Below are 57,671 nucleotides of genomic sequence, written 5' to 3'. Positions count from 1 at the left end.
TCCAGGTCTTGGAGCCATGTTGTCAGCTTTCAAATTGAAGTATGGATTTGATCTTGCTCATTTTATTACTGGTTCTGAGCAGAATCTCCTATCAGAATTGAGCCTATATTTTTCTGGTGATAAAGAAACAGGGGATGACGTTCTTGATGAACAATTTGCAGACTATGAAGATGAGTATAATGGTTTATTGAGAAACGAAGAAAAATCTAAGTTTTTTGAACTGTTATGTAGAATTAATCTGAACTATGGTCAAGCGGAATATGTATGGGACAAGTATAAAGATAATGCTTCAGAAATTATCAAAAATCCATACCTCTTATACGAGCTAACAAGAAGTGAAAAAGATGAGCATGTAGTTGCAATTTCGCAAATCGATAATGCGATGTATCTTAATGGATTTATTACTGATACTCACCCGTTAGGTAAACCAACAAAAATGAGAGGGGAAGGCGATAAACGAAGATTTAGGGCTATGTCTATTTTTATATTATCAAAAGCGGCAGAAAAAGGACACACACTGTTACCATATGAACAGCTGATTGCTAATATTGAACTTCTACCTTTAGATAGAAGGACTGATTTCAGTTCAGAAAAAATAGATGGATTAATTGATTTCTTGCAGCTTGGAGATCTCGTTGTATTTGAGGATGAAAGATACCTAAAATTAAAAGAATACGATGAGTTCAAAAGATGCATTTCAAGCGTGACACATGCAAGAATTGAAGATTCTATAGAGAACTCTACATCATGGAAAGATGTAATCAATTCAAATTTCGGTACCCTTCAACAAGGAAATGAAGAAAATGATGCAAGTGCACGTAAAGAAAAGGCTATTGCATTATCAGTGCTTGAATCATCACGAATATCGGTATTATTGGGACGGGCCGGCACAGGCAAAACTGCTGCATTAGGCATCTTTTCATCAGTAGAAGAAATTTCTAAAGGTGGAATCTTAGCATTGACTCCTACTGGTAAAGCCAGAGTCCAATTAGAAAAAGCTTTTAGAAATGCTGGCGTAACAGCAGAATTTATGACAGTAGCTCAATTTCTTATCAGATCGAACGGATTTAGCTGGAATACTATGACCTATAAGATGCCAATTAAGGCTAGTTCCAGCGTTGCTAAAACAGTAATAATTGATGAAAGCTCTATGCTTACTGAAAATATGTTTGCTGGAATTCTTAAATTGGTTGATTCTCACGCTGAACGAATCATCTTTATAGGAGATCCTAATCAATTACCGCCAATTGGAGCAGGAAGGCCGTTTGTTGATTTAATTGACTTCTTGAAAAAGAATCGTCCAAATAATATAGCCGAATTGAATACGGAAATGCGTCAAGGAAGTGGTGGGGATGATTTGTCTTTCGCACAATTGTTTTCAAATTCGGATGACGTCAGTAAGGATGTTGTTTATAAAGTGAAATCTGGCAACTCAGATAATAGACTTGAATTTGTTCAGTACAAAGATCAAGAAGAACTTGATTCACTCTTGTTAAATGAGCTAGTGACAATAACTGATATGAATGACGTAAATGACATAGATGGATTCAATTTAAGCATTGGGGGCAGTAAGAACGGTCAATATACCAACTATAACACTGGTGAAAATGTTGAAGATTGGCAAATATTATCTCCAACTAAATTTATAGGCCTTGGTAGTGCATACATTAATGATATGATTCACCGACAATACAGACAAGATATTGTCGACAAGTGGAATCAATACCCATTTTCAAAAAATAATCCGCAATCCATACAGAATATCGTTTTTGGAGATAAAGTTATATCAAATCGTAATGGAGATATTAATTACTGGGATGGAAGTTCGGGTAAGTCGTACATTTCAAATGGAGAAATTGGAATCATGTCTGATTATCCTAGCCACTATGGAAAAACCGATAAAAACACATCATGGTATAAATTTAGATTTGCATCCTTTGAAGGAAAAGTGTTTTCATATACAAAAAATGATTTTGGCGGTGAGAATAGCGATTCAAAATTAGAATTAGCTTATGCATTGACAGTCCATAAGTCACAGGGTTCAGGTTTTGGAAGGACTATTGTCATAATTAATGGTGCAAATTCATTTGTAACAAAAGAGTTGTTGTATACTGCTTTTTCAAGACAAAAAGAAAAGCTTATAATTTTAAGCGATTTATCTGTTGATGAATTAGTTCAGTATTCTAATGACTGGTATTCAGATACTAAGCAACGTTATACTGATTTATTTGATGTTCCAAATATCGTAGAAATTGAAAAGAATAAGAAGAAACGTTACTTTGCTGAGAACCTCATTCATAAAACTTCAAATGGTGAAATGGTACGTTCAAAATCGGAAGTCATAGTCGCTGATACACTTCATAGATTAGGTGTAACCTACTCTTACGAAGAACAGCTAAAAGTTGGTTCAAGCACCTACATCCCAGACTTCACTTTGCATTACCATGGGAAAGTAGGTTATCTTGAGCATCTTGGAATGTTGGGCGAGAAAGCTTACGCGGAACACTGGAAGAAAAAGAAGAACGATTATTACAAACACGGTATTTCCGAGGAAGAAGGAAACCTAATCGTTACCCAAGATGAGTTGAACGGTTCAATTGATAGTGAAAATATTGAGGCTATAATAACCGGATGGATGGAGTCCTAAAAGATATAAACTTATAGTTTTATTCCCTCAAACTCATTCAATCTATCAACTCAAAAATTATAAACAACCGACATTTATATAGGAAGATACTATGTAGACAGTCAACGCATGTGGAGGCAGTAGCATTATTGGAAAAATAACTCTCCGCCTCATCAATAAAATAAAAAAGCTTGAGTACGTCTATCATGACTCACTAGCGACTAGACCAAACGTCTGGTTGTTAGTGAGCCATTCATAGACCGCTCAAGCTTTTTTTATAAAAACAGCACTTATGTGAATAGCCTAGAGGCGAAAGAATCAGGTCTCTACAGAAGTTAATGAAAAAGTGCTGAAGGTAAAGAGGCCCATGTCTGTGAGCTTCAGTTCAGGAATTACTGACAGCGTTAAGAAAGACAAGGTCAAATAAGGATCGAAGTGAGGATTTGCACCCAGTTTTTCGGCAGCTGCATTCAGCCTTTTCAAGCTTTCGAAAGTTTCTTGATAACCGAGTTGAGACATTAAGCCGCCAATTGCGAGAGGGAGACAGGCGAGTTCTTTTTGATCTCTGACTGCAATTATGCCGCCTCCTGTCTGCAATAGCCGTTCAACAGCAAAAAGCATATCAGCATCATTGGTACCTACGACTACGATGTTGTGAGAATCATGGGAGACGCTCGTCGCTAGCGCCCCATGCTGCAGTTGAAAGCCTTTGACAATCCCCAGACCGATATTTCCTGTCTGACGATGCCGCTCAACGACAGCAATCTTCAGCAGATCCTCTTTGATGGAAGGGGAGAAGCTGCCCTTCTCAAGGGTGACGGTTTCAATCAGCTGGTTCGTAATCAGTGAGTTGGGAATAATCTCAATCACTTTGACCTGTGTACTTTTCAACGGGAGTGAGAAACTATCTTGTGTCAGCGGCAATGCATTCATCGAAGGGAGTTTTTTCAAATGTGGATTACTGCTAGCTGTTGGGAAAAGCTGCTCTTGCAATTGGCCCTCTGCGACTACTTGCTGCCCTTTGACGAAAACATCGGTGGCGGCAAGCGTTGTTAAATCATCAGTCAAAAAGAAATCTGCTTGATAGCCGGGAGCGATGGCACCAATTGTTCTTAGCTCAAAGCACTCTGCCGCGTTTAGAGTTGCCATTTGGATAGCTAATAAAGGATCAAGTCCCTGCTTGATCGCCAATCGGAGACAGTGGTCGATGGAACCTTCTTCTAACAAATCATCAATCAGCTTGTCATCTGTCACAAAGAGACAGCGCCGTGCAGTCGTCTCATTCGCTACAGGCAGCAGCGCGTGTAAGTCTTTTGCAACGGTTCCTTCACGAATCATCAGATAAAAGCCCAGTTCTAGTCGGGCTAAGGCCTCGTCCAAATTTACCGCCTCGTGATCGGTGCGAATCCCGGCAGTCGCATAAACGGCTAATTCATCGGGGGAAATTCCTGCTGCGTGACCATCGACGACGCCACCAGCGGCCTTTATACCGACAATCTTGTCAATGATTTCTTTTTCAGTATGGGCAACTGCTTGGTAATTCATGACTTCAGCAAGGCCCAAGACGTGCTCGTCCGCCATGAAGGAAACAAGGTCTTCTGCGGCGAGAGAGGCACCACTGGTCTCAAAGGCCGTGACAGGAACACTGGAAGGGAGCATGGTAAAAATGTTCATAGGTACCTTTTGAGCGTCATCAATCATGTATTGAATCCCCGTGACTCCTGCGACATTGGCAATTTCATGGGGATCGGTAACTACGGTCGTAACCCCATGCAGCAAGGAAACTTTAGCAAATTCATGAGGCGGTAGCAGTGAACTCTCAATATGGACATGCCCATCGATTAATCCAGGGACCACAAATTGACCGGCAGCATCAAAAACTTTTTTCCCTTCATAAGCGCCAAGTCCGACAATCATTCCGTCTGTGATTGCGATATCAGCTGTTGTGATTCGGCGAGTAAAGACGTTGACCACTTGTCCGTTTTTTATAACGAGGTCAGCAGGTTCCCGTTTGCCCGCAGTTTTGATTTGATGAATCAGTGAGTTGGTCATAAGAACCCTCCGTACCTTTTTTATTTTAGTATATCATAATCTCTTCCGGACCTTTTGACCGAGAAAAGCTTTCAGATACATAAAAGCCGTGGCCATTTCTTCAGATTAATAATTGAAGAGGGCCACGGTTTTGGGGTCAGATAAAAGATGGGGTGATCTTCAGCTTAGTCTGCAATATACCCCAGAATTTTACCAGTATTTTCGCGGATCACAGCTGCAGAAGAGGCAAACTTATCTTTTTCTTCTTCTGTCAAATGGATTTCAAGGATATCAGTGACACCGTTACGGTTCAAAATCGCTGGAACACCGGCGAAAATATCAGCTTCCCCATACTCACCTTCTAAAAGAGTAGAGACGGGAATGATGGAGTTTTCATTGTAAAGAATGGCTTTGATAATCCCCACACAGGCAGACGCGATGCCGTAATAGGTAGTACCTTTACGGTTAAAGATCTCCCAGCCTTCGCGAGTAGTTTTCAACACCAGCTCATCCAAGTCGATATCACCTACTAGTTCTGGGTTATCAGTAATCACATCTTGGAAAGACTTGCCGGCAATAGTGACAGTGGACCACGGCACCATCAGTGAATCGCCATGTTCACCCATGGCATAGCCGTAAACACTGCGGGGGTCTACATCAACGAGATCCGCTAAGAAATTTTGCAGACGAGCCGAATCGATAGAGGTACCGGTGCCTAATACTTGGTTTTTTGGCAGACCCGATAATTTGTAGACCAGGTAAGCCAACATATCTACCGGATTGGAGACTACGATGAAAATGCCATCAAAACCAGATGCCATCACCGGGTCCACGATGGACTTGGCAATCTTGGCACTGATATCGAGAGTATCTAAGCGAGTTTGACCAGGTTTTGGAGGAGCACCAGCTGTGATGACGACGATATCTGCATCGCCACAGTCCTCGTAGCCACCAGCAGTCACTTTGACATTGCGATCCAGATATTTGATGGAGTTTTTCAGATCTCGCACCTCGCCCAACGCTTTTTCGTGATTGAGATCGATCATCAGTACTTCGTCGCAAACCCCTTGAGTGATAAGGCTGAAGGCTGTTGAAGAGCCCACCAGTCCGCTACCAATAATAGCAACTTTTGATTTTTGTATGTGCATGAAATCAGATTCCTTCCTTTAATAAAACTGCTTTTTCTGAACAACTCCATACTAGCAAATTGCGCCCAGATTGACAAAGCTGAGAATCGAAGAAGCGTGACAAATCGCAGAATGAACTGAAATAAATTACCCCATGAAAACAAAAAAGCAGACCAGACAGTTTGCTCTTTTGATGAACGAAAACGTCATGGCATCAAAAACAAACTATTAGGACCTGCTTTTTTGTTAGTACTTGTTAAAGAGATTAAATGGTTGTTTCGCTACTTTGTTTTGGATGATTGTTACGTTTAGCGATAACCGGTAGCAAAGCACCCAAAAGGATTAGCACGATTGGCGTCAAAATGTTAGAAATCATTTGGAACCACCAAGCTTTTGAGCTTAAATCAAATTCCATTTTTGGTACAATCCCTAAAAGACAGGCGAAGGCAGTGAACAAGAAGCACCACAAGCCGACAGCAAAACCGATTTTAGGGTTTTTCACAAATTTATACTCTGAGTCGAACTGATTTCGCGCTTTATTGAGCATCATGAAGGCAAAGAATACCCACAGATAGCGTAATGGCATAACGACAGAGTTCAAATTAGTCATCCATTTTACCAATTCGTTCATGTTGCCGATACCCAGTACAGGCAGCAAAATCAAAGTGCTGACTAAGATTCCTGTCAGCAGGTAGCCATTTTTCAAAATTCCTTTGTCGGTCCGTTGACGCAGCCATTGTGGAATATAAGCTGGATCAGCATCTGCCAAAAGGATCTGCAATGGCGCATCAATAGAAAAGGCCAGTGCTGAGATTTGGCCGATAGTATTTGTCAGAGCGTAGATAATCATTAAGCTGTTGCCGATACCGTAGTATTGGCCCAATTTTTGGAAAGCGGTATAAGCACCATTGGCCATCAAGTCTTCAGGAATATTGTTGCTGGCAAACAGCATACCCATCGCAATGGAACCCAAAATCGCACTGATTCCCACCATGGCAGCTAATAAGATCATTCCTTTTGGAAATTCTTTTGCGGGGTTTTTAGTTTGGTTAACGTATGGTGAAATTTTTTCAGCACCACCTACTGCAAAGACCAACATAGAGATCGTTGTAAAGTAGGTAAAGTCAAATTTAGGGATATAGCTGCTCAGTTTGTCCATGTGTGGTGTTGCAAAGGTGACCCCAGAGTTAATGGCAGGTGCACCAATTGCCAATAGGATAAACAAAATGGACATTACAAACATTGCCGTTCCTGCCAGACCACCGATAATTTTCAGTGTGGACAGACCTTTTGTTGAAAGGTACAAGAAAACTAAGAAAATCGCCAAGCTCAACAGCGCAACGGTAGTGATTGGTAGGGAAGAGACAAGCGTACCGTCGCCTTTGACTGCCCAGCCTAAAGCAATCAGAATTCCTTGAGGTTTTTGCGCCAGATAAGGAATATGGACTACCCAGTAAGTCCAAGCAGCGAAGAAGGCCAGCTTTTTAGTCGTCGTATTTTCTACCCAGGAGCTAACACCGCCATTGCTGTTTTTAAAAGTGGAACCCAATTGGCCCACAATCAGTGCATAAGGGATGAAGTATAAGACTAAGATGATTACCCAGGAAGTGACAACAGATAGGCCTTGTTGTGCATAGTTGTTGACGACATTCCCCAAGCCCCAGACCATACTGAAGGCGATGATACCGATGTTGGTCCAGCGCAGTTGTTTCGTATTCGTACTCATTTTTGATTCTCCTTCTATAAAATAGTAGACAAATGCAGTTCTGAAATCCAGATCCTATAAGACTGCTGATATTTATGATCTGAATAATAACAAAAACCACCGTTCAGCCTAACACAATAAACCGTCCTTTTAAAGCAGAATTTTCATAATAAAAGATAGTTTTTTCATGAAAAAACGCTAAACTTTCGAAAGAAACCTACTGAAATCCAAGAAAATTTCACAAATGAGTCATTTTTTTCTTATAAAAAGAGGTACCTATTGAAAATAGACTTGCTGAATAGTAAGGCATCGGGTATGATAAACGAGTTGTGTCTGAGGGAAGAACAGAGCTGAAAGGCCAAGCGAAAATTATGAGGTGAAATAATGAGTACAGGAAAAGATGCCAAAGCGAAGATGAAGGAACTAATTGAGAAAAAGCAGGGTGGCGGTCGCTCAAAAAAAATGGAAACTCCGAAAAACGACCGTAAGAATATGCGTAAAGGTCCCAAAATCTATAATAAATAGGCTGTCAATTACGATACAGAACAAACACGATTCAGTTCATCTGATTGCAATCATTTCCAGATGCAAGACGTATTTTTCATGCGGATTAGCAAGGATGTGATGATTTTTTACGAACTGACTTTTGTTAATCTGTATCTATTTTTTGTTATTTATAAGAAAGCGGTTGCAGGCGTATTAGTTTAACGCCAGGTTACAAAGTACAGGATTATGTAATCTTGCGACTGTCACAATCGCGTTTTTAGATCCAAATTAATCAAATCTTATGGATTGAGCTCGTAATATTTTTGTCATATTACGATTGTCAGAAAATTTAAAGTTGTCTCGTCCGCTTGCTAGCTGTTTACATAACAGTTAAAACTTAAAATACGGTTATTTTGTAACAATCTTACGAGACTGAAACATTCTGTTATCCAGTTGTTACCATCCGTAGCTTCAAAGTTGCTATGATTGTCTACGTCAATAAGACACATTGCAACTTAAAGGAGACGAATCTATGAAACTGGTAAAAACATTCTTATTTGGTTCCGCGGTAGTAGCAGGAATCGTGGCCTTTGGTGGAAAAGCAGATGCTGCAGAAATCGAACATGTAGTGACATCCTCGGACTCGTTGTGGGGTCTTTCAGTTAAATACTTTGGATCAGAAGCGTATATCGATAAAATCGCTGAAGACAATGATATCGTAAATAAAGACTTGATTTACGATGGCGAGGTTTTACTGATCAATACCGATGACAAGGCTACCGCTTCTGTTAAAACAGCCGAAGCTGACACAGAAGCTTCATCAGAAACTAACCAAGAACCGGCAGCGCAAACTGCAACACAAGAAACTGTAACTGACACGGCTGGTGATCAAAATAGTTACGCTGGAACTACGATGTATATGGAAGCTACAGCCTATAGCTCTGATCCAGCAGATGCCCTTGGTGGCGGGAGTTATACCGCAACCGGCCAAAATCTTTTAGAAAACCCGATGGCAGTCGCAGTGGATCCAAGCGTTATTCCTCTAGGGACTCATCTGTATGTTGAAGGCTACGGTGAAGCATATGCCGTGGATACCGGTGGTGCCATTCAAGGCAATATCATCGATGTTCACTTCCCAACCTATGCACAATGTGAAGCCTGGGGGCGACGACAAGTCAAAGTAACGATTCTTGACTAATCTCAAAACCAAATAAATTGAAAAGCGCCATCTGTTCCTACTTGATGAAGTAGGGAGCAGATGGTGCTTTTTTTTAGGACTATAAGAGATGTCTTCCTTTACAAGAAACACCAGGAAACTTCTGAATAAAAAAACGTAGCCTTTCACAGATAGTCCATATTCATGAAAGCTAGAGTCATTTAGCTTTAGCACACACGGTCAGTCAGTGAAATCTTTTTGCCAGAATTGATCCGGCAAATTGTGATCTTGAAGGGCAAAATCAATATAGTCTTTTAAAAATTCGGAGTTCTTTGCCAATGCTTTATAACTGTCTTTGGCTTTGATGTCAGCGGTTTGTTGGTTGGTTAATTGATCGTTGCCGCTAAAGTAATCCAAATTGACTTGGGCTACCAAATCAGCCACGGGATCAATGATTTTCTGGTCATAAATCCCTTTGTCCATCAAATCCTGATAAACCATTCGGACACCGTCTTTTAAAAATAAGTCTTTTAGATAGGCATCATGGGTGGTTAATGGGGAGCTGGCACCACCGACTTCCGCGATTTTTTTTACGGCCCAATCAGAGACACTGATTGTCTGCCGCTTGTAAGTAATCTGCTTTGGAGTAAGACGCAAGATCCCGTAGCCATGATCGATTATCGCGTAAGAACTGGTTACGATCTCCGTTAGACCAGTTTCTTGCATAATATCTTGAGCATGGATATGGCCGGAAAGCACAACTGGCACCTCATAGGTTTTTAAAAGATTTTTTACTGTGGCGGCATTATCAAGAACATAGCCATTGTTTACCAGCGGATTATGGGTCAGCAAGTTGTGGTGAATGAACACAATGGTGCGTTGCTTATTCTTTTTTGCTTCTTCCAATTGCTCTTTCAGCCAGTTCAGGGTGCTCTCTTTCAATTCGCCTCGGGTAACAGGTTGAGCGGTGCTATCATCGCGAGTATAAATATTAGTATCCAACATCACAAAACGATAGTAGCGGTTAATTGATAAGCTGTAGCTAAGGTCTTCAGGAGCTGTGGAAAGCGCATCTTCATAGCTTTGAGGAAAAATCTTTTTAAAGTCTGTTGGGCTGATCTGTGCAGTTCGTTCTTGTGTGTCGCCAGAAAACTTACGGGCCCAACCGTCGTGTATATCATGATTCCCAGGAATACAATAGAGTTTGATGCCGGCTTTCTTTAAAGGCGCCAAGATTTCGGCTAGCTTTTCAGCACTGATTTTTTCTCCATTTAAAGTGAGATCCCCGGTAATAATCACAGCAGCCGGTTTTTTGGCAAGTGCTTGAGCTAAGAAGGCCTCCAAGCTTTCTTCCTGATAATCCAAATCTTTGCCGGCAGCGGTTCCTTTGATAAAGGAAAAAGCTTTGCCATCATCATGGAGTTCCGGTGCCAGAAAGTGGACATCTGTTAAAATCCAGAAATCTTGCCCTTTTTCAGAGAACAGCGAATTTTCGCCAGCACTTCCCTCAGCACGGCCTTCAGTCGGTGCCCAAACGCCTTTTTCCAGGAATAAGACTCCTAAAAAACTCAAAAGCAGCAAAAGGAAGAATAATGGTTTTTTATGTTTCATATCAATTTCCTCATTTCCCGACCAATAGTAGCACAGATCCATGAGAAACTGAATAAAACAGGTTGGCGTCTTGTCATTTTTTAGGGTACACTAAATATAGCGCTTTCGGAAGTAATCAATCAGAATCGATCATAGATACCATGGGTTGTAGTTTTCTAAAGATGAGGGGATGAATTGAACTATTCAACGCGTTTTAGAAAAAAGCCACTGATGGCCGAAAAGCTTGAAAATGCAATTGGCTATGATCAATCAAGATATGAGGAGGAATTCTATGAAGAAAAGTTTTCAAGAGGTCATTGTTGCAATTTTGCCGATGACAGTCTTGATCGTAGTGCTTACATTGATTTACGCGCCATTGCCCAAAGATGACTTGATCACATTTATTGTCGGCGCAGCTATCATGATGATTGGAATGGCCCTGTTTTTGTTTGGTGCCGATTACTCCATGCTACGGGTAGGTTCATTAGTAGGGGAGTATATGATTAAAAAGCGCAGCCTGGCGATTATGTTGAGCTTGGGCTTTGCCATTGGAATTGGAATCACGATTGCCGAGCCTTCCGTTCAAGTGTTGGCAAGTCAGGTACGTGATATTTCTGATGGTGCCATTACGAAGCTCTTATTGATTGGTGTCGTTTCTGTCGGTACCGGGATCTTTCTAGCGTTTGCTTTGTTACGGACCGTCTTTCGATTGTCTTATTACAAAATGATGCTCATCGGCTATTTTCTGGTATTTGCAATGTCCTTTTTTACCAGTCCAGAATTTATGCCCATTGCCTTTGATGCCGGAGGAGTGACGACAGGACCTGTAACGGTTCCATTCATTTTAGCCCTAGCTAGTGGGGTCACCAGTATGATTCACCAGGGCAAAGGGGACAGTGACAGTTTTGGCATGGTAGGAGTCTCTTCGCTAGGTCCGGTTTTGGCGGTCATGATTTTGGGGGTGATCTTTAAGTGAACCTTCTCAAACAGATTTTTACTGGAATCGACATCCAGTTTACTGAAGTTTTAATGGCTATTGCACCAATCGTCCTCTTGTTTGTGATTTTGAATTTTACAAGTTTCCACTTGAAACCTAAACGATTTGGTGAAATTATGATTGGCTTTTTGATTACGACAATTGGTTTGATCTTGTTTCTTCATGGGGTCAACATCGCCTATGTACCTGTGGGGCAGCATTTAGGGACCGAGCTGGCCAAACTGGAAAATAATTACATTTTGATTCCCCTGGGCTTTTTAATGGGCTTTTTAGTGGGTTTTGCGGAACCAGCCATTCATGTAATGGTCAAACAGGTGGAAGAAGAAAGCGGCGGTGCGGTGAAGAGAAGAGTGTTATTGGCAGTCGTTTCAGTGGGAATCGGTGTTGCAGTGGCGCTGTCGATGTGGCGCCTGTTGGCAGGGTTCAGCCTCTACTATTTCCTGATTCCCGGATATGTATTGGTTTTTGTCCTTGGTCGAAAAGTCGATAATATGTTTTTGGCGATGGCTTTTGATAACGGCGGGGTGGCTACAGGACCAATGTGCTCAACCTTCATTTTGTCAATGGCTGTGGCTATCGCCGCTCAAATCGAAGGCCGCAGCCCGTTGATTGACGGATTTGGCGTCGTCGCATTGATTGCCTTGACACCAATCTTATCTACCTTAGCATTGGGCTATTTATACAAGCGTAAAGCCGAACGAGATCAAAAAGAAAAGAATCGCTTGCAGGAAGTGGAGGATAAAAATGGATAAACCAGTTGCATTGAATTTAGAGATGATTGTTACAATCGTGGATCGGGGGATCGGCGAAGATGTTATTGAGTATTCCAAAGAAGCCGGTGCAAACGGTGGTACCATCATACATGGTCGCGGAACCGGAGCCCATGAAAAGGCCAAATTTTTTGGTTTGGAAATTGATCCGGAAAAAGATATTGTCTTGACGCTGGTGCCAGATTCACTAACCGCTGAGGTGATGAATGCGATCAGTCGGGGCATCAAAATCGACAAGCCGGGCAATGGCATATGTTTTTCCATCAACATTGATAAAGTCGTTGGTATCACAGCCATCAATTCCTATCGCCAAGTAGTAGAGATGGAAACTTTCTTAGACAATGAAGCAGATGAATAGCAATCGTAGAAGAGGAGCCAAGTGCACCTCTTTTTTTATTGGATTAGCTGTTTTGACTTAGAGTTGCAGCAAAGTGGTGACCGTTTTCCACAGAAGACATATAAAAAAGCCCCCAAAGCTTGCAATAATACTGCGCAAGCTTTGGAGGCAGGGAAAGTGTCAGTTGCTAGTTCAGAGGCAGCTCTTCTTGCTCTTGTGCTTCTGCCAGGCGGCGCAATTCCTTAATGGCTTTCAAATAGGAGTAGACTAAGACCGCTACAGAACCGGCCCAAGCCAATGGAGAAGCTAACACAGCCCCGTGGTAGCCAAAAAGTCGAGTCAGAAAAATTGCTGCAAAAGAGCGCATAAACAATTCCATGATTCCGGCGATAGTCGGGATTTTTGCTTGTCCCAGACCTTGAAGGGTATAGCGCAGGATAAATAAGATAGCTAAAATCCAGTACATGCTGGCATTGGCATTGAAATAGACTTGAGCCAGCTCAAATACATTTGTCTCACTTCGCGCTACAAATAGAGCTACGAAATTTTGTCCAAAGAAAATTACAGCAATTCCCGCTAAAATGGAAAAACCAATACTCATCATTAAACACTGTTTTACACCAATTAAGATTCTGCGGTATTTTTTGGCACCAAAATTTTGACCAGTGAAGGTCGCCATCGTTACGCCAAAGGACATCATTGGTTGGGTGGCAAATTGGTCAATTCGCCCTGCTGCGGCTTGTGCAGCAACTACGTCAGTTCCCAAGCTATTGAGTGCTGCTTGTAAAATCACCGTTCCAATTGCGATGATGGAAGACTGAAAAGCCATAGGAAGACCAGCATTCAAATGCACACGATATTCCTCTTTGCGGACATAAAAATCACGTTTTTTCAGCTGTAATAACGGGATCTTTTTCAAAATGTAAATATAACACATAATCGAAGAAGCCAATTGCGCAATAATCGTTGCCCATGCAGCACCGGCAACGCCCATATTAAAGTTGATAATGAAAACTAGATCTAATACAACATTGATAATGACCGCAAAGATTAAAAAAAGTAAAGGGGTACGGCTATCTCCTAATGCTCGGATCATATTGGAAAGCAGGTTGAAAGCCATAGAGGCAACCATTCCGCCTAAGATGATCGAGATGAATTCTTTTGCTTGTTGGTAGATATCAGCAGGCGTTTGCATCAAATGCAGGAGCGGATCGATGAAAATCAGGCTCAGAGCAGTTAGAATCACTGTCACGGCCAGACTAATCATGACACTAACGGCAAAGCTGCGTTTTACGCGACGGTATTCTTTTGCTCCAAAACGTTGCGCTGTGATAATCGAAAGCCCTGCACTAAGTCCTTGGGCAAAACCAATGATTAAAAAGGTGATACTACCAGTAGAGCCCACTGCAGCCAAGGCACCTTTCCCTAAGGTTTGACCGACGATGATCATATCCACCATATTGTAAAATTGTTGGAAAATATTACCGACCAGCAATGGAATCGTAAAGAGGAAAATCAGTTTAGCAGGAGTACCTTTTGTTAAATCACGCATCTATTTATCTTCCTTTTATGTAAAATTTCAAAGTTCTTTCAAGCAAGCCTTAGTCTATCACAACGATCAATAAAAAAATATGGAAAATCTTATCTTTTTCTTTGTTGTATCTTGCTTTTTAGGAAGTGAGATAGCGGGAAATGCAGAAGAGCATTTCAAAAAGAAAGAGAACAGAAGAAGCGATTCATGTAGGAGTCTATGGTATGATTTTTGTATCAAGAAAAACTGAGGAGGAACAGCGATGGCGACTTTATATCAGCAAAACTTGATTCAACTTGCTCGCAATCAGAAATTTGAGCTGCCAAAATTTTATTTAAGACCAATCACTATTGCCGACTTGGTAGACTATCATGAGTTGACTGCAAATGACGAGGCGCTGAAATATGATTATCCAGCGCATCAAAACTTAGAAGAGAGTTTATCGATGATGGTTAAATGGCACCTATCTCAACCACTGGGCAAGTATGGGATTATTCTGAAGTCAGAAAATAAGTTAGTGGGCAACGTTAGTTTGTCAATTTCAGAAGATAGTGGGATTTGTCGAATTGGCTATGCCGTGAGTCCCAATTATCAAAGGCGGGGAATTGCGTTTGACTGTGTCGGCTTTTTGAGTAGTTATGCCCTCACGCAACTGCAGATTGAGCGACTTCAAGGGGATGTGCACGAAGAAAATAGAGGCAGTATCGCCTTGCTGGAGAAACTAGGCTTTGAAAAAATCGCAGAAGAGACGGCTAGCTCTTTACGCTATGAAAGTTTTAACCAACTAAATTATGCCAAGTATTTATAGAACAGTTAATGAAGGAGGAAGCATTGAAGCTGTTTTTTGAAAAAGAGAATGCTGTCATTAAACCAAGCGAACCACTGATTGATGAATAGAAAAAAGGGCATCGCCGAATAAAACCGGCGATGCTCTTTTTTCTATTCACTGTATTCTATTATGAAATTTTATTTGCTCAAAAAAGAATCGGGGATTGCTTACAACAAGCCGGCGTCTTTCAACAATTGTGGAATGATTGTGCCATCTACTTTCTTCAAGCCTTTTTTCTCGACGAGCTTAATCAACCATGGGACTTTGATATCGGCTAATTTTTTGCCGTCCATCAAGCGAGAAGTAGAAGACAACAGTGTCCGGACATCATAGGCAGAGGCGAAGACTTCTGGAACTCCGCGATCCACATCCAGCAAAGTATAAACAGCTTCCATCGCAGTCCGCACAGAATATTCTGTTGTGAAGACTGTGTCACGAGGTGTTTCTGCAAAGTTCCCGATAAAGGCCAAGTTTTGTGAGCCTTCTGGTACCACAAGGGGACGATCTCCCAGGGCCCGTGGCATGAAGTAAGAAGTGATGAAAGGCATGTAGACTGGGATTGTTTCACAGCCGTTGTGGGCCAAATCAGCAATCAATTCTTCTGGAACACCCATGTGATACAGCCATTCTTCGGCGATTTCTGCACCGGTACATTGTGTGATTGGCTTCTTGATAAAATCACCGGGAACGTCGGAGTATAGACCGTAAATCCAAACCACCAGTTCGTCATGGGGTTGTGCTTTGAAGTGAGGTTGACGATTCAAGGTATAACTCATCATCCAGCTGGAATCTTCGGCAGTCACGATACCACCAGTAACAACTTTACCTGCATAAGGATCCCGTTTACTGATTTTTTGAATATATTCAGCAACACGCTTGTCTTTGACAGTTGTCGTTGCTGAGATAAACCAGCTTTTTTCTGGGAGATTTTCGCAGAATTTTTCCGGACGACCAAATGCGCTATCCTGAGCTGCAAGATTTTTCCACAGTTGCCAACTGCCGCCCAGATCATGAGTTGCTGGAGCAGGATGATCATTGTCACCGTATTTTGTGCTTTCAGTGATACTGCCATTTGTGATAAAAACAAGATCGTTAACGGTCAGATCAATTGTTTCTTCTTTTCCGCCGCGAGTGACGGCTAATGAGCGGGCAATTTTTTTATTGCCGGTAGAATCTACCAAAACATTCGTGACTTTAACGTCGTATTGAAAGTCCACATGATGACTTTCTAAATAATTGACCAATGGTAAAACTAAAGATTCATATTGGTTGTACTTGGTGAATTTTAAGGCTGACAAATCAGGGAGACCACCGATATGATGGATGAAACGCAGGATGTAGCGGCGCATTTCCATAGCGGAGTGCCATTTTTCAAAAGCAAACATTGTTGACCAGTAAATCCAGAAGTTGGATTCAAAGAATTCCTCTGAAAAGACATCAGTGATTTTGATATCTTGCAAGTCTTCTTCTGGTGTTAGAAACAATTTGACCATTTCTTCAGATGATTTATCAGACATCGTGAACTGGCCATCAGTAGCTTTGCGCTGACCACGGTTATTGATAATCCGGCATTTAGAGTAGTTGGGATCTTCTTTATTCAACCAGTAGAACTCGTCCAAAACAGAAGCATCTTCGACTTCCAGAGAAGGAATTGAGCGAAATAGATCCCACAAACATTCAAAGTGGTTTTCCATTTCCCGACCACCTCGAATGATAAATCCACGGTCCGGATTCAAGATTCCGTCCAAGCTACCTCCAGCGATAGGCAATTCTTCCAAAATGTGGATGTTTTCACCTTTCATGCGGCCATCGCGAATCAAAAAGCTGGCGGCTGCCAAGCTAGCTAAGCCGGCACCTACTAGATAGGCAGATTTGTTGTCTACATCTGCGGGTTTTTTCGGGCGGGCAAACGCCTCATAGTTACCATTGCTGTAATACATCAAGATCCCTCCGATTCCAATTTTTGATCTGAGAAAAGCAAGCCTGTTGAAACAACGCTTTTCTGTGCCAGACCAGTTGTTTCTATTTCCACTTTTAGTATGCGCCGAAGAAAAAAATCGGTCAAAAGTTAGGTCAAGGCATTTAGACAAATCGGCCTAGATGACAAAATTTACTGTTTTCCAAGTTTTCGTTGGTCTTTTCATGACAAGCTGCCGAAAAACTGCAATAATAAATACTGAAAACAGATGGAACTGATTAGAAGAAGCACTGAAAGAGCATACATTTCAACTCAGCAAGTCTGTCTCACCGTAAAAGGAGCTGTTGGCAATGAAGATCATAATCATCCGTCATGGAGAAAGCGAAGCAAATTACGAAAATTATTGGACGGGTTGGTTGGATGTACCACTGACTGAAAAAGGACGCCAACAGGCCGCAGCAGCAGGGGCCAAAATTGCGGCGGCGGGAATCAATTTTGATGGTGCCTACACATCCGTATTGCAACGAGCAATGATCACCTGTCAGACGGTGCTGGAGGTCTGTGATCAGCTCTATATACCAGTGACGAAGAGCTGGCGGTTAAATGAACGGCATTATGGCGCTTTAGTGGGGAAGAATAAAAAGCAGATGGAAAAAGAATTTGGTGCCGAACAGGTGAAAAAATGGCGCCGAGGCTATTATGAAATGCCGCCACGACTGGAACAAAACCAATTGGATCGACGTTATGCCTATCTGGACCTACAGACAATTCCTCATGCTGAAAATTTGGCTATGACGGTTCAACGTGTTCTGCCTTTATGGCAAGATGAGATTGCCCCGCAGCTATTGCAGCAAAAGAACATATTGGTTTGTGGCCATGGCAACAGTTTGCGGGCATTAGTGAAGTATTTAGAACAGGTTCCGGAAGATCAGATGGATACCATTGAAATTCCAAATGCGGCGCCGGTTTTATATGAATTTGATGACAACCTGCAGATCATTTCTAAATCCATCTTGTAAACAATCATTCGGCTAGCTGATATTCGCAGGAGATTAGCAGGAAGAAACACGAACAAAAAAAGGTGAAAACGTATAAATGTTAACAAATAATCATTTTTAGTATAAATTTTATGCTATACTATGAAAAAATCAAAGGGGGAGCTTCAACATGCGGGCCATTTTAACAGTAATCGGGAAAGATAAAGTCGGGATCGTTGCCGGAGTCAGTCAGAAATTAGCTGAACTGGAAATTAATATCCTAGATGTTTCACAAACGATCATGGATGACTACTTTACGATGATGATGATGCTATCGATGGATAAAAACAGCGATTTTGAAAAGATCAGAAGTGAACTGAATCAAGTAGGCGAGACTTTGGGTGTGTCAATCAAAGTCCAAAACGAAGAAATCTTCAACGCTATGCATAAATTGTAAGCACAGTTAAGAATTCTGTGGCATTCACAAGGAATTGCCTATCAGCTTTTACAATATTTTCATGGGGGTAAGCAATGGAAACGAATCAGATTTTAGAAACGATCCGCATGGTGGAAGAAGAAAATCTCGACATACGGACAATCACGATGGGAATCTCATTGTTAGACTGTATCTCGTCGGATGTCAAAACCACCTGCGACAATATCTATCAGAAGGTCACTACTAAAGCTCGGGATTTGGTCAAAGTCGGAAACGAGATTGAGCTGGAGTTTGGTATTCCCATCATTAACAAACGAATCTCAGTAACGCCAATTTCTCTAGTGGCAGCTGCCAGTGGCGGGCAGGACTGTGTGGCCTTTGCCAAAACATTGGATCGTTGCGCACAAACATTGGGTGTCAATTTTATCGGCGGGTATACGGCTTTAGTGGAAAAAGGCTATCAAGGGGCAGATTTGGCATTGATCGAATCGATCCCACAAGCTTTAGCAGAAACTGATTTTGTCTGTTCTTCTGTCAATATTGGCTCCACAAAAGCCGGTATCAACATGGATGCTGTGCGCTTGATGGGCGAAACGGTCAAAAAGACTGCGGAAGCTTCTGACATGGGTTGTGCCAAACTGGTGGTCTTTGCAAATGCAGTCGAAGACAATCCTTTTATGGCCGGTGCCTTTCACGGTGTAGGAGAAGCCGACTGTGAAATCAACGTGGGTGTTTCCGGGCCAGGAGTTGTTTTGCGAGCGTTAGAAAAAGTCAAAGGGGAATCCTTTGATGTGGTAGCAGAAACCGTTAAAAAGACGGCTTTCAAAATCACACGGATGGGTCAAATGGTGGGACAAATCGCTTCCCAACGTCTGGGAGTACCATTTGGAATAGTGGACTTGTCTTTGGCACCGACACCGGCTGTGGGTGACAGTGTGGCGGATATTTTGGAAGAAATGGGTCTGGGTTCTGTGGGAACTCATGGCACGACGGCCGCTTTGGCATTGTTGAATGATGCAGTCAAAAAAGGCGGTGTGATGGCCTGCAATCATGTGGGCGGATTATCAGGTGCTTTTATTCCGGTATCAGAAGATCAAGGAATGATTACTGCGGTTGAAAAAGGCCTGTTGAATCTCGAGAAGTTGGAAGCGATGACGGCTATCTGCTCCGTGGGCTTGGATATGATCGCGATCCCGGGAGACACTCCGGCTGAGACAATTGCTGCAATGATCGCTGACGAAGCCGCAATCGGTGTCATCAATCACAAAACGACTGCGGTTCGTATCATTCCGGCAGCTGGAACAAAAGTTGGGGATATGGTAGAGTTCGGTGGCTTGTTGGGAAGAGCACCAGTGATGGGGACCAACCCAGCGAAATCCACTGCCTTCATTCAACGTGGTGGACGGATTCCAGCACCAATTCATTCCTTCAAAAACTAATTGTATTTTTCATTCTCAGGAGACGGCGAATTTCGTCGTCTTCTTTTTTTGGAGTGAATTTGAGGCTGCAATCTTTTTTGAAAATAATTGTTTGAAAAAGATATATTTATTTTCAGAAAGGTTGCGACGATTTCTGTTTTAGGTTATCGTTGGTAAAAGAAAGCAACAACTGATGGATTCAATAAAAGGAGTGACATTTACAGGAATGAAATACTTTATTTGGGATTTTGACGGGACATTGTATGATACCTATCCGATAATTCTAGCGGCAATTATGAAGGTTTTGGAAAATCATGGCGTGGCAGCTGATTCAAAGACTGTTTATAAGATGCTCAAGGAGTTCTCTTCAAAAAAGGTTGCTGAAACCTATGGGATTGATTTTGAGCAATTTGCCAAAGAGCAGCATGCCATTGAAGACTTGGATACGAGAGTACCAAAGCCCTTTCCTGGTGTAAAAGAAACCCTAGCAGCTATTAAGGCAGGTGGCGGGCGCCAATTCATTATGACTCATCGGATGGCAGATGATACCCGTTCTTTGCTGGAAAAAGATGATTTGGCAGAGTATTTCGAAGCGATTGTCGGGCCTGAAATGAAATTTGCCCGCAAGCCTGACCCTGAGGCGGTTTTGTATTTGGTAAACAAATATCAGATGGATCCCGCTAGCAGTGTTATGATTGGGGACCGTATCATGGACGTGGAAGCCGGCAATAGCGCTGGAATCCATTCTTGTTTTTTTGATAACGAGGATGTATTGGAACATGTGGCTGCAGATTTCGTCTGTCATACACCGCAAGAAATTATTGCTCTTTTAGAGAAATAAAGAAAGAAAAAGCCAGAAATTAGAAAAGCTGTGGGGCAAATTAAGTCCGACAGCTTTTTTTGCGTACCTTCTTATGAAGAGTAAACAACACTAAGGATTCAAAGAGGGACTGCTAAACTGTAAGGGAGTGAACCGATGCGTATGTATGATTTATTGAAAGCCTATCAAAGACAGCTGGTGATGATTGGCGCTCTGTTGTTACTAGCAGTGGGACTTGGCTTGGGTAAGCTGTTTTTTGCGGATCGGCAGAATCTGCCGGCAAACAAAAAGGAGGAGCTGTTGGCTATTTCGGAAACTTCTGACATAGAAGCTTCCAGCGCCTCAGTAGCTGCAAATAGTAGTGAGGATCAGTTTATTTTTGTTGATATCAAAGGAGCGGTTGTGCAACCTGGTGTGTACCGACTGCCAATCGGTGAACGAGTACATGATTTGCTGAAACTCGCTGGCGGCCTGACAGAGGAAGCTGCGGTTGAGCTTTTGAATCAGGCTCAAATTTTGACAGACCAACAAATGATCTATGTGCTCACCACGACAGAAGCAAAAGAACAAGACTTGTCTCCGGCAGTCTTCCAGGAAAACGGGCAGGGTATGACACCTGAATCTGATCAAGACAGCTCTCACCAAGATCAGGTCAATATCAATACAGCAGATGTTGCTGAGCTAACCACGTTATCAGGGATTGGGCAGAAAAAAGCAGCGGCGATCATTTCCTACCGGGAAGAAAATGGACCCTTTAAAACAGTGGAAGACTTGAAGGAAGTTTCGGGCATTGGCGAAAAAACTGTCGAAAAGCTGCGCCCGTCTATTACGGTTTGACTGAGGATAGGGACTGCAATAATCGTCGTATCGTCATTTTATGAAGCGAATGAGACGAATTGCAGGCAAAAAACTGTGAGCATCAGCTAGGCAATCGCCTCCAAAACGAACACTGCTAATACGTGAGGAACGATGAAAAGCCAAGTCACTTCCTTTAAAGACAGCGGAAGGGACTTGGTTTTTTTATTGTTAAAAATTTCAAGCGCTGACTGATCTTGATTGCATCAAGTTAAGTCAGTCTCGTTCACCTTTTTTTTTACATCTGATAATGTTCTTTCTGGGGACGTTGACACGAGGATTGGCGCAACTATTTGCAGGAATAAAACCGAAGCCGTGTTTTAAAAAGCAGCTATGCTTTTCAGGCATAGCTGTTTTTTAAGAGAAGTATTGGACGAAACGGCGAAGTGTTTATAAACTGGGAATTGAAAAATGATATGCGGCAATGTTTTTTTGACTTGCGTTGGAGTTACCTTCAAGGAGTATCTTAAGCGTGAAAGAAGGGGAAGCGTATGAATATTACATCTGTGAGTAAGAAGTACAAGGTTTCAGCGGACACATTACGGTATTATGAGCGAGTTGGTGTGATTCCACCAATCACAAGGGATCAAAATGGTTACCGGAATTTTTCAGAGTATGATTTAAATTGGGTATATTTTACCACAGCCATGCGTAATGCCGGAGTCTCAGTTGAAGCACTGGTGGAGTATAATCAACTTTTCAAAATGGGCAGAGAAAAAACTGCGGAAGCCAGAAAAAGCTTGTTGATTGAACAACGACAAAAATTGCAGGAAAAAGTAAAGGAACTAACGGAAACTTTGCATTACTTGAACCATAAAATTGAAACCTATGAAGAGCACTTGCGTTCATATGAAATAAAATTGGATAAAAAAGCTGTGGAGGAGAGCAAATGAAGACACTGTATTTGATGCGACATGGACAGACGGCTTTTAATCAGCAAAAACTGATACAAGGTTGGTGCGATTCGCCGTTAACTGCTCTTGGTATTCAGCAGGCGATGGCGGCAAAGACCTATTTTAGTGAACAGGGGATTCAGTTTGACGCGGCGTTTTCTTCTACTTCTGAACGTGCCAGTGACACGCTGGAGATCATTACCAGTCAAGCTTACCAACGGGTGAAAGCTCTGAAAGAATGGCATTTCGGCAAATACGAGGGGGCCTCAGAAGAGCTGAATCCGCCGTTACCTTATGGAGATTTTTTTGTATACAGTGGCGGTGAGGGAGAACAAGAATTTCGCGAACGTATCAATAATGGCATAAGCCAGTTGATGGCAGCAGTGGCGGGCTCAACGGTTTTGATGGTTTCTCATGGCGGTGCTTGTCGCCAATTTATGCGAAAATGGGCCCATACCAGTCAGGTGGATCAAAAGGAAAAGTTAAAAAATTGCTGTATTTTGAAATTTTACTATGAAAAAGGGACCTTCGAGTTAGTCGACATCATCAATCCAGTCGTTCATTAAAAGAAAGAAGGGATAGCAAGTGGAATTTGTAATTTTGAATAATGGCATCAAAATGCCGGTTTTGGGATTTGGTGTTTACCAGATTCCCGAAGCGGAAACAAAACAAGCGGTTTTGGAGGCAATCACAGTTGGCTATCGATTGATCGATACCGCCCAAAGCTACTTTAACGAGGCAGCTGTCGGAGAGGCAATTGCTGAAACAGCTGTTCCGCGATCAGAGCTGTTTATCACGACAAAGGTTTGGATAGACAATTATGGCTATGAAAAAACGCGGGCATCTGTTTTGACATCCATGGAAAAGCTGCAGGTTGAATACATCGACTTAGTCTTATTGCATCAAGCTTTAAGTGACTATTATGGAGCATACCGGGCGTTGGAAGAGCTGTATGAAGAAGGAAAAATTCGAGCAATCGGTGTCAGCAATTTTAATCCGAACCGTGTGGCAGATCTTGCGGCTTTCAATCGAGTGACTCCTCAGGTCAATCAGATTGAAATCAATCCTTTTCATCAGCAAGTTGCTGAACAAGAAAATCTGGTCGAGCGAAATATCCAAGCAGAGGCCTGGGCACCCTTTGGTGAAGGAAAAATGGGAATCTTTGAAGACCCAATATTGACTGAGATTGGTCATAAATACAGAAAATCTTCAGCTCAAGTCATCTTGCGCTGGTTGATTCAACGACAAATTGTCGTTTTGGCAAAATCTGTCCACAAAACGCGAATGGCAGAAAATTTTGATGTATTTGATTTTCATCTCTCGTCAGCGGATATGGAAAGTATTAAAACGCTGGATAAGAAAGAAAGTATGTTTTTCGACTTTGCGGATCCTAAGACCGTTGATAGGTTTGTTGAGTTGATTGAAGTAAGAAAGAACCGGAGGAATTAAGATGGACTATATCAAATTTGGCAACACCGGACTGGATGTCTCGCCATTGTGTATCGGTGCAATGGGCTTTGGCGATCCAAAATCAAACTTTCATGAATGGACTTTACCAGAAACAGAAGCGTTGCCGGTTTTAAAAGAGGCGATTGAGAGAGGGTTCAATTTTTTTGATACCGCCAATATTTATTCTTATGGTTCCAGTGAAGAAATTCTTGGGAAAGCCATCAAAGCATACGCTCAGCGTGATGAAATGGTGATTGCTACCAAGGCCTTTATGGGATTGAAAAAAGCACCGAATAATCGCGGATTGTCACGCAAAGCACTGATGTATCAAATTGATGAAAGTTTAAAACGCTTGCAAATGGATTATGTGGATCTTTATATTATTCATCGTTGGGATTATGATACGCCAATTGAAGAGACCATGGCGGCGCTTCATGATATTGTAAAGTCTGGTAAAGCCAGATATATCGGTGCCTCTGCAATGTATGCCTGGCAATTTGCCAAGGCCCAGCATGTGGCGGAAAAAAACGGCTGGACGAAATTTGTTTCCATGCAAAACCACTTGAACTTATTGTATCGGGAAGAAGAGCGGGAGATGCTGCCTTTGTGTGAGGATCAAAAGATTGCGGTAACCCCGTATAGTCCGCTGGCAGGTGGACGTTTAACAAGGGACTGGGAAGCGACGACAAAACGCTTTTTGACTGATAAAACTGCACGGCAAAAATACGACAGCACAGAAGCGCAAGATCACATTATTGTGGATCGAGTGGCTGAAGTTGCTGATAAATACGGTGTGCTGCGAGCTCAAGTTGCTTTGGCCTGGTTAATGCAAAAAAAGGCGGTTGCCACACCTATCATCGGTGCAACGAAAATAACACACCTGACGGATGCTTTGCCGGCAGTGAATTTGAAACTCAAGGAAGAAGACATAACCTATTTGGAAGAACCTTACGTACCGCATCGAATCGTGGGGGCGTTGTAAAAAAACACCGGATGAGTAGTCTATTTGCTATACTATAAAAAAAGGTGGTGGTTCTTATGGAAATCAGATTACTGCGATATTTTTGGGTGGTTGCTGAAGAAAAAAACTTCTCACGGGCGGCACAAGTGTTAAATGTTACGCAGCCAACTTTAAGCCGTCAAATCAAAGATCTGGAAGAAACGATAGGGACGCCCCTCTTTGAACGAGGTCCAAGAGAGCTGCAACTAACGGAGGATGGTCTTTTTTTAAAAGAACGTGCCGAAGAGATTTTGCAACTGAATGCTAAATTGGAAAAAGACTTTCTGGATCGGCAAAATAAAGAGCTGTCAGGCAGCTTTTCTATCGGTTGTGTAGAAGCAGACAACTCTGACACAGTAGCGATGATGCTTGAGGAAGTTTTAGCTGATCACCCTCAAGTCAGTTTTGACCTTGTGACTGGAACTTCTGATGAAATTTCCGATAAGCTGGAAAAAGGAATTCTGGATTTGGCGGTTCTTTTGGAACCAGTAACCTTGAATGCTGTGGAGTCGCTGCGATTGCCTCGAGAAGAAAAGTGGGGCTTTCTCGTGTCATCCAGCAGTTTTGCGGCACAACAGGATTGTATCACGCCAGCTGATATTCTCGGCATGCCATTACTTCTTTCTAAAAGAAAAGAAGTCCGGGAATTGCTATCTGCCTGGGCCAAAATTCCGGTGGAGGATTTCAATGTGATTGGTGCGTATAATTTAATTTTTAATGTCTTTGCTTTAGTCGAAAATCGGGTAGGTTCTGCGTTTGCTATTGAAGGAGCGATTTCAAATAGAAAGAGCGAGGGTACGAAATTTGTGCCATTGATGCCAGAAGTAAAAACAAACTGTGTCTTAGTCTGGAAAAAACGCATGCATACACCGGTTGTAGAAGAAGTGATTCGCCGTTTTAAATATGCTTTTAAAGCATAGCCCCGAATAAAATAGGCATTAGAATAATAACCCAGCAGGCTGTAAGATGATTGTAGAAATCATTTTACAGCTTTTTTTAGGAGGTGAAGCAATGCAAACTTGTATCCTCTGTTTTTCGAGAGCGGGTGAAAATTATTTGGATGGTGAAATACAGCATTTGACGCAAGGAAATACGGAAACGCTGGCAAAAATCATTCAAACCCAAACTCAGTGGCACTTTTGCAAAATAGAACCCTTAAACCCATACCCAACTGACTACCAGGGGACTAAGCTGCTGGCTAAAAATGAGTTTGAACTCAATTTGCAAATACCTTATCAGCCTCTTGACCTGGATTTGAACGATTATCAGAGAATTTTATTGGGCTACCCTAATTGGTGGGGAAGTTTTCCTCAAGTAATCAAGACCTTCGTTAGTGAACAAAACTTAGACGGGAAAACCATCCATCCCTTCTGTACCCACGAAGGAAGCGGCTTTGGACGAAGTATCTGCGAATTGAAACGCCTGTGTCCCCAAAGTGAAATCGCTTTGGAATTGCCGGTCACCGGTTCCCGGGTGCAAAAGGCATTACCGGCTGTCAAAAATTGGTTGGCAGCCATGGAGAACTGATCAGTTACTTAAAAAAATTGGAGGGACAACAATGTTAAAAAATGAAGAAATCAAGAATGGGGTTATTTTCCCCAGTGGTGATAAAAACGAGGCCTTTGCACAATATTTTATCGGTCAAAGCTATTTAAAATCGTTGGTCTCAGATCCCAAAATCAATGTCGGTGTGGCAAATGTTACTTTTGAACCTGCTTGTCGAAATAATTGGCACATTCATCACGATGGCTTTCAATTATTGTTAGTGACCGGTGGCGAAGGTTGGTACCAAGAAGACGGACACAGCCCCCGCTTTTTAACAGCAGGAGATGTTGTGATCACCCATGATGGTGTTAAACATTGGCATGGTGCCACTGCAGACAGCTGGTTTGAACATCTCGCTATTACGGCAGGGTCGGCAGAGTGGTTGGAGCCCGTTACTGACGATTATTACCATGAGTTGGAAAAAATTACAGAGGGGTGAATCCAAATGAAAAAACAAACAGCCGGTAGAGAACATCTGGGAGCGTTTGCCCCCAAATTTGCTGAATTGAATGATGATGTCCTGTTTGGGGAAGTCTGGTCAAGAGAAAGTCAGCTGTCGGCACACGACCGTTCATTGATTACTTGTTCCGCATTATTGGCAATGGGGGCACCGCAATTGAAAAGTCATCTAACCATTGCCAAAGAAAATGGGGTCACAAAGGAAGAGATTGTGGAATTAATCACCCATCTCGCCTTTTACGCGGGTTGGCCAAAAGCCTGGTCTGCCTTTAGTATGGCAAAAGAAATTTTTGAGAAATGAGATGAAGATGGCTAAAAAGAGGCATCCGTTGCTGACAAAGATCAGTCTGTTGAGTGCTTCGTTATTAATCGTATCCGGTGGAGCGATAGCCGGAAATATTCCTGAGATTAGTCAAACGTATCCAGAAGTCAGTCTGGTATTCATTGAAATGCTAGTCACCATTCCATCACTTTTTGTGATTCTCACGGTATTGCTCAGTCCCAAGCTTGCAGGGAAAATTGGTTATAAGACGAGCCTTCTAGTTGGTATCGGATTGGTTTTGTTGATGGGAATTCTGCCTGTTTTCCTGCGAAGTTTTCAGCTGCTGCTGCTTTCAAGGATTTTCTTTGGTGTGGGTATTGGGTTGATCAACCCCTTGCTTTATAGTTTTGCCAGTCAACTTTATCGAGGGAGAGAATTAGCGACAGTTATTGGTTTTCAAAGTGCCTTTGAAGGAATTGGCGGGATGTTGGCTACCCTTACTGTGGGCCAGTTGATGATTTTTGGGTGGCGGACTTCTTTGCTTGTTTATGGAATGGCTTTGCCAATCTTTGTTCTTTTTCTCCTATTTGTACCGGAAATTATGCCGCCGGTGTTGGCGACTCACAAGCTTGTACCTGAAAAAGGTAAAACCCCAAGATCGAGTGAAACGAACTTTACTCAGCTTGTGGGACTCTTGCTGATTTTAGTGACCATCTATATGTCTTTGAGTTTTAAAATCGGTTCGTTCTTACAGACAGCTAATCTGGGTGCCGGAACGCAAGCTAGCAACTTTCTTGCACTAATTGGTGCTGGTGCTATGGTGGCAGGATTTTTCTTTGGTAAGCTATTTACTTGGCTTGGTCAAAGAATCGTTTCACTTTCAATCGCCGGAATGGCTGCCATGCTGATTCTTTTGGCATTTTCCAACACCCTTTGGCTGGTATATCTTTGCGGTGGGATGACGGGATTCTTTTTCAGACTCTTTGTACCTTATGTGTTTAATAGTGTGAATCAGGTTAAGTTCAATCAAGAGAAGCGAACGGCCATTTTACTCATTACGTTTAATCTGGGGGCGGCACTTTCGCCCATTGTTATTGGTGCACTTCAGGCTGTATTGCCGGCAATCACGAACAACAGGCTGTTTTTATTTGAAGGAATCCTACTTGGATGTCTGCTGGGAATCAGGCTGTGTCAAAAAAGTTTTCTGAAATCCTGGGTAATCGTTCCCTGAAGCTTAGATCCAATCCTAAAGCAAGGGGTGATTGTTAGCAAAGAAGCCTGAAAATAGACGAGTAAACTTACTACAAGACAGGTTGATAGAAAGTCATAAGTAAGGAACTTTCAATTGTATGTGATTAAATGATTAAAAGAAGTGCTGAAATAAAGAAAAGAGGTAATTGCATGTTAAGTGATACTTACGAATTGGCAAATGGTGTCCAGATTCCCAAAATTGGTTATGGCACCTGGATGATTGAAGAAAAAGCTGCTGCAAAACGAGTAAAACAAGCCATTGCTGTCGGTTACCGACACATTGATACAGCCCAAGCTTACGGAAATGAAGCAGGTGTAGGGGCGGGGATCCGTAATTCCGGTGTTCCTCGAGAAGCACTCTTTGTGACTACAAAATTAGCGGCAGAAATCAAAGACTACGGGGAAGCAGTAGCAGCCATTGAAGGTTCTCTTGAAAAAATGAATATCGACTATATTGATATGATGATCATCCACAGCCCGAAGCCATGGGCTGAATTTCAAGGAGACGAGCACTATTTTGCGGGAAATTTATCAGCGTGGAAAGCGTTGGAAGAAGCTTATCAAGCTGGCAAGTTGCGGGCAATTGGTGTATCGAATTTTGAAAAAGAAGACCTGCAAAACATCATTAGTCACGGCACTGTCAAACCAATGGTCAATCAGGTACTGGCTCATATTGGTGAAATTCCCACTGAATTGATTCGCTACACAACAGAGAAAGGAATTTTGATAGAGGCCTATTCACCGATTGCTCATGGGGAAATGTTGAAAGATCAGACTATCATCAAAATAGCAACTAAATATCAAGTGTCAATCCCGCAGTTGGCGATTCGTTTCTTGTTGCAACTGGGGTTGTTGCCATTGCCTAAGACAGAGAATAGCGAGCATATGAAAAACAACGCAGCGGTTGACTTTGATATTTCGGCTACCGATATGGAAACTCTGTTAAAAGTAGGCAAAATCGATTACGGTGCGTATCGGAGTTTCCCAGTATTTTCCAAAGGATTCAATAACTAATCTCCAAAATCAATTATTCCCCGGGGGCGTTGTTTAGACAAACAGCGGCCCCCTTTTAATATAGAGAAGTAGCTAACGGTGGGGACCTTTTTATAGTTACGCAGGAAAATAGCGTGGCATACCTTGAATTAAGTTGGGAGCCGTAGTTGCAAGTACTGTTTGTTATCATTTACATAATTCCGAAAAAAGCGGAGAAAAAGACGTAATTATTTTAAAGGAAAACATTTTTGAGATCATGTGCCAGCGATGCGGAAACATGGCTAGCAATGGGCCTATCTTGGAGGTCTACAGCTAACTACCTCGGGAAACGATAAAAAATTGCAGGTTTGATTTTTATCGTAGGAAGCTATCTGTAGGCGGGGTTTCTTAAACCAAGTGTTTTCTAAAAGTTTTTAACTATGAACCGAGGAAAAAGAAGTTTTTGAAGAGGTTGATTAAATCCTTACCAGTTAGAAGCACTAGGCACAAGTATTTTCTTCTAGCTGACAACGATCTTTGAAAAAAGAATGCTTCGTACCAGCAGATAAAGGTCATTCTGATGAAAAAATGTTGCTGATTTTTGTTTGATGTAAGATGGGGAAGGTTTTTGCTTATAAAGCAGGTTTTGCAAGCAGGCTGCAATAACTTTTATTGTAGCGGCTGATGATGAGCCGTGTTATAAAAGTGGATACCCAAACGTATGGGAATATGGTAAATTTAGGATAGTTAGCAGCAAAAATATTACTTATCCGTGGCTTATTTAGGTAGATAGACCAAAGCAAGCTTTCATTTCAACAAGATCTAGTATCAAAATAGATATGAGAAAATGCCCGCAGCTCTATCGTTTTTTTGAAAGCTGCTGATTTTTTGTGAATAGATCAACTTTGTAGTAGAAAACGTGCACATGTTTTTCTTGAATATGTAATCGTGTGTCTAATTTGTGTCCACTTTGGAAGATAAGGAGAGTTTGACATGAGCGAAAAACAGCAAAAATATGATGATACCAGTGATTTGCGTATTTCTTCAGGGGGAAAAGATGCCCGCATCCCCTGGGACCAATATTTCATGGCACAGGCAGTTTTACTATCGTTACGCAGTACGTGTACCCGCTTAGAGGTGGGGGCTACTTTGGTCAAAGACAAGCGAATTATTGCTGGCGGGTACAATGGCGCAGTTTCTGGAGATGTCCATTGCATTGACGAGGGGTGTTATGTGGTAGACGGGCATTGCATCCGCACGCTCCACGCAGAAGTGAACGCTCTTTTGCAATGTGCGAAGCTGGGAATCTCAGCTGATCAATCAGAAATCTATGTGACCCATTTTCCCTGCTTGAATTGTACGAAAGCTTTGTTACAAGCTGGCGTGAAAAAGATCCATTACCTGCATGACTACCGCAACGACGAGTATGCCATGGATCTGATCCAACGAGTAGGCGCCTCGGTGCATCAGGTGACGTTGGACCCTAAGTACTTTGAGAAGCTCTCAGCTCGTGCATTGGCGGATGCTTCTGAGGAGTAACAACTATTGGAGGGGCTGGCGCAACCAATTGATTTTCCCGAGTCTTTTGGCAATGTCGCTAGTCTTGGCTGTTGTGACAGGTGCCCTGTTTTTTTGGTTGGTTTTCGGTTATTTTAGTGTGGTTCTTTGCCACAGAAAGCGCTGGTTAGTTGTTATCGGTTGCTTCTGTGGTTTTTTGTGCGTACTTCGTTTGGGTTCTTATGACGACATCGAGGCAAGTTCTTTAAAGAAGCAGATTGAAGGACAAAAAGTGTCTTTAAACCTCACGCTTTTAGGTGATACGATTCAAATCAATGGAGATCGGGTCAGCTTTGATGCAATGACTGCCGATAAGCACAAGCTACGTGTCTCTTTGTATTTGGAAAAGCAGGAGCAGCAACAACAATGGCAAGACTTTCGAGAACAGACACTGGCAATAACGGTTACTGGAACGTGGACGAAAGGGACGCTGAAGCGAAATCTACACGGCTTTTCTTATCAGGAGTATCTGAAAAATAACGGCTATCGTGGGGCTGTGACAATAGCAGCCATTGAAAACTTTAAACCAGTGAGTCACAGTAATTTGAAAGATCGTTTCTTTGCCCTGGTTCGCCGCATTCGTGGGTATATGATCAACCATGTGGAAGAGCACTTTTATCCTATTACCAGCTCTTATATTAAAGCCCTTCTTTTCGGTTTTAAAGACCCTGAATTTCAATTAGCAGCAGAAGGTTTCAAAAAAGCCGGTATCCTGCATCTCTTCAGTATATCCGGAATGCACTTACTGTTTTTCTTTGGATTGCTGGACAAACTGTTTCGCCGCATCGGACTGACAAAAGGTGAAGCTTATTTGCCGATGTGTCTATGCTTAGCTGCCGGCTGGCTCTTGTTTGGAGCTAGCAGTAGTGTTTCCCGTGCTGTCTTGTTATATTTTGTTACCCGGACGTTGAAGTTGGTTAGCATTCGACTATCAGCCATGGACCGGTTTGCAATTGTCTTATTAATCTTACAACTTGTCTGGCCGCGTTTTCTTTTGACTACAGGGGGGCAACTGTCTTTGTATATGGCCTGGTTGCTCACGTTGTTGCCACGAGCGGTCACTCTGAAAGAACAGCTTCTTCAGGGATTACAGCTAACTTTATTGCCGGCACCGTTATTAATGTACTTGTTTTATGAATGGTCTTTGATAGGTGGCTTATTGACAGTCTGCTGCTTGCCACTTTTCAGCCATCTCTTGTTACCGTGCTTTCTTTTTTTGACGCTCACCTCGGTAATCGGCCTGACGCTGCCTGTTTTATTTTCCGAGTTGCTTGAAAATGCATTACTAATGATCAATTACTTGTTACAAGGAAGTGGTTTTGTTTCGGTAATCACAGGCAAGCCGACAGTTATGCTAGTTGTCTTTTGCCTCTTAGTGGGTCTTTTGCTCATTCAACAAAAAAATGCCGGGTTATGGCAGCTGGCAGTAGTCTGTTTTTTACTTCCGTTGATTTTTGGTCGCTTCCCCCTCAATAAAATAGTGGCATTTGTTGATGTCGGTCAAGGAGACAGTATCGTGGTGAAGGATCGTTTTAATCAGCAAGTTACTGTGATTGATACTGGTGGCCGCTTGGGCTTTGCTAAAGAAGAGTGGGCACAAGGTGCGACTAAAGCAGCTGCAGAGTACTCTCTGATTCCCTTTTTGAAAGGGGAAGGTGTAACGCGGATTCATCAACTGGTCTTGACTCATGGGGACAGCGATCATATGGGGGATGCGGCGGTTTTATTTCGGCATTTTCAAATCGATGAGCTAATCATCGGAAAAGGGGCGTTCACTCATCCAAATCTGTCACAGTTACTAACGACAATTCCCTCCAAAACGAAAATCACCCAAGTGACGGCCGATGACTTATTAAATGATACTTTTTCAATGCAGGTGTTGGCACCGGTGGATTCGGGCAAAGGGGAAAATGAAGACTCGGTGGTACTGACAGCTAGAGTTGGTCAGCAACGATTCTTATTTACCGGTGATTTAGGTAAGGAAGGCGAAGGGAAATTGCTCAAGCGGTTTTCACAACTGAAAGTTGACGTATTGAAAGTCGGGCATCACGGCAGTCGGACCTCTTCAGATGCGAACTTTTTGAGTCAGATTCAGCCTGAAGATGTCATTATTTCTGCCGGTTTTGAGAATCGTTTCGGACATCCCCATCAAGAAGTGTTAGATACGTTGACAGCAAATAATTGCCATATTTTGCGAACGGACTTGCAAGGAATGATTTATTATTCCTATTCGATTGGCGAAGAAGCAGCAGCGGCAAAAGTTCTTGTGATAGAGGAGTGAAGCTAGCTGTGGCATTGCACAAATACTAGCGAAATGATAGGATAGCAAAAGGGATTCTTGCCGAAAAAAGGCAGAGAGGAAGCGGAAATACTGGATACTCAAAGTGCATTGCAAAAGATCAAATCACAACCACTAGCACCAATCTATCTAGTGTTAGGAACAGAAGCCTACCTTCAAGACAAGGTGAGAAGAGCCTTTTTGAAGCGATTGGATCTGCAAAAAGACGATCTGGATTTAGTGAGTTTCGATATGGAGCAGGACTATCTGAACTTGGCAGTTGCCGAAGCCGACACGCTGCCCTTGTTTTCATCTGAGGACAAGCGCTTGATTTTTATTGAGAATCCTTTCTTTTTGACGGCCGAGCGCAAATCCGGCGTTCCAGAACATGATTTTGAAGATTTTCTTACTTACCTCGCACAACCGGCAGATACGGCAGTAATGGTAATCATGGCGCCCTATGAAAAATTGGATGAACGAAAAAAAATTACAAAGGCCTTGAAAAAAGCGGCTGTGGTTATCGACGTCCAGCCTTTGCAAGAAAAAGATGCCATTGTGTATTTAAAGCGTTCCGTGGAAAATAGCGGACTACAAATGGATAGAAAAACACTCGATTTATTTATTCAATTGACGGATCTGGATTTGTCCAAAGGAATGCGAGAATTGGAAAAGCTGGTTTTGTACGCCGGGGGCAATAACACTATCACTACAGAAGAGTTGTTGGCACTGATCCCTAAGTCACTGGATCACAATCTTTTTGATCTGACAGATCACTTGCTGGCAGGACGTACGGAGGCTGCCTTGCGATTGTATCAGGATTTGTTGCTGCAAGGCGAAGAGACGATCAAATTGAATGCGGTTCTAATCAGTCAGTTGCGTTTATTGTTACAGACACAAATCCTCATGAAACAAGGAAACCAACAGTCAAATATCGCAAAAATCCTTGGTATTCATCCCTATCGAATCAAGCTTGCGATGCAGCAAGTACGTAAATTTTCAGCAAAACGGTTGATGCAGGTTTATGATAGGCTAATTGAAAACGACTATTTAGTGAAAACCGGCAAAATGGACAAAGAATTGCTTTTTCAATTGACGATACTGGAGGCAGCGGGGCGATTTTGACCCGCTGTTTCTTTGACCGCTCTGTTTTTTTTAGAGTGACTGTTTTAGAGTTTGAAAATCTAGAGGGGCACCCTTGAGATAATGTTTCTCAGAGCAAAAGTCATTTGACCGATAGAAGAATTGGACCTGAAGCTTGGGAGTGGCCAAGGATGGTTCAAAAACCAATTTTGATACTAAGCGTTTTTAGTGGAAGGCAGATTTATTCTGCCATAAAAGAGTTTTTATTGTTACGTTATGCAGTGTATTTGGAGGGATCACAGTGGATCAGGCACTCGAACTTTTACAAAAAGTCTACGGTTATGACCGTTTCAGACCGGGGCAAGAACAGATCATCCGGCAAGTCTTGGATGGGGAAAGCACACTGGGAATCATGCCCACAGGTGGCGGCAAATCAGTCTGTTATCAGTTGCCGGCGTTGATGCTATCTGGAGTAACTCTAGTGATTTCCCCGCTGATTGCATTGATGAAAGACCAAGTGGATGCCTTACAAGAACTGGGGATCCCAGCGACATTTATCAATAGTTCCTTGTCCCGCAGTGAAAGTTTTGAACGGATGAGAAAAGTGCGCAGTGGTGAAGTTAAGCTGTTATATGTTGCGCCAGAACGATTGACAGCTGGAGATTTCCGCCAGTTGCTGGATGATATCAAAATCAGTCTGGTAGCTGTGGATGAGGCACATTGTATCTCTCAATGGGGACACGATTTTCGCCCCAGCTATTTGGCATTGCCGGATTTTCTTAACAGTTTGCGAGAAAAAACGGCTGTCGTAGCATTGACCGCTACCGCAACACCGCAAGTAGCAACGGATATTCAAAAACTGCTCCGTATTCCCAGCGACCATTTGGTGAAAACCAGTTTTGAGCGGAAGAATCTGGCCTTTTCTGTCGTGAAGGATCGTCCGGAGAGTTACTTGATGGAATATCTGCGTACAAACCACGATCAAGCAGGTATCATTTATTGCTCCACGCGAAAAGAAGTCGAAAAGCAGTACAATCGCTTGGAAAAGGCAGGCATCAAAGTGGGGCATTATCACGGTGGGATGTCCGAAGCAGAACGGACATTCAATCAGGAGAATTTTATCTATGACCGCGTCAATGTGATGGTGGCTACCAACGCATTTGGCATGGGTATTGATAAGAGCAACGTTCGCTTTGTCGTTCATATGCAGATCCCGGGAAACCTGGAATCTTATTATCAAGAGGCTGGTCGGGCAGGTCGTGACGGCTTGCCTAGTGAAGCCATCTTGTTTTATTCACCAAATGACATCCAGATCCAACAGTTTTTCATTCAGCAATCAGAAGCCAATCAAGATTACAAGAATCACGAGTACATGAAATTGCGAGAGATGAATCAATATGCCCATACGCAACTGTGCCTGCAGCGCTATATTCTACACTATTTTGGTGAAGATGGCCCTGACTGCGGCCGCTGTGGCAACTGCTTAGATGATCGAGAATTGGTGGATATCACCAAAGAAACCCAGATGATCTTATCCTGTGTCAAGCGGATGGGGGAACGCTTTGGCAAGGGCCTGGTCGTTCAAGTATTGGCGGGCTCTAAAAATCAGAAGGTAACCCAATGGCACTTTGATGAATTGTCAACATATGGTTTGCTGAAAGGATGGACTCAAAAAGATTTGACGGCTTTGGTAGACTATGTCACCGCCAGTGGCTACTTGACAGCTGGAGAAGGGGAATATCCTACCTTGAAGTTGACGGACTTGGGTGTGTCGGTGCTCAAAGGCCAAGAGCAAGTTTATCGGAAGCAGCAAAAAGTCAAACAGCTTGTAATGGATGATGGCCTTTTTGAATTGTTGCGCCAGAAACGCTATGAATTGGCTGCTGCACAAAATCTGCCGCCCTATGTCGTCTTTTCTGATCAAACACTGCGAGACTTGGCAGAACAACGTCCCGATTCTCGTTTGAAGATGTTACAGATCAAGGGGATCGGTGAGAACAAACTAGACAAATACGGCGATACTTTTTTAGCAATTTTGCAAGGGTATGAAGCCTCTGGAGAGCCGAAATAAGCTGTTTTATAAGAAGACAAAGAGCTGCAACAGCTAACCCTGAGGGGCTGTTGCAGCTCTTTGTCACAGATGAAAGAGTAAACAAAAAAGCGTCCTCCATTGAGAAGGGCGCTTTTGTTGTTATTATTTAGCAAGTTTGCTAGTCAGACGAGATTTGTCGCGATTTGCTTTGTTTTTGTGGATCAGGCCTTTTGTTTCAGCCATGTCGATCGCTTTGACAGCGTCTTTGTACAACGCATCTACGTTATCGGCACCTGCTTCGACAGCTTGTTCAAATTTTTTGATGGCTGTACGCATTGCGCTTGTTTGTGCCGAGTTTTTTGTGTTAGCAGCTTCACTCGTTTTTACGCGTTTGATTGCAGATTCAATGTTTGGCATGGAATGTTCACCTCCGGATAAAAAGTATTGCACGAATAAATTCGTACAAATCAACACTAGTCATTATACCTAAACCTTATCGGCAATGCAATAAAAGATGTTAAGAAATTTTCCTTTACAGCTATTTTCTTATAAATAAGAAGTGGAAATGCCATAATTGCAAGGACTTGGGTTGCTGGTTTGTAAGCGGATCAGTTTTTTTCTATTAAATCGAAGTTGGTATTGCGGGGAGTAGGAAAAAACGATAGAATAATGTGGGTTTACCAACAAGTGTGATTTTCAAAAGTGGTGTGCCTACTTGTCAATTTTTAATAGAATCTGAATTTTGGTGGTGTGCTTAGTGAGTATTGCACTAATTGTAACTGTGACATTGGTCATGGGGGTTATTTTTGTCAACGGCTGGACCGATGCCCCTAATGCCATTGCGACGGCTGTTTCCACGCGTGTTTTGAAACCGAATACGGCTATCGGTATCGCAGTAGTAATGAATTTTCTCGGAGCGTTGGTGATGACAGCCTTCAATGCGCAGGTGGCTGAAACCATCAGCAACATTGTGAGTTTTGATGCCGGAGGGGATTTGCGTGCTTCGCAAGTGGCGTTGGCGGCCTCCTTGTTTTCAATCGTAGTATGGGCAGTTGCTGCGTGGTATTTCGGCATTCCTACAAGTGAATCCCATGCGCTGATTGCCGGATTGACAGGATCAGCGATGGCTCTCGGAGGGCTGGGTGCTGTAAACGGTCAAGAATGGTTGAAGGTTTTGATTGGTTTGGTTGTATCCACTGCGATGGGATTTGGTGGTGGTTATCTGATCACCAAAGCAATCGTTGCAATTTTTAAAAATGTCCCTCGGCCCAAAGCAAATAAATTTTTCACTATCGGACAGGCTTTTGCTGCTGCAGCTAATGCTTTCTTGCATGGCGCTCAAGATGGTCAAAAATTCATGGGGGTCTTCATGTTGGGATTGTTTTATAACAACTTGGCTGAAAAGACGGGCAATGGCTTTACAATTCCGCTGTGGGTTATGGCACTTTGTTCATTAACAATGGGCTTTGGGACCTCAGTAGGGGGAATGAAAATCATCAAGTCTGTTGGGATGGACATGGTGAAGCTGGAAAAATATCAAGGATTTTCTGCTGATCTGAGCGCCGCAATCTGCTTGTTTTTAGCCTCTCTCTTCGGAATCCCTGTCTCAACGACCCACACGAAAACGACTGCTATCATGGGCGTAGGTGCTTCTCGGCGGCTATCCAGTGTTGACTGGCGAATCGTAAAGGAAATGATTTTTGCCTGGGTGATGACCTTCCCTGGCTGTGGGCTGATTGCTTATGTTATGGCAAAGCTCTTTGTAGCGATTTTTTGATAGTCAAAAGACCTTTTGTAACTTAATTTGGATAGAGGAGTGCAGACAATGGCACGGAAAAAACAGTACGATTTTTTTAAAGCGATGGAACATTTGGCAGCAAATACGCACCAAGCGGCAGAACTTCTCGCCGGTCTGGTGCGCAACTACAATGCAGAAACAACTTTGATTACAGAATCAGAAAAAATCCATATTCTTGAAAAAGAGGCGGATACTATCGTTACCGAGCTTACCAATGAGCTCTATGATGCATTTATTACACCGATTGATCGCGAGGACATTTTAGTTATTTCAGAGCGTATCGATGATATTCTAGATGGTATCAACGGCGTAACCTATTTGTTTGAAAATCTTGTGATTACACAATTGCGTCCGGAAACAGATGTTTTTGCCGATATGATCGTAACAGCAGTCAAAGGTGTTCATACCGCAACAGTGGAATTTCCGAAGTTCAAACATTCTAAAACCCTTAAGTCGATGATCGATGAAGTGAATACTATCGAATCAGAAGCCGACCGGTTATACTCGCGTCTTAAGAAAGACCTCTTTACAAATGAGACGGACCCACTGGAAGTCATTAAGTGGAAAGAAATCTATGATCGCTTAGAAGAAATCATCAATAACAGTGAAGATGCTGTTGATATTATTGATGGAATGGTTATTAAAAACACATAAAATAGCTTTTCTAAGATGAATGAAAAGCTACTTTAGACTGTAGACAAAGTCAATTACAGACTTTGACTGCAGTCTTTTTTTATACCGAAATTGACACTTATTACTATGCCAGTTATCAAATGAGCCTGTCCATTTCGAAGTACAATGCCCATCTCATGATTCAGACAGCCTCTCTACTAGGTAAGCTAAAACTATATAAATAACGCGGATAATACATATGAAGACTGAGAAAATATCAAAACATAAAAGAAAGCGATTTCTATAAATCGATATTGATGTTATTATTTTTAGTGTGAATAGTAAATGTATTAGTTAAGTGGTTAAAAAAGAGGGGTTATAGAAATAAAAAATATTTTAAGTGATATCGAATAGTTATTTATCTATTTTCAAACAGTCTAATTTAGGTTTGCTGATTTCTCTAAAAATAATGAAATGAAGATGATTCTGAAACAGAGAATCGGAGAAAGGAGAGAACATGAAACGTGTCAGCCATTTGAATATTTTTACTCACTATAAATCACAATTAGTTTTAGTAGTAGTCACTAGTTTAGTATTCACGCTAACAAACATCGCTATTCGTATTTTTTTAGGAGAAGTAGTCGACAAAATTTCTGTTGAGAACTTGGGGAAGAACGTCTTGATTGGCCTTGTTTTCCTGGTAATCCTGATTCTGAGTAACTTAATGTCTACTTATCATGGGAAAAAATATTGTGGGTTAATCAGTATGCTATTACTGAACAACTTGAGCCACTATTTTTTTACTGCGGATTATGACAATATTTCAAGAAAAACAGAAGGAGATACAACAACACTTATCTCCACGGATACCACTATTCTGGAACAGTATTGCAATCGAATCATTTCTGGTTTTATTCCAGATTTGTTTTTCTTTGTCGCTTCTTTAACCTATCTTTTTGTGATTGATTTCAAATTAATGCTATTGGCGCTTACAGCTGCCTACTTTACTGTATTGATTACCTCAAAGCAGGCACAAAGGCTCAGTAGGCACTATTCTATTATGAGAAAGCATACGGTAGAGACTAACCAATTGCTGGGATCAGATTTGGAAAAAATTGAGGAAATTAAGTCTTTTCAAATTGAAGAATCCAGATTTGAAATTTATCTGCAACAACTTAATAAATTGACGGAAATCAGTAGGAAGTCCTTTCTAATTGAATCCCTCCTGTCTATTCCAATTTTATTTAGTGGCTTTAGTACAATCGTAGTTATTGCAATTTATGGAGGAAATTTAGTCGCAAATGGAGAAATCACACTGGGAACACTGATGTCTGTAATGATGGTTGCCGATTTTATTATCGACCCCATTATGAAACTCGGAGGAACGTTATCGATTGCAAGAAAAGCAAAACTAAGCTGTGAAAGCTTCAACAATTTCTTTGAGAATCATACTCCTAGTCTAAAAAAAGCAATCGGGTGCAATCTTAAAAAAAAAGCGTTTGAACTGAAAAAAGTCGAATTCGGCTATGGCAATACAACTCTTTTTACTAACATAGACATGGAATTTGAAGTTGGAAAGCCGGTTTTTATTACAGGAAAAATTGGAAGTGGTAAATCAACATTAGTAAAGATTATGGCTGGGTTGTATTCGCCAATCAGCGGCCAGGTCATTTTAAATGGCCTACAGTTGGATCAGTATGATAGGCAAGAGGTTCAGTCAAAAATCACTGTAGTTTTACAAGACTGTCCCGTTTTTTCCGGTACAATTTTTGATAATTTGATTATGGCCAACCCGTCAGTTTCTTTTGAAAAAATCAAAAAAATCTGTCAGAAAGTTGGCCTTGATGGCGAAATCGTTTTAAAGGAAACAGGCTACGACACATTTTTAGGTGAAGCCGGATATGGGATGTCTGGTGGACAGCTTCAAAGACTATCCATAGCTCGAGCGCTACTCGTGGATTCTGAAGTGGTGATTATGGACGAACCAACATCAGCTTTAGATAAGAAAAATAGAGAACATATTCGCACAGTAATAGAGGAATTGTCGAAGGATAAGATTGTAATTGTGGTGTCACATGATAGAGAGCTTATTTCAGATAATGTTGAGTATGATATAGGAGGCAGGTGCTTTGTCAAAAAACGATCTTGTAGTTATTTATAAGCTATTGAAACGAATAAAAGGAAAATCAAGTATCTATTTGATTTCGACTGTAGCTATCTCATTTAGATCCTTCTTGATTAGTTTGCTGACCGGGCTACTCTTTTCGGAAATTCTTGTTGCAGCACAAAGGCAATCAGTGGAGAGTCTAAAAAAAGGTGTCCTGACATTTCTGACTTTTTTGATCTTATTTACCGTGAGTGACTCCTTTTTTATGTACTTACAATCACGGGTTCTATTGGATATTGAGAACACGTTTAGAAAACTGATGGTAAAGAAGATGTATTCGGCGCCGTTCTTTCAAATCATGGCAGTTGGGCAAAAATCAACGTTGTTATCACGAATAAATGAAGATGTCAGTCTTGTTCGCAATATTTTTGGAAGTGGCATTTTAAACCCAGTATTATATTTTTTTTCTGGGGCAGGCGCCATTATGGTAATAGGAAATATTGCGCCAATTTTTATTATTTGGAGTTGTATAATCGGGGGTGTGAGTGTTGTTTCCAATAGTCAGTTTGGGCGACTTCGTAAGCACATATTTGAGCAAATACAAGAGATAAAGAGTGAAGTATTGCGCCATTTCAACGAAGCGTTAACCTACAATATGTCGATTAGATTGGGGAGTATCGTACCTGGTTTTCTTCAAAGAATGGAAAGATCGATAGCACAGCGGTACACTATTTCATTAAAAAACGCTAAATATGAGGCTGTTGTGTCAAGTATTGGTACTCTGGAAGGAGCTTTAAAGTACGGGGGTACCATCATGTTGGGAATCCTATTTTATAAAAGAGGTCAGATTCAGCTTTCAGAGATCATGATTTTGACGCAAATGGTCGGACTTGTCGTCGTGGTTTTTACTTCGATAGGTAGTTCACTCGTCACGCTGCAGGAATCTTTAGTGGGTATTAAAAGGATATTCGATATTTTAGATATAGAAGAAGAACGACAGTCTGGATTTGACGTTGTCAGTAAAAATATCGATCAGAAAGAGCTATTTAAATTCGAAAATTTGTCCATATCCTATAAAGAAAGCAAGAATGTATTGAATAACTTGAATGGAGACATCAAGCCCAATAAGATAACGTATATCAATGGACCAAGTGGAAGTGGAAAATCATCTTTACTAAAAATATTGATGGGCTTTTTACCCTATCAAGGGTCGATTAAATTATATGGAAAGGAATTGACTGACTACAAAATAAGTGAGTTGAGAACCCAAATAGCCTATGTACCACAAGAACCTACTTTTTTCGATGGGACGCTGGCAGAAAACTTGTTAATTGATCAAAAACAGAGCATTGACGATGTTGAAATAGCAAATGTTCTGGAACTTGTTTGTTTAAAAGAGGTCATTTTCTCGTTGCCTGAGGGATTACATACCTATATTGATTCAAAGAGAATTTTCTTTTCAGGGGGACAAATGCAATGCTTGTCCCTTGCAAGGGCATTGTTAAGTGATAAGCCTATCTTGTTATTGGATGAAACTTTTTCGGCAATGGATATCTTTACGAGAGAAAAAATATTTCAGAATATGGAGTTACTATTAGTCGATAAAACCATCATTTTAGTTTCTCACTTTCTTGAAGATGAAAAGAAAAAGGAGGTATTGGCCCTCTACTAATTGATTCCAGGAGGCTTAACAAAGATATGAAGCACAATTTAAAAGAGTTACACTTTCATTTAACCAGGGGGATATAGCTGCTGTTACCATCAGATATGACAAGAAAGAGGCTCCACGCTTTTTCGGCTTTCTCTGGTCATCACGTACTATTTTAAATCAAAAAAGACGCCCTCTCATTACTGAGAAGTGGCGTCTTTTTTCGAAAGCTCACAAAATTTAGGCTGTTTTCATTGCATCTGATTCTTTGCGGATCGGGCACTGAATACATTCTGAATTACTAGATGCAACAGGCTTCATCCGCAACAGGCGCAGGCCGTTTAAAATCACCAAAATGGTACTGCCTTCATGACCGATAACACCAAGGGGCAAACTTAGAATCTGAACGAAATTTGAGAGGATCAAAAGCAAAATAACTGCTACTGAGAAGCAGATATTTTGCTGAATGATTCGTTTCAGCTTTAACGAATGCTGATGGGCCATTTGCAATTTTGCCAGATCATTTTTCATCAAGACCATGTCGGCTACATCCACCGCCAAATCGGTCCCTTCTCCCATGGCTACACCGACTGTGGCGCTTGCTAAGGCGGGAGCATCATTGATGCCGTCGCCCACCATACAGTTTACACCGTATGATTCCCGCTGCTCGGAGACAATCCGCGCCTTGTCATCAGGAAGGCAATCTGCTTTGAAATCGTCTAATTTCAAATGCTCAGCAATTACGCGGGCGGTTTCCGGATTGTCACCTGTGAGCATGCTGGTATAAATTTGCTGTTTCTTTAGATAATCAATGACGTGGTAAGCTTCTGGTTTAGCGATGTCTTGCAGTGCTAAATAAGCGAGTAGCTGATTTTCTCGTGTGAGGTAGATTAATGTTTTTCCGCTTTGTAGTAGTCGCTGGATTCGCCGTCTTTCTGTTTTAGGAATGTCGGTTTTTTTCTCATCAGTGAAATTTGGTTTACCAATTCGCCAACAGGTACCATCGATATCGGCCTCCAAACCAAAGCCGGTGACCTCTCTTACGGGAAGCTTTTGCAGCTCTGGAGTAGCGGTGACAGTAGAGGAGAGATAATTAATTACAGCCTCTGCTAGCGGATGAGTGGTCTTGGCCTCCAGCGCTAGCAAAACTTCTCGCACCTGCTGCGTATCTTCTATAAAGTGTGCATCGGTTACAACGGGACGTCCTTGTGTCAAAGTTCCGGTTTTATCAAATGTGACTGCTTTAAGCTGGGAGAGCTGTTCCAATGCGGCGCCACCTTTTACCAAAATTCCATTTTTAGCACCGGCTGAAATTGCCGCTAATGTGGCAGGTGTTGCCGAGGCAACCAGTGCGCAAGGGGAGGCGACCACCAACAGCACCATTCCACGATAAAAACTTTCCTGCCAGCTCCATCCCAATAGGAGATGTGGCAAAAGAATCATTAACGGTACGGCCAGCAGCACGATTTTAACATAGGTATTTTCAATGCGGTCGATAAAAGATGCTGTCTTAGTTGGCTGATTTTGTGCGTCTTCAACTAACTGAATGATTTTTGCCATGATGGTATCACTGCTGTTTTTACTGACTTTAATAACAAGTGGGTTCCCGAGATTCAAAGTGCCGCCGTATACTTCGTCGCCAATCGTTTTTTCTGCGGGAAGGGACTCACCGTTAATTGCAGCTTCGTTTAGCTGAGTAACTCCTTGTGTGATAATCCCATCAATCGGGACTGTTCCACCTTTTGGTACCAGTAGCAGATCATCAATTACTACTTCCTCGATTGGCACTTCTTTCAAGTCGCCATCACCGATATATTTTTGAGCCACAGCGGGTTGCAGGTTCATCAAAGCAGTAATCTCTCTACGGCTTTTGTTGGTAGTGTACTCTTCCAAAAAGCCACTCAAACAAAAAATGAAGGTCAACATGGCCCCTTCAAACCAATTGCCAATGAGGCAGGCGCCAATCGCTGCCAGTGCCATCAATAAATCGACATTGAGCGTCCGATCTTGGATCAATTCCGTCAGACCTTCTTTGGTTTGTTTATAGCCACCACTTATGATTGCAATTAAAAAGAGTACCGGGTACCAAGATAGACTGTGACTTGCCGCAACCTGCCCGCCTATCATAAAGAGTAGACAAAGCAAAGTTGCTACTAGTGCCCGTTTTTCATTTTTTCCCATAAGAAACCACCTTCCTTCACCTCGAGAATACCATGGAGACTTGGCTAAATGATAATGAAATCACCCAATTGAGAACGATAGTGTTTCTCAACAAGTATTCAGTCGGCCTCACGAAACAGTGCAGACAGCAAGAAGTTGCCTGTCTAACGGGCTCGCTACGATTTTACAAGAAAAAACCCTCATCAAAAGACGAGGGCCAGAATTTACAGAGTATGCAAATATAAGCTTACATCGCGATCAGCCAATAGCCAATCAAAACGGCACCGAGAATAATTCGATACCAACCGAAGACGGTAAAGTCGTTTTTCTTGATGTAGTTCATTAAGAATTTGATAGCAACAATCGAAACGATGAAGCTGACGAGTGTCCCCACCAAAAGGATTACGAGACTTTCTGTGTTGAAACTGTTTCCTTTGAGAAGAAATTTCAAAATTTTATATCCGCTGGCTCCCAGCATTGTGGGAATTCCCATGAAAAAGGAAAATTCGGTGGCAACGAAGCGGGATGCGCCAATCATGATACCGCCGAGAATAGTGGCGCCGGAGCGGGAAGTCCCAGGAATCAAGGAAAGCACTTGAAACATACCTACCATCAATGCTGCTTTATACGTAAATTGTTTGAGATCAGTGCATTTCGGAGCAATTGACTTGTTTCTTTTTTCAACGATGATAAAGGCAATCCCATACAGAATCAACATGATAGCTACCGGCAAAAAATGATGGAAGTTGGCATCCAACCAGTCGTCTAAAGGTAGGCCAATAATGACAGATGGAATGACAGCGACAACAACTTTGAACCACAGTTCCCAAGTGTCTTTTTTCTCGCTTGCAGACTTTGAAGGAGAAAAAGGATTCAATTTGTTAAAGTACAGATAAATGACCGCTAAAATTGCACCTAATTGAATCACGACATTAAACATGGACATAAACTCAGCCGGCATCTGCAACTTGATAAATTCATCCGCCAAAATCAAGTGGCCGGTACTGGAGATTGGCAGCCATTCGGTAATTCCTTCGATGATTCCTAAAATAATTGCTTTGACGATATTCATTAAAAACATAGTGTCATCCTTTCCCAACAAAAAACTGGCGGTAAACCAAACCGCCGTACATGTGAAAGTATAGCTGTTTTCAACAGTAAAACCAACCGTTTTCTTGACCCTTCTTGATCCTTAAAAAAAATTAAAGAAAGAACGGCGCTGCGCTTTAGCACTGTTGGCCATTGCATGTTGAGAAGGTTAATTTTTGCTTGTAACCTTGAGTTCTAAAAAAGACTACAAACCGAATCAGAAGTCTGATCTGGCTGCAGTCCGTTTGTAAAAAAAGGGGTAACTGGGGTAGATCAAGCCAAGATATCTTTGGAGATTTCACGGCCTTTTTCGATAAATTCTGTGCTGCCGATTTCTTGAATCGTGAACTTACCCTCCTCGTAAGTCAGACGGGTCACGCTGCCATTTTGCAAATCGACGCGGACGGGTTGTTTGGCATCGATGAGATTTAGCAAGAAAGCAATGGTAAAACCGTGAGATACCACGATTGCTCTGCCGCCGCCGTTTTTTTCGACACGGTGGGCGATATCTTCAAAGCCGCTGAAGACGCGGCTGCAAAGAACATCAAAGGTTTCGGCCCAGTGGGCGGTGTCTGCTTCGTAAACTGCTTCCGCAATGTCTTTAAAAGTAATATCGGTTTCCCACATTTGTTCACTGGTTTTAAAATTCAGCACACGGGGTAAGACACCCCACATCTCGGTATCATAACCACCTTCTAATGAGCCCCAGCACCACTCGCGGATGCGATTGTCAATCGCATAAGGGGGCTTTGGTAATTGTAAATTTTCTCCCATGATCAGACGCATGGTTTCAATCGCACGTCCTGAGTCGCTAGAAACGGCTTCAACAAAATGCATTTCCCGCAAACCCAGTCCTAAATAATGAATATCTTCGCTGCCTTTACTGGTCAGTGGCGTATCACACCAACCTTGTGCCCGTTGCAAGGCATTGAACATTGTTTTTCCGTGTCGCACGACATAGAGTTCTGTTGTCATTATCGTTTCTCCTCCGTGTAATCAATTATTGAAAAATGGATTCAGTCGTTTTTCCCGTTCAACTGTTGTAGCCTCTCCGTGACCAGGATAGACCGGAAATTCTTCTGGTAACGTGAACAGCTGTGTTCGGATACTATTCAAAAGCTGCTCGAGGTTTCCTGTCGGCAAGTCCGTTCTGCCAATACTCCCGCGAAAAAGGGCATCACCGGATACGACAAAATCAGGGAAGATAAAGCTGACACTACCAATAGAATGTCCTGGTGTGGCTACTACTTTAAAAGAAATATCAGCAATTTCATACTCTTTTAGCTGGAAATATTCATCAGCCGGTGCAGTCACGATGTTTTCTATATCATCATGGCGTCCTAATCCCGAGAGATTCATGAGTGGATCTAAAAGCCAATCTGCTTCTAGCGGACTGACATAAACCGGTATCTCATAAAATTCCCGCAAAGGATCGACAGCACCGATATGGTCGTAATGGGTGTGGGTCAGAAGAATCGCTGCTGGTGTGGCGTCAGTATCTTTAATAGTTTCAATGATTTTTTCTGGTTCAGCACCGGGATCAATGATTAACAGGTGACGCTCGGTATAGACCAAGTAACAGTTTTCCTGGATTGGACCGGTGGGGATCTGTAGAATCTTCATGCTTGCTCACTCCGTTTCTTATCTGTCTGTTTCAGTATAACGCAAAGAAATTTTTCCGACAATGTGAGAAGGGCACTGCCGTCATTGAATTCAAAATCATCTGACAACTGGAGAGTTTTATTTTTGTTTATTTAATAAAAGGTGATGAAGGTTTCACGAATTTCTAATCCAGCGACGTTATAGTTGTCTAGTCCAAAAACATATCCAATATTTCCTTGGTCCTCGAAAGTGATTTCGAGGATTTTTTGCTTTTTAATGGAAATCGCCTATAATAAGTAAACGTATGTTCGTAAAAAAACTGAAGTGCAGAGTTGATTGTTTGAAAAAGGAGGGGATAGCTAGTGGACCGTGGCAGAATCTCTGTGCGTAATATTGTTGAATTTACCTTACGCCGAGGAGACATTGATAGTCGTCAGACCTCCAATCATACGGCGCAAGAAGGGGCGCGTATTCATCGCAAGTTACAAAAAGCCGCCGGTGAGGCCTATCAAAAAGAAGTATCTTTAAAACGAACCTTCACTATCAATGAAGACACCCTGACGATTGAAGGCCGTGCTGACGGTATCTTTACATCAGAAGAGGGCCAGAGGGTGATTGATGAAATCAAGACTTCGGAAGTTTATTTTGAGGATTTGTCACCGGATCAAATGGAGATGTTTTTCTTTCAAGGAATGGTTTATGCTTATATCCATGCCTATCAAGAAGAACTAAAAGAAATTGCTGTCCAGTTGACTTATTTTCAAACGACGGAAGAAAAAATCACTCGGCAATTGCGGCTTTTTACACTGGCAGAGTTGCAGCTTTTCATGGATCATCTATTGGCGGAGTATCACAAGTGGCTGATTTTTCAAGATGACTGGCGCAGAGTCAGAAATACGTCGTTGACAAAATTAGTCTTTCCTTATGAAACCTTTCGCAAAGGCCAGCGGGAATTAGCGGCTGCCGCCTACAAGACATTGAAGACTTCCCGCCGCTTGTTCGTTGAGGCGCCTACTGGGACAGGCAAGACGATCTCAACTTTGTTTCCGGCACTAAAAGCAATGGGGGAGGCCTCTTGTGATCGGATTTTTTATTTGACGGCTAAGACCATCACTCGTCAAGTCGCAGAAGATGCCTTACAAGCGTTGGCTGAAAAAGGCTCCTCAGCCAAATCAGTGACCATCACCGCAAAAGATAAAATCTGTTTTATGGAGGAGCGAAACTGTACGCCGGAGTATTGTCCCTATGCTAAAGGCTATTACAACCGAATCAATGAAGGATTATGGGATTTGCTTCACCATGAGAATCAGATTACACGAGAAGTCATTGAAGCATATGGACGTAAACACCAGCTGTGTCCTTTTGAATTGTCGTTGGATGTCAGTTTATTCTGTGATGTCATCATCGGTGATTACAATTACTTGTTTGACCCGACGGTTTATTTGCGGCGTTTTTTTGAAGAACCCAAAGAATCGTATTTTTTCTTGATTGATGAAGCCCACAATTTAGTCAGCCGGTCGCGAGAGATGTATTCGGCAGCTTTGACCCGCAACAATGGAGTGGTTTTTCAAGAAAAATTGGCAAAAGAGTTTCGGGGACTTCATCGGCGACTGAACAAAATCGACAACGAATTTGAAATGCTTTATCAACGCTCTGTGGATGAAGACTGGCATTTTAAGCACCAAAAAGGGTTGCCAACAAGTTTAGTAGAAAAGCTCTATGGTCTATCAGAAAAAATAAAGGAGTGGTTGGCAGCCAATCCGGGAAATCCAGCTGAAGAAGCGGGATTGGCCTATTATTTTGAAGTGCTGGCGTTTTTACGAATCGCGGAAATCTATGACGATCATTTTGAAACGACTATCGAGCGAACCTACACAGATCTGAGGATTAAACTCTTTTGCATTGAACCGGCGCCTTTTTTGGAAACGATGCTGGATAAAGGCACTGGCGCCCTTTTGTTTTCGGCAAGCTTCACGCCGCTGTCTTATTATCAAGATGTGTTGGGGGGCAGCAAAGAAGCGCTAAGGTACAAGCTTCCTAGCCCCTTTTCTCCTGAAAACCAGGGGATATTTGTCGCAGATTATATCGAAACGACCTATCGTAAGCGACAGTCCAGTTTGACGCAAGTCGTTGATGCCATCTATCAAATGGTCGCTTCAAAAAAGGGCAACTATTTGGTGTTTTTTCCCTCCTATCAGTATTTAGATGAAGTGGCAGCCTTGTTTCAAACGGAGCATCCGACGATTACTCAGCTGATTCAAGACACGAAAATGACCGAAGAGGAGCGAGAAGCCTTCTTGGCCCGCTTTACAAAAAATCCCAGTGATTCTCTTGTAGGTTTTTGCGTATTAGGCGGGATCTTTTCAGAAGGAATCGATTTAAAAGGCAGTCGGTTGATTGGAACAGCTGTGGTTGGCGTGGGTCTGCCGCAAATGAATCATGAACAAGAATTGATTAAAGAATATTTCGATGAGACTCGCCATAAGGGCTTCGAATATGCTTATCAGCTTCCAGGAATGAACAAAGTCTTGCAAGCAGCAGGACGAGTCATTCGTGATGCAGCAGATCAGGGGGTTGTCCTTTTACTGGATCAGCGCTTTATCTCGCCGCGTTATCGGAAACTATTTCCTGCTCATTGGCAACATGCACGAATCGTCCACGAACCAGAAGATTTACCAAAAGAACTGGCTCGTTTTTGGAAAAGCAAAGAATGATTGATTTTGAGCTAATTTAAGTAGCAAGAAAAGAGCGGTGGCAATCTCTTGCCACCGTCTTTCAAAGTGAACACTACCCAAGGTGAGACACAAACAAAAGCCGGGTCCCTTCCATTAAAAACAATGGAAGGGACCCGGCTTTTCATTAGTATAACTTTTAAAGACAGACTTTTTCTCTTTATACATTTTTTATACGTATGGGAAGGCAACATCTACGATTAGAAATGATTGATGTCGTAGGCACTGTCATTAATCAACGGTAATTGGTGAACTGAAGCTCAATAGGCAAGTCCAATTTTCTTAAAAGTGCAATGACTTCTTGCAGATCATCGCGGCTTTTGCCAGTCACACGAATCTGATCGTCTTGGATTTGGGTTTTCACTTTCAATTTTGCATTTTTGATAGCCGTTGTGATCTTTTTCCCATTTTCTTTGTCGATACCACTGATCAACTCAGCCGTCTGTCTGGCCTTTCCTCCAAGGGATTTTTCACTGTCGGAAAAGTGGATATTTTTAACAGGCACACTTCGTTTGATGAGCTTGCTCATAAGGACATCTTTAATCTGTTCCAACTTAAAGTCGTCGTCACCCACCACTGTTAATTTGCCGTTGTCCATTGTGATCTCGACGGTAGAATTTTTGAAATCAAAGCGGTTGCCCAACTCTTTTGTTGTCATTTGGACTGCATTTTTGACTTCTTCCATATTGATATCACTTACGATATCAAAACTTGCTTCTTTTGCCATGTTGTCCTCCTTTTGGACCTTGATAATAGAATAATCCTTTGATTCATGTAAGAAATGAAGGGTTATCCACATCTTACCAAATGTCGGTAGGACGAACAACTTTTGAAAATTTTTGTCTGGACGAGAGAAAACAGTTGAAAAAAACGGCGGGATTGCTATTCTTAAGGAGGGTTTTTGGAAGAGACCGCTTTTGTAAGTGGGTTGTTCCGTTAGGAGGCCTCGATGAACGACCAATAAAAGGAGCAAATCTATGAAACGATTGACGGCAAATAATAAAAATACTGAAATTCTAAAGCGGATGGGGGTACTCTTGGTCTGCGGATTAACTTCAGCGATTTCACTGAACTATTTCTTGATTCCGGCCAAAGTATTGTCGGCTGGTATGAATGGGATTGCCCAGATTATTGTGGCTTTGGGATTGGAGCACTTTGACTTACATTTGAATACGGGGCTGTTTATTTTTATCCTGAACATCCCAATTTTTGCGTTGGGCTTTTGGAAACTGGGCAAAGATGCCACTTTTTGGAGTTTTTTGAACGTGGTAGCTATTTCTTTGATTACAATGATTTTCCCTCAAGGGGAGCTGACAGAAAATATCCTAATGAATTCCTTGATGGGTGGGGTATTTTTAGGGATTGGTGCTGGCCTGGCGCTGAAGATGGGATTTACCACCGGCGGGATGGACATTTTGTCGTTGGTGCTATCAAAAACGACAGGGAAAACCGTTGGCAATTTTATGTTCATATTGAACGGTTTAATTGTGTTAGTGGCGGGATTTATTTTTAGCTGGGAAAGTGCTTTGTATACGATTATTTCTATTTATGTTATGAGTTATGTGGTGGATATGATTCACACCAGCCATCAAAAATTGACAGCTATGATTATCACCACTAAACCGGATCAAGTAGGTCGCAGTATTTCACAGCGGGTTTTTCGCGGCATGACGTTGCTTCCTTCAGTGGGTGGCTATTCAGGTGTTGAAGGCAAGACGATTATGATTGTTATTACGCGGTATGAGCTCTATGATCTGGAACAGGCAATTCTAGAAGCTGATGAACATGCTTTTGTTAATATTTTGCCGACACAGTCAATCCTGGGTCGTTTTGCTACTGAAGATGAGCAACGAACATTTAAGGCGACGGGTGTTTTTCCTGAAATGAAGGTTCGCAAAGGAAAACGTTGATCCTGTTGGACTTTTCTTTGGCAGCAAGTGACTTCATTAAGCTTCGGTAAAATCTGATTTACAAAAGTAAGTAAACGGGGTATTATTTGAGCAGGATAAAAAGCGGTTTCCAGCGAGTCATCATAGGGGAAGGTTATTGCTGTGGCGAGGATAGTTGGAAGACTGGCTGACTAATAGGGGGAATGTGTTCATGAACGATGTACGGACGGAACAAGAAATTGAAGAAATCAAAGAGCGCATCTTAACAGCTTTGGAAACGGTAATCGATCCGGAATTAGGGATCGATATCGTTAATCTTGGCTTGATATATGAAGTAGAATTTGATGGAACAAATGGAGACACAGTCATCAAGATGACGTTAACTACCATGGGGTGCCCATTGGCTGACATTTTGACAGATCAAATCCATCAAGCTTTAAAAGAAGTACCGGAAGTGACTAGCACAGATGTCAAATTGGTTTGGTATCCTGCTTGGACCACCGATAAAATGAGTCGTTATGCACGGATTGCTTTGGGAATTCGCTAGCTGTAACTAAAGGGGTTGGTAGCTGCATAGGCAGTTGCCAACCTTTTTTGTGCGTTACAGAAGGTCACTTGAAGGTGTTGTTTACAAAGGCGTGTAATAAAGAATATCTGACGAAGAGGATGCCTAAGAGCAAGATTTTCGAGATCTGAAATGAGCAAGGGGCAACATCTGAATGTTTGTTGTGTGCAATAATTGGAATGTTCGTGATGACTTGATTTTTGCGAAAAAAAAGGCTATTCTACTGAAAGATTGATGGAAAGGGGCTTTTTCTGTGCTGAAAACGACTTTTTTAGATTACACTTATGCCAATCCTCTGATGAATGCTTCCGGGGTCCATTGTATGACTATGGAGGAGCTTGATCAGTTGGTGGACTCCAAAGCCGGTGCACTGATTACCAAAAGTGCCACAATGGCTGCCCGTGCCGGTAATCCTGAACCACGTTATTCCGATGTTCCCTTGGGTAGTATCAATTCGATGGGGCTACCAAATCACGGGATAGACTACTATCTTGACTATGCGTTGAATTATCAAAAGAACCAACAGGCACCACTGTTTTTCTCGGTAGCAGGAACCAGCGTGCAAGAAAATCTCCAGTTGTTGCAAAAGATTCAAGAAAGTGAGTTTAGCGGTATTACGGAATTGAATCTTTCCTGTCCCAATGTTCCTGGAAAACCACAAGTGGCCTATGATTTCCCTTTGACAGAAGAGATTTTGACAAAAGTTTTCAGCTTTTTCACGAAACCTTTAGGGGTCAAATTGCCACCTTACTTTGATATGGCACATTTCGATCAGATGGCGGCTATCTTAAACAAATTTCCTTTAGTCTACGTAAACTCTATCAATAGTATCGGCAATGGCTTATACATTGACGAACAATCCGATGAAGTGGTCATTCGTCCAAAAGGCGGTTTTGGCGGTATTGGGGGCGAATATGTGAAGCCTACTGCATTGGCAAACGTGCGAGGGTTTTATACTCGTTTGAAGCCTGAAATCAAAATCATCGGTACCGGTGGTATTTTGACCGGACAAGATGCCTATGAACACCTGTTGTGCGGGGCAACGATGTTACAAATTGGAACCCAGCTGCACAAAGAAGGACCAGCCATTTTTGAACGAATTAATAATGAGCTTGAAGAGATCATGAAGAAAAAAGGCTATCAAACCATTGATGAATTTCGTGGCAAACTAAAAACAATTGACTGATTTTACCGCTTGGAAAGCGATTTATTCTTTCCAAGCGGTTTTCTTTTTAATATAATAAGTGTTATAGGAGGGGTGGCCGTGTTTACAATCAAAAAAGCAGGTATAGATGAGTTGCCGATAATCATGGATATCATCGAAGCAGCCAGGGAGCATTTAAAGGCAGCTGGGTCTCCCCAATGGCAAGGCGGCTATGGACCCGATGAGGAATCCATGGAGCAGGCAATTCACCAGCAAATTTGCTGGGTCGGCTTGTTGGATGGACACACGGTAGCAGTCGCTTGCTTAGTTTCCGGTGAGGATCCAGTCTATACCGCGATTCAAGAAGGCAGCTGGCTTACTACCAACAGTGACCAATACGTATCTATCCATCGATTTGCTGTATCTTCAGATTTTGCCGGACAAGGCATTGCAACTAGGTTTCTGGAAGCGCTGAAGGTTGAAGCATTGAAGGTAGGTTATCGTGACTTGCGAATTGACACCTACCCTAAAAATTATGGCATGATTCGGGTTATTGAAAAAAATGGCTTCCAATATCGCGGTAAGGTATATTTTCCAATTCCAAACGGTGAGCGGGTGGCATTTCAATTGATAAAGGATCAGGTGAATGCCGTTAAAAATTAAGATTGGTGACGTAAAGCAGGAGTTCAAATTTTAAAATTAGAAAACAATGTGGTTTTCGAGTGCTTTCGCTTAGATTTGAGTATGCTTATATGGTAAAGTGTTGTTGTAAGGTCAAAAAGGAAGTTTTCATGGAGGTATGAAATGAAAAAGAAGAACAGTCTTGTTTTACGGAAGGCCTTAACCGGCTTTAGTGTATTACTTATCCTGTTTTCCCCTGGAGTAACCGCATTTGCCAGCATTTCTGATGGAGCGGAGATGCCAGTAAGCGAGGTTGCACCAGAAGACACGAACTCGATGATAGATCAAAATGAATCGGTCCAAGATCCAACAACCACGCCGGCGCCGGAAAATGACATTTCAACGCAGCCTGAACAGCCTTCTACTACGGTAAGCGATAAAACGTCATTGACAGCTCAGACGGCGCAATTAACTGAAGTGCTTTCCAACTCGGATCGGTATGTCTCCACAACCTTTGACAATAACTATCTCGACTCGTTATTGCAACGGGCAGACAGTTTGCTGGCAACAGAAACGGCAGCACAATCTGAGATTGACGACTGTACTGCTGAGATTCTGCAAGCGTTGGCTGGTCTGCGCTATCGAGGAGATAAAACAGCGCTGCAGGCCCGGATTGATTACACCGTCACCTTGCAAGCGTCAGATTATACCGCGACAAGTTTTGCTGCCTTGCAAGCATCGGTGAAGACGGCCAATGCGCTATTGGCTGACATTGATGCCGAACAAGATGCCTTAGATCAGATGCTTGAAGCGCTGAATGAGGCACTGGCCGCTTTAGTCAAAGCGACCCCTTCGCAACCAGAAAAACCAGAACAGCCCCAGCCTGAAAAACCTGCAACACCTCAGCCGCCAAAGAAGCCGGAGTCGTCCAAGCCTGACCAAAAGCCTGCTGAATCAAATTCAGAGGAAGGGACAAAAGCGGAAGCCGAAGAGACAGGCACGATTTCTGAGGGGCATTCAAATCAAGCAAACTCTGAGGATTCTGTAGTAGAGTCGAACTCAGGGAACGATTCCGTGAACCCTGTCGATAAAGAATATGCGGTAGATAGTCTGACGGACTCTGATTTGAATGGGTATGAACTGCCACTTTTGACAAGCTTTGAAGATGAGCGGCAGGCAGCCCTGGTGGCTCAAGGATTGAAAACATTGAGTCTGCCTTATGAAAAAGAGCCGCAGCCGGCAAAAACAGGAGAGTTGCCAACTGCCTTTAATAATCTAAGTCTTCCGAAGTATCTCTATCAATCTGTCCTTGGAAAAAATCTGGGGGAGACATTCGAAGAGCTGAGGGATTCAGGGACCAGACGAGAACTGACAGAAGCAGGCATTGGTGATCTTTTGTTCTGGGAAAAAGACGGTGCTATTGAACAAGTTGCTATTTATCTCGGGCAAGGAAAATATTTGATGGCCGATGAAGAAGCATTAAAAGAGGCACAGCAGGTTCTGCCGACGAAAGACATAGCTGTTGCTGAGTCTGCAGCCGACCAAGAAGAGATAGCTGGTGTTCGTATCTATACTGTCAAAGGTTATCAGCAGGATGAAGATGGAAAGGTAACCATTGAAGAAGCTGCCGCTGAAAATCAAAAAAATGAGACAGTACAGACGATTTATGACAAGCAATCCAATCCGAGCTATGCCGTTCATAGTATCGGGGATTCCCAATTAACATCAGTAGGACAAGCGCTGATCGACAATTATGCCGCCTCTGTCGATTTCAGAGTGAACCCGGTTACTGAAAGCTTCATTTCTTCTATTGCTGAGGATGCACGACAACTTGGACTTGAATATGACGTCTATGCTTCTGTGATGATTGCTCAAGCCATTTTAGAAACTGGTTCAGGTGGCAGCGGGTTGTCAAAAGCGCCCTACCACAATTTATTCGGGATAAAAGGCCTCTACAATGGCAACTCGGTTTCAATGAAGACGATGGAAGATGACGGAACGGGTAAGTTGTTTCAAATCACGGCTGCGTTTCGAAGCTATCCAAATTTCAGAGCGTCATTGAACGATTATGTATCATTGGTACGAGGGGGCATTAGTGGTAACGATGAGTTTTATAAAGGAACTTGGCGTTCAGAAGCAAAAAATTATCTGCAAGCGACAGAATATCTGACTGGACGTTATGCCACTGATACGACTTATAACAATAAGTTGAACTCAATCATTGCAGCTTACAATTTGACGCAATTCGACGAACCGTTACCAGCTGATAACAGTGTGATTATTGCCTCCCGCGGTGGGATACCGGACTACTATCGTGAAAAAATGGTGTATCCTGAATACAATGGTGTCAATTACAATCTGAGCGGTTCTTATCCAGTAGGTCAGTGTACGTGGTATGCTTACAATCGGATCACGCAACTCGGCGGTAAAGTAGACGATTACATGGGCAATGGTGGAGAATGGGGTCAGCGAGGAGCGGCTTTAGGCTATCAAACGACCCAAATTCCGACTGCTGGATATGCAGTGAGCTTTCATCCAGGGGTGGCCGGATCAAGTGCAGTGTATGGACATGTGGCGTTTGTAGAGGCTGTAGGTCCAGATGGTATTTTGATATCTGAAGGGAATGTGTTAGGGGGAACCATTATTTCTTATCGAGTGATCCCTAACAGTATTGCCCGTTCAAATAGTGTTACCTATATTGCACCTAAGTAATAGATGGAATAAGAGGAGTGTAAAAAAGTCGCCTTCCAGGCGGCTTTTTTTATATAATCCTTGTCAGCAATCAAAGCAATTGTTATGATAACGATTGAGGAAGGTGCGGTATGAAAAAAAGACAGAGAAAAAAACAAGCCTATAAACAGTATATTCGTGATATTTTTGAAGGGTACGAAACAATGATTGTTGATCCTGAAAAGGAAAAGCTTGTCTTTCACTATTTGAAAGAAGAAACGATTATTTATCGTGACGACGACCGGCAAATCCGTTTTCTGACAAGAGATATTTAAAACCGAAGCGCGCTTCGGTTTTTTCTTTCTCTCAGAAAATGAACGTAACATATTTAAAAAAAGCCTTGACCCGCTCTTTAAGAAATGGTAAATTAATCAACGTTGACGACGAGAAAGTCTCGTAGAAAACTTCTTGAAAATCAATTCAAAAAAGTAGTTGACACTGGCAACTAAGCCTGTTAAACTAACGAAGTTGCCGCTTGAAAGCACAACCTGTTATTGAAAAAGTCGCGCCAGTCGCGAAAAAACTTTTTCAAAAAAGTGTTTGACTTTTAAAAAGCAACGTGATACGATTTAAAAGTTGACGGCGAA

General features: G+C 42.2%; 49 protein-coding genes (1 of these 49 running past the window's edge). 37 read left to right on the top strand and 12 right to left on the bottom strand.

What is annotated here, in order from left to right; all coding sequences use genetic code 11:
- On the top strand, positions 1-2,647 hold the 3' portion of the coding sequence (locus tag BAU14_RS13370; RefSeq protein WP_161900608.1) for an AAA family ATPase. 989 nt of this gene lie to the left of the window's left edge; 2,647 of the gene's 3,636 nt are visible here — the last part of the coding sequence; the start codon falls outside the window, past its left edge; the stop codon is at positions 2,645-2,647.
- A gap of 297 nt (positions 2,648-2,944) precedes the next feature.
- Here BAU14_RS13370 and ade read toward each other — a convergent pair whose 3' ends face one another.
- From ade to BAU14_RS13355, 3 genes are all read right to left on the bottom strand, one after another.
- Positions 2,945-4,678, bottom strand: a complete 1,734-nt coding sequence (gene ade / locus BAU14_RS13365) for an adenine deaminase (protein WP_161900607.1) — start codon at positions 4,676-4,678, stop codon at positions 2,945-2,947.
- Between the two features lie 164 nt (positions 4,679-4,842).
- Positions 4,843-5,805: an L-lactate dehydrogenase gene (locus BAU14_RS13360; protein WP_161900606.1), complete on the bottom strand. Its 963-nt coding sequence runs from the start codon at positions 5,803-5,805 to the stop codon at positions 4,843-4,845.
- A gap of 244 nt (positions 5,806-6,049) precedes the next feature.
- On the bottom strand, positions 6,050-7,510 hold the full coding sequence (locus BAU14_RS13355) for an amino acid permease (RefSeq protein WP_161900605.1): 1,461 nt from the start codon (positions 7,508-7,510) through the stop codon (positions 6,050-6,052).
- 363 nt (positions 7,511-7,873) lie between these two features.
- Here BAU14_RS13355 and BAU14_RS14290 point away from each other — a divergent pair, with 363 nt between their 5' ends.
- Together BAU14_RS14290 and BAU14_RS13350 are read left to right on the top strand one after the other, a co-directional pair.
- Complete coding sequence (locus BAU14_RS14290) at positions 7,874-8,014, top strand: hypothetical protein (RefSeq protein ID WP_202622236.1); 141 nt, start codon at positions 7,874-7,876, stop codon at positions 8,012-8,014.
- Positions 8,015-8,507: 493 nt separating this feature from the next.
- A complete protein-coding gene (locus BAU14_RS13350) occupies positions 8,508-9,173 on the top strand; it encodes a 3D domain-containing protein (RefSeq protein WP_161900604.1) in 666 nt (221 codons plus the stop codon).
- Positions 9,174-9,371: 198 nt separating this feature from the next.
- Here BAU14_RS13350 and BAU14_RS13345 read toward each other — a convergent pair whose 3' ends face one another.
- A complete protein-coding gene (locus tag BAU14_RS13345; protein ID WP_161900603.1) occupies positions 9,372-10,742 on the bottom strand; it encodes a metallophosphoesterase family protein in 1,371 nt (456 codons plus the stop codon).
- Positions 10,743-11,013: 271 nt separating this feature from the next.
- On the opposite strand from BAU14_RS13345, the gene BAU14_RS13340 reads away from it, so the two are divergent.
- From BAU14_RS13340 to BAU14_RS13330, 3 genes are read left to right on the top strand one after another with little or no spacing between them, the layout of a single operon-like run.
- A complete protein-coding gene (locus tag BAU14_RS13340; RefSeq protein ID WP_161900602.1) occupies positions 11,014-11,697 on the top strand; it encodes a DUF1538 domain-containing protein in 684 nt (227 codons plus the stop codon).
- A gap of 53 nt (positions 11,698-11,750) precedes the next feature.
- Entirely contained in the window at positions 11,751-12,470 is a 720-nt protein-coding gene (locus BAU14_RS13335) for a DUF1538 domain-containing protein (protein WP_420022096.1), read from the top strand.
- A complete protein-coding gene (locus BAU14_RS13330; RefSeq protein WP_161900600.1) occupies positions 12,463-12,846 on the top strand; it encodes a P-II family nitrogen regulator in 384 nt (127 codons plus the stop codon). The genes BAU14_RS13335 and BAU14_RS13330 overlap by 8 nt, the downstream gene beginning before the upstream one ends.
- Positions 12,847-13,012: 166 nt before the next feature.
- Here BAU14_RS13330 and BAU14_RS13325 read toward each other — a convergent pair whose 3' ends face one another.
- On the bottom strand, positions 13,013-14,377 hold the full coding sequence (locus tag BAU14_RS13325; RefSeq protein WP_161900599.1) for an MATE family efflux transporter: 1,365 nt from the start codon (positions 14,375-14,377) through the stop codon (positions 13,013-13,015).
- 241 nt (positions 14,378-14,618) lie between these two features.
- On the opposite strand from BAU14_RS13325, the gene BAU14_RS13320 reads away from it, so the two are divergent.
- A complete protein-coding gene (locus BAU14_RS13320; protein ID WP_161900598.1) occupies positions 14,619-15,164 on the top strand; it encodes a GNAT family N-acetyltransferase in 546 nt (181 codons plus the stop codon).
- Between the two features lie 188 nt (positions 15,165-15,352).
- Here BAU14_RS13320 and BAU14_RS13315 read toward each other — a convergent pair whose 3' ends face one another.
- Positions 15,353-17,125 (bottom strand): oleate hydratase, encoded by a 1,773-nt coding sequence (locus BAU14_RS13315; RefSeq protein ID WP_161900597.1) that lies wholly within the window; start codon positions 17,123-17,125, stop codon positions 15,353-15,355.
- 328 nt (positions 17,126-17,453) lie between these two features.
- On the opposite strand from BAU14_RS13315, the gene BAU14_RS13310 reads away from it, so the two are divergent.
- From BAU14_RS13310 to recQ, 19 genes are all read left to right on the top strand, one after another.
- Positions 17,454-18,122, top strand: coding sequence for a 2,3-bisphosphoglycerate-dependent phosphoglycerate mutase (locus tag BAU14_RS13310; RefSeq protein ID WP_161900596.1), 669 nt, complete (start codon positions 17,454-17,456; stop codon positions 18,120-18,122).
- A 148-nt stretch (positions 18,123-18,270) separates the two neighbouring features.
- A complete protein-coding gene (locus BAU14_RS13305; RefSeq protein ID WP_161900595.1) occupies positions 18,271-18,537 on the top strand; it encodes an ACT domain-containing protein in 267 nt (88 codons plus the stop codon).
- Between the two features lie 74 nt (positions 18,538-18,611).
- Positions 18,612-19,955, top strand: a complete 1,344-nt coding sequence (locus BAU14_RS13300) for a PFL family protein (protein WP_161900594.1) — start codon at positions 18,612-18,614, stop codon at positions 19,953-19,955.
- A 172-nt stretch (positions 19,956-20,127) separates the two neighbouring features.
- Positions 20,128-20,775, top strand: coding sequence for an HAD-IA family hydrolase (locus tag BAU14_RS13295; RefSeq protein ID WP_237580473.1), 648 nt, complete (start codon positions 20,128-20,130; stop codon positions 20,773-20,775).
- 135 nt (positions 20,776-20,910) lie between these two features.
- Positions 20,911-21,591, top strand: a complete 681-nt coding sequence (locus BAU14_RS13290) for a ComEA family DNA-binding protein (RefSeq protein WP_161900593.1) — start codon at positions 20,911-20,913, stop codon at positions 21,589-21,591.
- A 509-nt stretch (positions 21,592-22,100) separates the two neighbouring features.
- Positions 22,101-22,502 carry a MerR family transcriptional regulator gene (locus BAU14_RS13285; protein WP_161900592.1) on the top strand — a complete coding sequence of 134 codons (402 nt, stop codon included), beginning with the start codon at positions 22,101-22,103 and terminating at the stop codon, positions 22,500-22,502.
- Complete coding sequence (locus tag BAU14_RS13280; protein WP_161900591.1) at positions 22,499-23,068, top strand: histidine phosphatase family protein; 570 nt, start codon at positions 22,499-22,501, stop codon at positions 23,066-23,068. Before BAU14_RS13285 ends, BAU14_RS13280 begins: the two co-directional genes overlap by 4 nt.
- A gap of 19 nt (positions 23,069-23,087) precedes the next feature.
- Positions 23,088-23,951: an aldo/keto reductase gene (locus tag BAU14_RS13275; RefSeq protein ID WP_161900590.1), complete on the top strand. Its 864-nt coding sequence runs from the start codon at positions 23,088-23,090 to the stop codon at positions 23,949-23,951.
- A gap of 1 nt (position 23,952) precedes the next feature.
- Complete coding sequence (locus BAU14_RS13270) at positions 23,953-24,933, top strand: aldo/keto reductase (protein ID WP_161900589.1); 981 nt, start codon at positions 23,953-23,955, stop codon at positions 24,931-24,933.
- A gap of 56 nt (positions 24,934-24,989) precedes the next feature.
- Positions 24,990-25,871: a LysR family transcriptional regulator gene (locus BAU14_RS13265; RefSeq protein WP_161900588.1), complete on the top strand. Its 882-nt coding sequence runs from the start codon at positions 24,990-24,992 to the stop codon at positions 25,869-25,871.
- A 46-nt stretch (positions 25,872-25,917) separates the two neighbouring features.
- Positions 25,918-26,478 carry a flavodoxin gene (locus BAU14_RS13260; protein ID WP_161900587.1) on the top strand — a complete coding sequence of 187 codons (561 nt, stop codon included), beginning with the start codon at positions 25,918-25,920 and terminating at the stop codon, positions 26,476-26,478.
- A gap of 31 nt (positions 26,479-26,509) precedes the next feature.
- The gene (locus BAU14_RS13255; protein ID WP_161900586.1) at positions 26,510-26,935 is read left to right on the top strand and encodes a cupin domain-containing protein; all 426 of its coding nucleotides are present in this window, start codon (positions 26,510-26,512) and stop codon (positions 26,933-26,935) included.
- Positions 26,936-26,941: 6 nt separating this feature from the next.
- Positions 26,942-27,256, top strand: a complete 315-nt coding sequence (locus BAU14_RS13250; RefSeq protein WP_161900585.1) for a carboxymuconolactone decarboxylase family protein — start codon at positions 26,942-26,944, stop codon at positions 27,254-27,256.
- Between the two features lie 7 nt (positions 27,257-27,263).
- Positions 27,264-28,448 (top strand): MFS transporter, encoded by a 1,185-nt coding sequence (locus tag BAU14_RS13245; RefSeq protein ID WP_161900584.1) that lies wholly within the window; start codon positions 27,264-27,266, stop codon positions 28,446-28,448.
- 170 nt (positions 28,449-28,618) lie between these two features.
- Positions 28,619-29,482, top strand: a complete 864-nt coding sequence (locus tag BAU14_RS13240; RefSeq protein ID WP_161900583.1) for an aldo/keto reductase — start codon at positions 28,619-28,621, stop codon at positions 29,480-29,482.
- 951 nt (positions 29,483-30,433) lie between these two features.
- Entirely contained in the window at positions 30,434-30,979 is a 546-nt protein-coding gene (locus BAU14_RS13235) for a ComE operon protein 2 (RefSeq protein ID WP_161900582.1), read from the top strand.
- Positions 30,951-33,278: a DNA internalization-related competence protein ComEC/Rec2 gene (locus BAU14_RS13230; RefSeq protein ID WP_161900581.1), complete on the top strand. Its 2,328-nt coding sequence runs from the start codon at positions 30,951-30,953 to the stop codon at positions 33,276-33,278. The genes BAU14_RS13235 and BAU14_RS13230 overlap by 29 nt, the downstream gene beginning before the upstream one ends.
- A gap of 90 nt (positions 33,279-33,368) precedes the next feature.
- The gene (gene holA / locus BAU14_RS13225) at positions 33,369-34,397 is read left to right on the top strand and encodes a DNA polymerase III subunit delta (protein ID WP_161900742.1); all 1,029 of its coding nucleotides are present in this window, start codon (positions 33,369-33,371) and stop codon (positions 34,395-34,397) included.
- A gap of 259 nt (positions 34,398-34,656) precedes the next feature.
- Complete coding sequence (gene recQ, locus BAU14_RS13220; RefSeq protein WP_161900580.1) at positions 34,657-36,426, top strand: DNA helicase RecQ; 1,770 nt, start codon at positions 34,657-34,659, stop codon at positions 36,424-36,426.
- A 123-nt stretch (positions 36,427-36,549) separates the two neighbouring features.
- Here the strand turns inward: recQ and rpsT are convergent, their stop codons facing one another.
- Positions 36,550-36,804, bottom strand: coding sequence for a 30S ribosomal protein S20 (gene rpsT, locus BAU14_RS13215; protein ID WP_161900579.1), 255 nt, complete (start codon positions 36,802-36,804; stop codon positions 36,550-36,552).
- A gap of 376 nt (positions 36,805-37,180) precedes the next feature.
- On the opposite strand from rpsT, the gene BAU14_RS13210 reads away from it, so the two are divergent.
- From BAU14_RS13210 to BAU14_RS13195, 4 genes are all read left to right on the top strand, one after another.
- Complete coding sequence (locus BAU14_RS13210; RefSeq protein ID WP_161900741.1) at positions 37,181-38,164, top strand: inorganic phosphate transporter; 984 nt, start codon at positions 37,181-37,183, stop codon at positions 38,162-38,164.
- 48 nt (positions 38,165-38,212) lie between these two features.
- A complete protein-coding gene (locus BAU14_RS13205; protein WP_161900578.1) occupies positions 38,213-38,839 on the top strand; it encodes a DUF47 domain-containing protein in 627 nt (208 codons plus the stop codon).
- 475 nt (positions 38,840-39,314) lie between these two features.
- Positions 39,315-40,958, top strand: a complete 1,644-nt coding sequence (locus BAU14_RS13200) for an ABC transporter ATP-binding protein (RefSeq protein ID WP_161900577.1) — start codon at positions 39,315-39,317, stop codon at positions 40,956-40,958.
- On the top strand, positions 40,927-42,576 hold the full coding sequence (locus BAU14_RS13195; protein WP_161900576.1) for an ABC transporter ATP-binding protein: 1,650 nt from the start codon (positions 40,927-40,929) through the stop codon (positions 42,574-42,576). Before BAU14_RS13200 ends, BAU14_RS13195 begins: the two co-directional genes overlap by 32 nt.
- A gap of 216 nt (positions 42,577-42,792) precedes the next feature.
- Here the strand turns inward: BAU14_RS13195 and BAU14_RS13190 are convergent, their stop codons facing one another.
- The 4 genes from BAU14_RS13190 to BAU14_RS13175 all read right to left on the bottom strand — a co-directional run bounded on the left by BAU14_RS13190 (position 42,793) and on the right by BAU14_RS13175 (position 47,424).
- Entirely contained in the window at positions 42,793-44,733 is a 1,941-nt protein-coding gene (locus BAU14_RS13190; protein WP_161900575.1) for a heavy metal translocating P-type ATPase, read from the bottom strand.
- A 226-nt stretch (positions 44,734-44,959) separates the two neighbouring features.
- A complete protein-coding gene (locus tag BAU14_RS13185) occupies positions 44,960-45,793 on the bottom strand; it encodes an undecaprenyl-diphosphate phosphatase (protein ID WP_161900574.1) in 834 nt (277 codons plus the stop codon).
- A gap of 281 nt (positions 45,794-46,074) precedes the next feature.
- Complete coding sequence (locus BAU14_RS13180) at positions 46,075-46,779, bottom strand: histidine phosphatase family protein (RefSeq protein ID WP_161900740.1); 705 nt, start codon at positions 46,777-46,779, stop codon at positions 46,075-46,077.
- Positions 46,780-46,797: 18 nt separating this feature from the next.
- Positions 46,798-47,424 carry an MBL fold metallo-hydrolase gene (locus tag BAU14_RS13175; protein WP_161900573.1) on the bottom strand — a complete coding sequence of 209 codons (627 nt, stop codon included), beginning with the start codon at positions 47,422-47,424 and terminating at the stop codon, positions 46,798-46,800.
- Positions 47,425-47,765: 341 nt separating this feature from the next.
- Here BAU14_RS13175 and BAU14_RS13170 point away from each other — a divergent pair, with 341 nt between their 5' ends.
- Positions 47,766-50,117, top strand: a complete 2,352-nt coding sequence (locus BAU14_RS13170) for an ATP-dependent DNA helicase (RefSeq protein WP_161900572.1) — start codon at positions 47,766-47,768, stop codon at positions 50,115-50,117.
- A gap of 253 nt (positions 50,118-50,370) precedes the next feature.
- Here BAU14_RS13170 and BAU14_RS13165 read toward each other — a convergent pair whose 3' ends face one another.
- Positions 50,371-50,862, bottom strand: coding sequence for a YajQ family cyclic di-GMP-binding protein (locus BAU14_RS13165; RefSeq protein ID WP_161900571.1), 492 nt, complete (start codon positions 50,860-50,862; stop codon positions 50,371-50,373).
- 250 nt (positions 50,863-51,112) lie between these two features.
- Between BAU14_RS13165 and BAU14_RS13160 the strand changes: the two genes are divergently transcribed.
- The 6 genes from BAU14_RS13160 to BAU14_RS13135 all read left to right on the top strand — a co-directional run bounded on the left by BAU14_RS13160 (position 51,113) and on the right by BAU14_RS13135 (position 57,359).
- Positions 51,113-52,045 (top strand): YitT family protein, encoded by a 933-nt coding sequence (locus BAU14_RS13160; protein ID WP_161900570.1) that lies wholly within the window; start codon positions 51,113-51,115, stop codon positions 52,043-52,045.
- A 190-nt stretch (positions 52,046-52,235) separates the two neighbouring features.
- Positions 52,236-52,571 (top strand): metal-sulfur cluster assembly factor, encoded by a 336-nt coding sequence (locus BAU14_RS13155; protein WP_161900569.1) that lies wholly within the window; start codon positions 52,236-52,238, stop codon positions 52,569-52,571.
- 271 nt (positions 52,572-52,842) lie between these two features.
- Positions 52,843-53,775, top strand: coding sequence for a dihydroorotate oxidase (locus BAU14_RS13150; RefSeq protein ID WP_161900568.1), 933 nt, complete (start codon positions 52,843-52,845; stop codon positions 53,773-53,775).
- A 78-nt stretch (positions 53,776-53,853) separates the two neighbouring features.
- Complete coding sequence (locus BAU14_RS13145) at positions 53,854-54,396, top strand: GNAT family N-acetyltransferase (protein WP_237580472.1); 543 nt, start codon at positions 53,854-53,856, stop codon at positions 54,394-54,396.
- 141 nt (positions 54,397-54,537) lie between these two features.
- Complete coding sequence (locus tag BAU14_RS13140; protein ID WP_161900567.1) at positions 54,538-57,066, top strand: glucosaminidase domain-containing protein; 2,529 nt, start codon at positions 54,538-54,540, stop codon at positions 57,064-57,066.
- A 110-nt stretch (positions 57,067-57,176) separates the two neighbouring features.
- On the top strand, positions 57,177-57,359 hold the full coding sequence (locus BAU14_RS13135) for a hypothetical protein (RefSeq protein WP_161900566.1): 183 nt from the start codon (positions 57,177-57,179) through the stop codon (positions 57,357-57,359).
- Positions 57,360-57,671: the final 312 nt, after the last annotated feature.

Origin of the sequence: Candidatus Enterococcus leclercqii, from assembly GCF_009933135.1 — a bacterium.
Taxonomy (GTDB): Bacteria; Bacillota; Bacilli; order Lactobacillales; family Enterococcaceae; genus Enterococcus_C; species Enterococcus_C leclercqii.
The sequence above is the reverse complement of the archived record's forward strand: the minus strand, read 5'-3'. Positions and strand labels throughout refer to the sequence as shown.

Excerpts from the sequence above, each read along its gene's own strand:
- rpsT (WP_161900579.1), bottom strand. The coding sequence starts at position 36,804 with ATGCCAAACATTGAATCTGCAATCAAACGCGTAAAAACGAGTGAAGCT.
- BAU14_RS13165 (WP_161900571.1), bottom strand. The coding sequence starts at position 50,862 with ATGGCAAAAGAAGCAAGTTTTGATATCGTAAGTGATATCAATATGGAA.
- BAU14_RS13265 (WP_161900588.1), top strand. The coding sequence starts at position 24,990 with ATGGAAATCAGATTACTGCGATATTTTTGGGTGGTTGCTGAAGAAAAA.
- BAU14_RS13355 (WP_161900605.1), bottom strand. The coding sequence starts at position 7,510 with ATGAGTACGAATACGAAACAACTGCGCTGGACCAACATCGGTATCATC.
- BAU14_RS13210 (WP_161900741.1), top strand. The coding sequence starts at position 37,181 with ATGGGGGTTATTTTTGTCAACGGCTGGACCGATGCCCCTAATGCCATT.
- BAU14_RS13205 (WP_161900578.1), top strand. The coding sequence starts at position 38,213 with ATGGCACGGAAAAAACAGTACGATTTTTTTAAAGCGATGGAACATTTG.
- ade (WP_161900607.1), bottom strand. The coding sequence starts at position 4,678 with ATGACCAACTCACTGATTCATCAAATCAAAACTGCGGGCAAACGGGAA.
- BAU14_RS13255 (WP_161900586.1), top strand. The coding sequence starts at position 26,510 with ATGTTAAAAAATGAAGAAATCAAGAATGGGGTTATTTTCCCCAGTGGT.
- BAU14_RS13335 (WP_420022096.1), top strand. The coding sequence starts at position 11,751 with ATGGCTATTGCACCAATCGTCCTCTTGTTTGTGATTTTGAATTTTACA.
- BAU14_RS13190 (WP_161900575.1), bottom strand. The coding sequence starts at position 44,733 with ATGGGAAAAAATGAAAAACGGGCACTAGTAGCAACTTTGCTTTGTCTA.
- BAU14_RS13315 (WP_161900597.1), bottom strand. The coding sequence starts at position 17,125 with ATGTATTACAGCAATGGTAACTATGAGGCGTTTGCCCGCCCGAAAAAA.
- BAU14_RS13270 (WP_161900589.1), top strand. The coding sequence starts at position 23,953 with ATGGACTATATCAAATTTGGCAACACCGGACTGGATGTCTCGCCATTG.
- BAU14_RS13175 (WP_161900573.1), bottom strand. The coding sequence starts at position 47,424 with ATGAAGATTCTACAGATCCCCACCGGTCCAATCCAGGAAAACTGTTAC.
- BAU14_RS13285 (WP_161900592.1), top strand. The coding sequence starts at position 22,101 with ATGAATATTACATCTGTGAGTAAGAAGTACAAGGTTTCAGCGGACACA.
- BAU14_RS13320 (WP_161900598.1), top strand. The coding sequence starts at position 14,619 with ATGGCGACTTTATATCAGCAAAACTTGATTCAACTTGCTCGCAATCAG.
- BAU14_RS13295 (WP_237580473.1), top strand. The coding sequence starts at position 20,128 with ATGGATTCAATAAAAGGAGTGACATTTACAGGAATGAAATACTTTATT.
- BAU14_RS13140 (WP_161900567.1), top strand. The coding sequence starts at position 54,538 with ATGAAAAAGAAGAACAGTCTTGTTTTACGGAAGGCCTTAACCGGCTTT.
- BAU14_RS13310 (WP_161900596.1), top strand. The coding sequence starts at position 17,454 with ATGAAGATCATAATCATCCGTCATGGAGAAAGCGAAGCAAATTACGAA.
- BAU14_RS13340 (WP_161900602.1), top strand. The coding sequence starts at position 11,014 with ATGAAGAAAAGTTTTCAAGAGGTCATTGTTGCAATTTTGCCGATGACA.
- BAU14_RS13345 (WP_161900603.1), bottom strand. The coding sequence starts at position 10,742 with ATGAAACATAAAAAACCATTATTCTTCCTTTTGCTGCTTTTGAGTTTT.
- BAU14_RS13300 (WP_161900594.1), top strand. The coding sequence starts at position 18,612 with ATGGAAACGAATCAGATTTTAGAAACGATCCGCATGGTGGAAGAAGAA.
- BAU14_RS13235 (WP_161900582.1), top strand. The coding sequence starts at position 30,434 with ATGAGCGAAAAACAGCAAAAATATGATGATACCAGTGATTTGCGTATT.
- BAU14_RS13245 (WP_161900584.1), top strand. The coding sequence starts at position 27,264 with ATGGCTAAAAAGAGGCATCCGTTGCTGACAAAGATCAGTCTGTTGAGT.
- BAU14_RS13240 (WP_161900583.1), top strand. The coding sequence starts at position 28,619 with ATGTTAAGTGATACTTACGAATTGGCAAATGGTGTCCAGATTCCCAAA.
- BAU14_RS13250 (WP_161900585.1), top strand. The coding sequence starts at position 26,942 with ATGAAAAAACAAACAGCCGGTAGAGAACATCTGGGAGCGTTTGCCCCC.
- BAU14_RS13260 (WP_161900587.1), top strand. The coding sequence starts at position 25,918 with ATGATTGTAGAAATCATTTTACAGCTTTTTTTAGGAGGTGAAGCAATG.
- BAU14_RS14290 (WP_202622236.1), top strand. The coding sequence starts at position 7,874 with ATGAGTACAGGAAAAGATGCCAAAGCGAAGATGAAGGAACTAATTGAG.
- BAU14_RS13185 (WP_161900574.1), bottom strand. The coding sequence starts at position 45,793 with ATGTTTTTAATGAATATCGTCAAAGCAATTATTTTAGGAATCATCGAA.
- BAU14_RS13330 (WP_161900600.1), top strand. The coding sequence starts at position 12,463 with ATGGATAAACCAGTTGCATTGAATTTAGAGATGATTGTTACAATCGTG.
- BAU14_RS13350 (WP_161900604.1), top strand. The coding sequence starts at position 8,508 with ATGAAACTGGTAAAAACATTCTTATTTGGTTCCGCGGTAGTAGCAGGA.
- BAU14_RS13155 (WP_161900569.1), top strand. The coding sequence starts at position 52,236 with ATGAACGATGTACGGACGGAACAAGAAATTGAAGAAATCAAAGAGCGC.
- BAU14_RS13325 (WP_161900599.1), bottom strand. The coding sequence starts at position 14,377 with ATGCGTGATTTAACAAAAGGTACTCCTGCTAAACTGATTTTCCTCTTT.
- BAU14_RS13290 (WP_161900593.1), top strand. The coding sequence starts at position 20,911 with ATGCGTATGTATGATTTATTGAAAGCCTATCAAAGACAGCTGGTGATG.
- BAU14_RS13360 (WP_161900606.1), bottom strand. The coding sequence starts at position 5,805 with ATGCACATACAAAAATCAAAAGTTGCTATTATTGGTAGCGGACTGGTG.
- BAU14_RS13160 (WP_161900570.1), top strand. The coding sequence starts at position 51,113 with ATGAAACGATTGACGGCAAATAATAAAAATACTGAAATTCTAAAGCGG.
- BAU14_RS13305 (WP_161900595.1), top strand. The coding sequence starts at position 18,271 with ATGCGGGCCATTTTAACAGTAATCGGGAAAGATAAAGTCGGGATCGTT.
- BAU14_RS13280 (WP_161900591.1), top strand. The coding sequence starts at position 22,499 with ATGAAGACACTGTATTTGATGCGACATGGACAGACGGCTTTTAATCAG.
- BAU14_RS13200 (WP_161900577.1), top strand. The coding sequence starts at position 39,315 with ATGAAACGTGTCAGCCATTTGAATATTTTTACTCACTATAAATCACAA.
- BAU14_RS13135 (WP_161900566.1), top strand. The coding sequence starts at position 57,177 with ATGAAAAAAAGACAGAGAAAAAAACAAGCCTATAAACAGTATATTCGT.